Annotated in this window: 55 protein-coding genes (2 of these 55 cut by a window edge); 10 read left to right on the top strand and 45 right to left on the bottom strand. The window is 63.9% G+C overall.

Annotated elements, in window-relative coordinates; all coding sequences use genetic code 11:
* The 11 genes from WDS16_RS06115 to hrcA form a co-directional block, all read right to left on the bottom strand.
* Window positions 1-254, bottom strand: the 5' portion of a protein-coding gene (locus WDS16_RS06115; protein WP_338891277.1) for a hypothetical protein. Its footprint begins 142 nt before the window's first position; only the first 254 of its 396 coding nucleotides appear in the window; it begins with the start codon at window positions 252-254; its stop codon lies off the left edge, out of view.
* On the bottom strand, window positions 247-1,065 hold the full coding sequence (locus WDS16_RS06110; protein WP_338891275.1) for an isoprenyl transferase: 819 nt from the start codon (window positions 1,063-1,065) through the stop codon (window positions 247-249). The genes WDS16_RS06115 and WDS16_RS06110 overlap by 8 nt, the downstream gene beginning before the upstream one ends.
* Window positions 1,022-1,846 carry a DNA repair protein RecO gene (recO, locus tag WDS16_RS06105; protein WP_338891273.1) on the bottom strand — a complete coding sequence of 275 codons (825 nt, stop codon included), beginning with the start codon at window positions 1,844-1,846 and terminating at the stop codon, window positions 1,022-1,024. The genes WDS16_RS06110 and recO overlap by 44 nt, the downstream gene beginning before the upstream one ends.
* Window positions 1,847-1,913: 67 nt before the next feature.
* Window positions 1,914-2,828, bottom strand: coding sequence for a GTPase Era (era, locus tag WDS16_RS06100; RefSeq protein ID WP_068378772.1), 915 nt, complete (start codon window positions 2,826-2,828; stop codon window positions 1,914-1,916).
* Between the two features lie 63 nt (window positions 2,829-2,891).
* Entirely contained in the window at window positions 2,892-4,220 is a 1,329-nt protein-coding gene (locus tag WDS16_RS06095) for a hemolysin family protein (protein WP_338891270.1), read from the bottom strand.
* Window positions 4,217-4,759: an rRNA maturation RNase YbeY gene (gene ybeY, locus WDS16_RS06090; protein WP_338891269.1), complete on the bottom strand. Its 543-nt coding sequence runs from the start codon at window positions 4,757-4,759 to the stop codon at window positions 4,217-4,219. Before ybeY ends, WDS16_RS06095 begins: the two co-directional genes overlap by 4 nt.
* A gap of 54 nt (window positions 4,760-4,813) precedes the next feature.
* A complete protein-coding gene (locus tag WDS16_RS06085) occupies window positions 4,814-5,815 on the bottom strand; it encodes a PhoH family protein (protein WP_338893265.1) in 1,002 nt (333 codons plus the stop codon).
* A 151-nt stretch (window positions 5,816-5,966) separates the two neighbouring features.
* Window positions 5,967-6,713 (bottom strand): alpha/beta hydrolase family protein, encoded by a 747-nt coding sequence (locus WDS16_RS06080; RefSeq protein ID WP_338891268.1) that lies wholly within the window; start codon window positions 6,711-6,713, stop codon window positions 5,967-5,969.
* Window positions 6,710-7,486: a 16S rRNA (uracil(1498)-N(3))-methyltransferase gene (locus tag WDS16_RS06075; protein ID WP_338891266.1), complete on the bottom strand. Its 777-nt coding sequence runs from the start codon at window positions 7,484-7,486 to the stop codon at window positions 6,710-6,712. Before WDS16_RS06075 ends, WDS16_RS06080 begins: the two co-directional genes overlap by 4 nt.
* Window positions 7,487-7,488: 2 nt before the next feature.
* Window positions 7,489-8,643, bottom strand: a complete 1,155-nt coding sequence (gene dnaJ, locus WDS16_RS06070) for a molecular chaperone DnaJ (RefSeq protein ID WP_338893264.1) — start codon at window positions 8,641-8,643, stop codon at window positions 7,489-7,491.
* An 82-nt stretch (window positions 8,644-8,725) separates the two neighbouring features.
* Window positions 8,726-9,769: a heat-inducible transcriptional repressor HrcA gene (gene hrcA / locus WDS16_RS06065; RefSeq protein WP_338891264.1), complete on the bottom strand. Its 1,044-nt coding sequence runs from the start codon at window positions 9,767-9,769 to the stop codon at window positions 8,726-8,728.
* Window positions 9,770-9,895: 126 nt separating this feature from the next.
* Between hrcA and WDS16_RS06060 the strand changes: the two genes are divergently transcribed.
* The gene (locus tag WDS16_RS06060) at window positions 9,896-10,201 is read left to right on the top strand and encodes a type II toxin-antitoxin system VapB family antitoxin (protein WP_068378754.1); all 306 of its coding nucleotides are present in this window, start codon (window positions 9,896-9,898) and stop codon (window positions 10,199-10,201) included.
* Between the two features lie 19 nt (window positions 10,202-10,220).
* Here the strand turns inward: WDS16_RS06060 and hemW are convergent, their stop codons facing one another.
* Window positions 10,221-11,429: a radical SAM family heme chaperone HemW gene (gene hemW, locus WDS16_RS06055; protein WP_338891261.1), complete on the bottom strand. Its 1,209-nt coding sequence runs from the start codon at window positions 11,427-11,429 to the stop codon at window positions 10,221-10,223.
* Window positions 11,430-11,815: 386 nt separating this feature from the next.
* Here hemW and WDS16_RS06050 point away from each other — a divergent pair, with 386 nt between their 5' ends.
* The 5 genes from WDS16_RS06050 to WDS16_RS06030 are packed head-to-tail and all read left to right on the top strand — an operon-like array spanning window position 11,816 to window position 17,340.
* A complete protein-coding gene (locus WDS16_RS06050; RefSeq protein WP_338891259.1) occupies window positions 11,816-13,549 on the top strand; it encodes a nitrite/sulfite reductase in 1,734 nt (577 codons plus the stop codon).
* Window positions 13,546-14,271, top strand: coding sequence for a phosphoadenylyl-sulfate reductase (locus tag WDS16_RS06045; protein ID WP_422395760.1), 726 nt, complete (start codon window positions 13,546-13,548; stop codon window positions 14,269-14,271). Before WDS16_RS06050 ends, WDS16_RS06045 begins: the two co-directional genes overlap by 4 nt.
* Window positions 14,268-15,227: a sulfate adenylyltransferase subunit CysD gene (cysD, locus tag WDS16_RS06040; protein WP_338891257.1), complete on the top strand. Its 960-nt coding sequence runs from the start codon at window positions 14,268-14,270 to the stop codon at window positions 15,225-15,227. The genes WDS16_RS06045 and cysD overlap by 4 nt, the downstream gene beginning before the upstream one ends.
* Window positions 15,227-16,558, top strand: coding sequence for a sulfate adenylyltransferase subunit 1 (locus WDS16_RS06035; protein ID WP_338891256.1), 1,332 nt, complete (start codon window positions 15,227-15,229; stop codon window positions 16,556-16,558). Before cysD ends, WDS16_RS06035 begins: the two co-directional genes overlap by 1 nt.
* Window positions 16,555-17,340: a sirohydrochlorin chelatase gene (locus WDS16_RS06030; RefSeq protein WP_338891255.1), complete on the top strand. Its 786-nt coding sequence runs from the start codon at window positions 16,555-16,557 to the stop codon at window positions 17,338-17,340. Before WDS16_RS06035 ends, WDS16_RS06030 begins: the two co-directional genes overlap by 4 nt.
* Before the next feature lies 1 nt (window position 17,341).
* On the opposite strand, the gene WDS16_RS06025 is transcribed toward WDS16_RS06030, so the two are convergent.
* The 9 genes from WDS16_RS06025 to WDS16_RS05985 all read right to left on the bottom strand — a co-directional run bounded on the left by WDS16_RS06025 (window position 17,342) and on the right by WDS16_RS05985 (window position 25,473).
* Window positions 17,342-18,433 carry an ABC transporter ATP-binding protein gene (locus WDS16_RS06025; RefSeq protein WP_338891254.1) on the bottom strand — a complete coding sequence of 364 codons (1,092 nt, stop codon included), beginning with the start codon at window positions 18,431-18,433 and terminating at the stop codon, window positions 17,342-17,344.
* Window positions 18,430-19,977, bottom strand: a complete 1,548-nt coding sequence (locus tag WDS16_RS06020) for an iron ABC transporter permease (protein ID WP_338891253.1) — start codon at window positions 19,975-19,977, stop codon at window positions 18,430-18,432. The genes WDS16_RS06025 and WDS16_RS06020 overlap by 4 nt, the downstream gene beginning before the upstream one ends.
* A gap of 1 nt (window position 19,978) precedes the next feature.
* Window positions 19,979-21,019 carry an iron ABC transporter substrate-binding protein gene (locus WDS16_RS06015; RefSeq protein WP_338891251.1) on the bottom strand — a complete coding sequence of 347 codons (1,041 nt, stop codon included), beginning with the start codon at window positions 21,017-21,019 and terminating at the stop codon, window positions 19,979-19,981.
* Between the two features lie 65 nt (window positions 21,020-21,084).
* Complete coding sequence (locus WDS16_RS06010; protein WP_338891250.1) at window positions 21,085-22,152, bottom strand: sulfate ABC transporter ATP-binding protein; 1,068 nt, start codon at window positions 22,150-22,152, stop codon at window positions 21,085-21,087.
* Window positions 22,152-22,952 (bottom strand): sulfate ABC transporter permease subunit CysW, encoded by an 801-nt coding sequence (gene cysW / locus WDS16_RS06005; RefSeq protein WP_338891248.1) that lies wholly within the window; start codon window positions 22,950-22,952, stop codon window positions 22,152-22,154. The genes WDS16_RS06010 and cysW overlap by 1 nt, the downstream gene beginning before the upstream one ends.
* A complete protein-coding gene (gene cysT, locus WDS16_RS06000; protein ID WP_338891246.1) occupies window positions 22,949-23,794 on the bottom strand; it encodes a sulfate ABC transporter permease subunit CysT in 846 nt (281 codons plus the stop codon). Before cysT ends, cysW begins: the two co-directional genes overlap by 4 nt.
* Window positions 23,795-23,799: 5 nt before the next feature.
* Window positions 23,800-24,822 (bottom strand): sulfate ABC transporter substrate-binding protein, encoded by a 1,023-nt coding sequence (locus tag WDS16_RS05995; RefSeq protein ID WP_338891244.1) that lies wholly within the window; start codon window positions 24,820-24,822, stop codon window positions 23,800-23,802.
* A 186-nt stretch (window positions 24,823-25,008) separates the two neighbouring features.
* Window positions 25,009-25,107, bottom strand: coding sequence for an Ms4533A family Cys-rich leader peptide (locus WDS16_RS05990; protein WP_338891242.1), 99 nt, complete (start codon window positions 25,105-25,107; stop codon window positions 25,009-25,011).
* Window positions 25,108-25,242: 135 nt separating this feature from the next.
* Complete coding sequence (locus WDS16_RS05985) at window positions 25,243-25,473, bottom strand: hypothetical protein (protein WP_338891240.1); 231 nt, start codon at window positions 25,471-25,473, stop codon at window positions 25,243-25,245.
* Between the two features lie 249 nt (window positions 25,474-25,722).
* On the opposite strand from WDS16_RS05985, the gene WDS16_RS05980 reads away from it, so the two are divergent.
* The gene (locus tag WDS16_RS05980) at window positions 25,723-27,630 is read left to right on the top strand and encodes a glycoside hydrolase family 15 protein (RefSeq protein WP_338893262.1); all 1,908 of its coding nucleotides are present in this window, start codon (window positions 25,723-25,725) and stop codon (window positions 27,628-27,630) included.
* Window positions 27,631-27,634: 4 nt separating this feature from the next.
* Here WDS16_RS05980 and WDS16_RS05975 read toward each other — a convergent pair whose 3' ends face one another.
* Together WDS16_RS05975 and lepA are read right to left on the bottom strand one after the other, a co-directional pair.
* On the bottom strand, window positions 27,635-28,648 hold the full coding sequence (locus WDS16_RS05975) for a nitronate monooxygenase (RefSeq protein WP_338891238.1): 1,014 nt from the start codon (window positions 28,646-28,648) through the stop codon (window positions 27,635-27,637).
* 18 nt (window positions 28,649-28,666) lie between these two features.
* On the bottom strand, window positions 28,667-30,550 hold the full coding sequence (gene lepA / locus WDS16_RS05970; RefSeq protein ID WP_082898042.1) for a translation elongation factor 4: 1,884 nt from the start codon (window positions 30,548-30,550) through the stop codon (window positions 28,667-28,669).
* A 56-nt stretch (window positions 30,551-30,606) separates the two neighbouring features.
* Between lepA and WDS16_RS05965 the strand changes: the two genes are divergently transcribed.
* Complete coding sequence (locus WDS16_RS05965; protein ID WP_338891235.1) at window positions 30,607-31,170, top strand: type II toxin-antitoxin system PemK/MazF family toxin; 564 nt, start codon at window positions 30,607-30,609, stop codon at window positions 31,168-31,170.
* 57 nt (window positions 31,171-31,227) lie between these two features.
* Here the strand turns inward: WDS16_RS05965 and WDS16_RS05960 are convergent, their stop codons facing one another.
* Genes WDS16_RS05960 through WDS16_RS05950 form a run of 3 tightly spaced genes read right to left on the bottom strand, consistent with a single transcriptional unit; the run spans window position 31,228 to window position 34,580 of the window.
* A complete protein-coding gene (locus tag WDS16_RS05960) occupies window positions 31,228-32,058 on the bottom strand; it encodes a transglutaminase family protein (protein WP_338893261.1) in 831 nt (276 codons plus the stop codon).
* An 8-nt stretch (window positions 32,059-32,066) separates the two neighbouring features.
* A complete protein-coding gene (locus tag WDS16_RS05955; RefSeq protein ID WP_338891234.1) occupies window positions 32,067-33,041 on the bottom strand; it encodes an alpha-E domain-containing protein in 975 nt (324 codons plus the stop codon).
* The gene (locus WDS16_RS05950) at window positions 33,042-34,580 is read right to left on the bottom strand and encodes a circularly permuted type 2 ATP-grasp protein (protein ID WP_338893260.1); all 1,539 of its coding nucleotides are present in this window, start codon (window positions 34,578-34,580) and stop codon (window positions 33,042-33,044) included.
* Between the two features lie 401 nt (window positions 34,581-34,981).
* On the opposite strand from WDS16_RS05950, the gene rpsT reads away from it, so the two are divergent.
* On the top strand, window positions 34,982-35,242 hold the full coding sequence (gene rpsT / locus WDS16_RS05945) for a 30S ribosomal protein S20 (protein ID WP_068378685.1): 261 nt from the start codon (window positions 34,982-34,984) through the stop codon (window positions 35,240-35,242).
* Window positions 35,243-35,345: 103 nt separating this feature from the next.
* Here the strand turns inward: rpsT and holA are convergent, their stop codons facing one another.
* The 11 genes from holA to WDS16_RS05890 form a co-directional block, all read right to left on the bottom strand.
* Entirely contained in the window at window positions 35,346-36,320 is a 975-nt protein-coding gene (holA, locus tag WDS16_RS05940; protein WP_338891231.1) for a DNA polymerase III subunit delta, read from the bottom strand.
* A gap of 61 nt (window positions 36,321-36,381) precedes the next feature.
* Window positions 36,382-37,914, bottom strand: a complete 1,533-nt coding sequence (locus tag WDS16_RS05935; protein WP_338891229.1) for a ComEC/Rec2 family competence protein — start codon at window positions 37,912-37,914, stop codon at window positions 36,382-36,384.
* Window positions 37,911-38,759 carry a ComEA family DNA-binding protein gene (locus tag WDS16_RS05930; RefSeq protein ID WP_338891227.1) on the bottom strand — a complete coding sequence of 283 codons (849 nt, stop codon included), beginning with the start codon at window positions 38,757-38,759 and terminating at the stop codon, window positions 37,911-37,913. The genes WDS16_RS05935 and WDS16_RS05930 overlap by 4 nt, the downstream gene beginning before the upstream one ends.
* A 111-nt stretch (window positions 38,760-38,870) precedes the next feature.
* Window positions 38,871-39,704, bottom strand: a complete 834-nt coding sequence (locus WDS16_RS05925; protein WP_338891225.1) for a DegV family protein — start codon at window positions 39,702-39,704, stop codon at window positions 38,871-38,873.
* Complete coding sequence (gene octT / locus WDS16_RS05920; protein WP_338891223.1) at window positions 39,701-40,468, bottom strand: diglucosylglycerate octanoyltransferase; 768 nt, start codon at window positions 40,466-40,468, stop codon at window positions 39,701-39,703. The genes WDS16_RS05925 and octT overlap by 4 nt, the downstream gene beginning before the upstream one ends.
* Window positions 40,458-41,129, bottom strand: coding sequence for a histidine phosphatase family protein (locus WDS16_RS05915; RefSeq protein ID WP_422395815.1), 672 nt, complete (start codon window positions 41,127-41,129; stop codon window positions 40,458-40,460). The genes octT and WDS16_RS05915 overlap by 11 nt, the downstream gene beginning before the upstream one ends.
* Window positions 41,117-41,527 carry a ribosome silencing factor gene (rsfS, locus tag WDS16_RS05910; RefSeq protein WP_338891219.1) on the bottom strand — a complete coding sequence of 137 codons (411 nt, stop codon included), beginning with the start codon at window positions 41,525-41,527 and terminating at the stop codon, window positions 41,117-41,119. Before rsfS ends, WDS16_RS05915 begins: the two co-directional genes overlap by 13 nt.
* A gap of 4 nt (window positions 41,528-41,531) precedes the next feature.
* Entirely contained in the window at window positions 41,532-42,275 is a 744-nt protein-coding gene (gene nadD, locus WDS16_RS05905; RefSeq protein WP_338891217.1) for a nicotinate-nucleotide adenylyltransferase, read from the bottom strand.
* Between the two features lie 37 nt (window positions 42,276-42,312).
* On the bottom strand, window positions 42,313-43,728 hold the full coding sequence (locus tag WDS16_RS05900; protein ID WP_338891215.1) for a vWA domain-containing protein: 1,416 nt from the start codon (window positions 43,726-43,728) through the stop codon (window positions 42,313-42,315).
* A 1-nt stretch (window position 43,729) separates the two neighbouring features.
* Window positions 43,730-44,617 carry an AAA family ATPase gene (locus tag WDS16_RS05895; RefSeq protein WP_068378665.1) on the bottom strand — a complete coding sequence of 296 codons (888 nt, stop codon included), beginning with the start codon at window positions 44,615-44,617 and terminating at the stop codon, window positions 43,730-43,732.
* Window positions 44,618-44,654: 37 nt separating this feature from the next.
* Complete coding sequence (locus WDS16_RS05890; protein ID WP_338891212.1) at window positions 44,655-45,938, bottom strand: glutamate-5-semialdehyde dehydrogenase; 1,284 nt, start codon at window positions 45,936-45,938, stop codon at window positions 44,655-44,657.
* Between the two features lie 124 nt (window positions 45,939-46,062).
* On the opposite strand from WDS16_RS05890, the gene WDS16_RS05885 reads away from it, so the two are divergent.
* Complete coding sequence (locus tag WDS16_RS05885) at window positions 46,063-47,166, top strand: NADH:flavin oxidoreductase/NADH oxidase (RefSeq protein ID WP_338893259.1); 1,104 nt, start codon at window positions 46,063-46,065, stop codon at window positions 47,164-47,166.
* 10 nt (window positions 47,167-47,176) lie between these two features.
* Here WDS16_RS05885 and WDS16_RS05880 read toward each other — a convergent pair whose 3' ends face one another.
* From WDS16_RS05880 to WDS16_RS05845, 8 genes are all read right to left on the bottom strand, one after another.
* Window positions 47,177-48,142, bottom strand: a complete 966-nt coding sequence (locus WDS16_RS05880) for a D-2-hydroxyacid dehydrogenase (protein ID WP_338891210.1) — start codon at window positions 48,140-48,142, stop codon at window positions 47,177-47,179.
* The gene (locus WDS16_RS05875) at window positions 48,142-49,590 is read right to left on the bottom strand and encodes an MFS transporter (protein WP_338891209.1); all 1,449 of its coding nucleotides are present in this window, start codon (window positions 49,588-49,590) and stop codon (window positions 48,142-48,144) included. The genes WDS16_RS05880 and WDS16_RS05875 overlap by 1 nt, the downstream gene beginning before the upstream one ends.
* 60 nt (window positions 49,591-49,650) lie before the next feature.
* Window positions 49,651-50,892, bottom strand: coding sequence for a M20 family metallopeptidase (locus tag WDS16_RS05870; RefSeq protein WP_338891208.1), 1,242 nt, complete (start codon window positions 50,890-50,892; stop codon window positions 49,651-49,653).
* Window positions 50,889-52,118, bottom strand: coding sequence for a PLP-dependent aminotransferase family protein (locus WDS16_RS05865; protein WP_338891206.1), 1,230 nt, complete (start codon window positions 52,116-52,118; stop codon window positions 50,889-50,891). The genes WDS16_RS05870 and WDS16_RS05865 overlap by 4 nt, the downstream gene beginning before the upstream one ends.
* A gap of 3 nt (window positions 52,119-52,121) precedes the next feature.
* On the bottom strand, window positions 52,122-53,300 hold the full coding sequence (locus WDS16_RS05860) for a Xaa-Pro peptidase family protein (protein WP_338893258.1): 1,179 nt from the start codon (window positions 53,298-53,300) through the stop codon (window positions 52,122-52,124).
* Window positions 53,301-53,545: 245 nt separating this feature from the next.
* Window positions 53,546-54,259: a GntR family transcriptional regulator gene (locus WDS16_RS05855; protein ID WP_338891205.1), complete on the bottom strand. Its 714-nt coding sequence runs from the start codon at window positions 54,257-54,259 to the stop codon at window positions 53,546-53,548.
* A gap of 23 nt (window positions 54,260-54,282) precedes the next feature.
* Complete coding sequence (locus WDS16_RS05850) at window positions 54,283-55,761, bottom strand: NAD-dependent succinate-semialdehyde dehydrogenase (RefSeq protein WP_338891203.1); 1,479 nt, start codon at window positions 55,759-55,761, stop codon at window positions 54,283-54,285.
* Window positions 55,758-57,671, bottom strand: the 3' portion of a protein-coding gene (locus WDS16_RS05845; protein ID WP_338891202.1) for an FAD-binding and (Fe-S)-binding domain-containing protein. The gene runs 1,050 nt beyond the window's last position; 1,914 of the gene's 2,964 nt are visible here — the last part of the coding sequence; its start codon lies off the right edge, out of view — the gene reads right to left on this strand; the stop codon is at window positions 55,758-55,760. Before WDS16_RS05845 ends, WDS16_RS05850 begins: the two co-directional genes overlap by 4 nt.

The following is a 57,671-nucleotide window of genomic DNA, read 5'->3' as shown; positions in this document are numbered from 1 at the left end:
GAGATCGATCCGAACTGCGAGTCCGCGTTCCGATCGGCAACCTTCTTGTGCAATGCAGCTTTGAGCGGCCGATCCCACGCTAGAACTGCCGTCAAAGACAGCACTTCCAGTCCCGGCGAGAGAGCTACCGAACGCAGCGAACACAGCGCCCCGGCATAGTCGAACCCGAGCGAACCCTCCTCACCGACCACCACGGTGGCGAACTGTGCGAGCGCCAATTCTGCACGGGACTGCAACGTCAACTGCTCACTCATATTTGACTCCACCGAATCTGCGATCTCTGGAGGCGAATTCGACGCATGCTTCCCACAGATCCCGGCGGTCGAAGTCCGGAAAAAGCTTCTTCTGAAATACGAACTCCGCGTAGGCAGATTGCCACAGTAGAAAATTCGACGTCCGCTGCTCCCCCGACGGACGTAGGAAAAGATCGACGTCCGGCATATCGGGTTCGTCGAGGTACTTGGCGACGGTCGCTTCGGTGATCTTCTCCGGATCGAGCTTGCCTGCAGCAACCAGTCGAGCGATTTCCTTTGTTGCGTCCGCGATTTCGGCTCGTCCACCGTAGTTGACGCACATCGTCAGGGTCATGACGGTGTTCTTCTTCGTCAACTCCTCGGCGACTTCGAGTTCCTTGATCACGCTGCGCCACAGGCGGGGTCGGCGGCCGGCCCATCGCACCCGGACACCCATCTCGTTCATCTCGTCCCGGCGGCGCCTGATGACGTCGCGATTGAATCCCATCAGGAACTTGACCTCGTCGGGACTGCGCTTCCAGTTCTCGGTGGAGAACGCGTAGGCCGACAGCCACTTCACCCCGATGTCGATGCAGCCGCACACCGTGTCCATGAGTACTGCTTCACCGCGCTCGTGACCCGCCGTTCTGGGCATCCCTCGGTCCTGCGCCCACCGACCGTTGCCATCCATGACCAAGGCCACGTGGCGTGGAATCAACTCCGGTTGGAGAATCGGTGGTCGTGCGCCGGACGGATGTGGATCCGGTGGACGTACCGCCGACACCTCGTCAGGCTGAGTACGCGGTTCGCGTCGCAGAATCACGGTCTTCATCCTGCCCGACGGCAGAAACCGGGGCCGAACCAGGCTCGGGCTGATGCGGCGCCGTCCGCTCGATGAGCGGCAACGTACGCAACTGTCGTTCGAGATGCCACTGCAGATGGGCAGCCACCAGTCCGCTGGCCTGACTGCGCACGGCGGTGGATGTGGTCTGTGTGTAGTCCCATTCGCCACGTTCGAGAGCGACCATCAGATCGAGTACGCCGGTCATCGGCGTCGCCGATCCCGGTGGTCTGCAGTGCACGCAGACCGATCCGCCCGCAGCGACGTGGAATGCGCGATGCGGTCCGGGCGCTGCACACCGAGCGCACTCCGTCAACGACGGCGCCCACCCGGAGAACCCCATCGCGCGGAGCAGGAAAGCGTCGAGAATCAGTTCCGGAGGGCGTGCACGGTCACCGAGAGCACGCAACGCCCCGACGGTCAGCTGATGCAGCCGTTTGGCGGGCGCATGTTCTTCTCCTGCCAACCGTTCCGCAGTTTCGAGAATCGCGCATCCGGTGGTGTAGCAGCCGTAGTCGGTGACGATGTCACCACCGAATGCATTGACGGTATGGACCTGCGTGACGATGTCGAGGTTGCGTCCGGGATGGAGAAGAACGTCGACGTGGGCAAAGGGCTCGAGCCTGGCGCCGAACTTGGATTTGGTGCGGCGCACCCCTTTGGCGACGGCTCTGACGATGCCGTTGTCTCGGGTCAGGAGCGTGACAATACGGTCGGCTTCACCCAGCTTGTGCTGGCGCAGCACGACTGCGTTGTCCCGGTATAGCCTCACGCGTTCCAGTCTCCCACGTCATGGCTCCTGCAGACCTGCGCCACTCGCACCCGACGGCCACCGAACGTCAGAACCCCAGCTTGCCCATCTGCTTGGGGTCCGTCTGCCAGTCCTTGGCGATCTTGACGTGCAGATCCAAGTAGATGCGCGTGCCCAGCAGCTTCTCGATCTGCAATCGCGATGCGGTGCCTACCTCCTTGAGCCTCGATCCACCCTTGCCGATGATGATGGCCTTCTGGCTGGAACGTTCGACGTAGAGGATTGCGTGTACGTCGAGCATGTTGTCGTGGCCCTCGCGCGGGGTGACTTCCTCGATCACCACGGCCAGCGAGTGCGGAAGCTCGTCGCGAACGCCTTCGAGCGCGGCCTCGCGGATCAGTTCGGCCATCAGGATCTCTTCGGGCTCGTCGGTGAGCTCGCCGTCGGGGTAGAACGCCGGCCCCGGCGGAAGTTCCGACGCGAGCAACTCGACGAGCTTCTCCACCTGCTCCCCCGACGCCGCAGACACGGGGATGACATGACTGTTCTCGCCCAGGAGCTTCGACAGCGACATGAGCTGCTGCACGACGCGTTCCTTCTTGACCTTGTCGATCTTGGTGATGATGCCGATCAACGTGGTCTTGGGTGCGATGTGACGCACCTGCTCGAGAATCCAGCGGTCGCCCGGCCCGATCTTCTCGTCCGCCGGAATGCAGAGGCCGATGATGTCGACTTCGGAATACGTGTCTTGCACCAGGTCGTTGAGGCGCTGCCCCAGCAGCGTTCGCGGACGGTGCAATCCGGGGGTGTCGACGAGAATGAGCTGCGCGTTCTCGCGGTGGACGATGCCGCGAATCGTGTGACGCGTCGTTTGAGGGCGAGACGAGGTGATGGCGATCTTGGAGCCGACGAGTGCATTGGTGAGTGTCGACTTTCCGGTGTTCGGCCGTCCGACGAAGCAGACGAATCCGGATCGAAAAGTGTTCTCGCTCGAATCAGTCATCGAGCACCTCCCAGCTCTCCCTGCCGCGGCGGGCTTGGGATGGTCGTCGTGGTATCGCCTGCACTATCGCGCATCGACGTCCTGTGTCTGTGTGTCCTGCTCGTCGTCGTCGGCATCTTCCGGAGTGGGCACTCGTTCCACCAATACCGTCGTGACACGCACGCGGCCCTTCTGATCCGACCCACCTTCACCGACGAGTATCAATCCGTGCGACTCGACGCGTGATCCGGGCAGCGGTACGCGACCCAGTTCGTAGCCGAGCAGCCCGCCGACCGTGTCGACGTCCTCGGATTCGATGTCGATACCGAACAACTCGCCGACATCCTCCAACGGAACACGGGACGTCACACGGTACCGTCCGTCGCCGAGGTCCTCGATAGGTGCTACCTCGTCCGAGTCGTACTCGTCGGCGATTTCTCCCACGATCTCTTCGAGGACGTCTTCGATGGTCACCAACCCTGCCGTGCCACCGTATTCGTCGACGAGAATCGCCATGTGATTTCGGTCCAGCTGCATCTCGGACAGCAGAGAGTCGAGAGCCTTCGAGTCCGGTACGAACACCGCTGGACGCATCACCTGATCGACACGGACACCTCGACCGCCGTCGGTGGAGTAATACGTCTGCTGGACAAGGTCTTTCAGATAGACGACACCGACGATGTCGTCCACGTTCTCCCCGATCACCGGGATACGCGAGTGCCCACTTCGGACCGCGAGTGAGGTGGCTTGACCGGCAGACTTGTCGGATTCGATCCACACCATCTCGGGTCTGGGAACCATCACCTCACGCGCCGAGGTGTCACCGAGTTCGAAGACGGATTGGATCATTCGACGCTCGTCGTCGGCGACAACCCCGCGTTCACGGGCCATGTCCACCAGTTCACGGAGCTCGATCTCGGAGGCGAACGGGCCGTTGCGGAAACCGCGCCCCGGGGTGATCGCGTTGCCGATCAGAATGAGCAATCGGCTGACCGGTCCGAGAATCCAGCCGAGCGCGCGCAGCGCGAACGCTGTGGACAGCGCGATGGAATAGGCGTGCTGTCTGCCGAGCGTTCTCGGACCGACGCCCACCGCGATGTAGCTGACCAGCACCATCACGATCGCGGTGACCGCGAGCGCAAGATTGTCCGACAGCAGATCCATCATGCCGCCGGCAAGCAGAACCGTCGCCGCGATCTCGCACAGAATTCGGAGCAACACCGTCAGATTCACGTATCGGGGTCGATCCGCGACGACGTTCAGCAGTCCGACGGCACCTGGTCGTTCGTCCTTGACCATGTCCTCGATGCGCGCACGCGAAACCGTGTTGAGTGCCGAATCGATGGCCGCGAACAGACCGGCAAGGGGCACCAGGACCACGGCAGAGACGACGAGTGCGGGCGCACTGCTCACAGGTTGTCGTCCCGCGCGAATCCGGTCTTGCCGAGCAACCTGTTGTCACGCGCGGCCTGCAGTTCGGCTTCCTCGGCGCGACGCAGATCCTCGTACCATTCCTCGAGGATGCGGTTCTGCAGACCGAACATCTCCTTCTCCTCGTCCGGCTCCGCATGGTCGTAGCCGAGGAGATGGAGCACGCCATGAACCGTCAGCAGCGCCAGCTCGTGCTCGAGCGGATGACCTGCCGCAGCTGCCTGATCTGCCGCGAACGACGGGCACAGCACGATGTCGCCGAGCATCGACGGGCCGGGCTCCGGGGCGTCGGGACGACCACCCGGCTCGAGCTCGTCCATCGGAAACGACATGACGTCCGTCGGCCCTGGCAGGTCCATCCAGCGCATGTGCAGATCGGCCATGGTGGCCGAGTCGACGAGCACCATCGACAGTTCGGCAGCAGGATGGACATCCATGCTCGCGATCGCGAATCGGGCCACGCTCACGAGTTCCGACTCGGAGACATTCATCCCCGATTCGTTGGACACCTCGATACTCATCTACCGCTCATTCTCTCTTTCGCACACAACTTCGCTTCGGTGAACACGGTGAGTCTATCGGCGAGCAGACCGAGGCCCACCCGAGCGTCGCGCAGCACGGTTTACGATCGGCGAGTCTCCCCCACGCGTCGACTCGAACCGCTCGTAGGCGTCGACGATCTCCGAGACCAACTGGTGCCTGACCACGTCGCTGCTGGTCAAGTGTGCGAAATGAATATCGTCGACGTCGGTCAGAATTTCGGTCGCGGCGCGCAGTCCTGAACGCGCACCTCCGGGAAGGTCGACCTGAGTGACATCGCCGGTCACGACGATCTTGGCGCCGAAACCGAGCCGGGTCAGAAACATCTTCATCTGCTCGGCGGTCGTGTTCTGCGCTTCGTCGAGAATGATGAATGCATCGTTGAGGGTGCGACCACGCATGTAGGCCAGGGGCGCGACCTCGATGACTCCCGCCTGCATGAGCTTGGGGATCGACTCGACGTCCATCATGTCGTGCAGTGCGTCGTGCAGCGGTCGAAGGTACGGATCGATCTTCTCGTGCAAGGTCCCCGGAAGGAATCCGAGGCGCTCCCCGGCTTCGACGGCCGGTCTGGTCAAGATGATGCGGCTGACCTGCTTGGCCTGCAAAGCCTGCACTGCCTTCGCCATCGCAAGGTAGGTCTTGCCGGTACCGGCGGGGCCGATTCCGAACACGATAGTGTTGGCGTCGATGGCATCGACGTAGCGCTTCTGGTTGAGAGTCTTCGGCCGAATAGTCTTACCGCGACGCGACAGAATGTCCAGGCTCAGCACATCTGCGGGCGATTCGGAGACACCCTCGGTCAGCATCGCGACGGTCCGCCGAACGGCATCGGGGGACAACGGCTGCGCACGCTTCACGACAGCGGCCAGCTCGGAAATCACGCGCTCCGCCAAGGCGACATCGGCGACCTTGCCGGACAGAGTCACTGCGTTTCCCCGAACGTGGATGTCCGCGCTCAACATCTGCTCCAGAGTCCGCAGGTTCTCGTCCGACGCTCCGAGCAGCGGCAGAACCGCTTCGGGGGCCAATTCCATGCTCGACCGAACCTGACGTTCGGCAGGAAAATCGCTGTGTTCAGTCACGTGGTGGCCAATGCCTACTTTCGGGTATCGCTGATATCGGTGCGGATCTGATACGGACGTACTGACACCGAGTTTAACGCTCTGCGCGATCAGCGCATTCCAATTAGTCCAGCACCGCGGCGAGCGTCTGCTTCCAGCACTCGCTCCCCGGCTGCAGGAACGCAAAGTGGTCCTCGCCGTCCACGACCGACAGTCGAGCGTCGTCACCGGCGTCGACTGCCTCCCCGACATACCGCTCGCTGTGCGATACCGCGACCTGCGCATCGGCCGCACCGTGAATGCAATGCACCGGAATGCCTGTCGGCAGCCGATGCAGCGGCGACGCGGAGCGATAGAGTTCCGGCGCTTCGTCGTAGCTCACGCCCAGGAGTGCCGTCACTGCCGGATTCACCGATCGGTTCGACGGCCCGACGGTCAGATCGAGAACTCCCGCCTGGGACACCACCCTCGACGGCCTTATTTCGGGGTTTTCCCGTCCTGCCAGCCAAACCGCGAGTTGACCGCCTGCCGAATGTCCGACGATCCGGACGTCGCCGCGATCGAGACGGAGCGGCGAATTCTCTTGCACGACACCATCGATGGCGTCCACAGCGTCGGACACGTCGCTGCTGACCTGCGGCCAGGTTCCGCCGGCACCGACTCGCCGGTATTCGATGTTCCATGCGGCGAACCCGGCCCGGGCGAACTCGATCGCGTACTGAGTTCCGAGGTTGAGCGCGTATCGACCACTCCAGAATCCACCGTGGATGACAACGACGACGGGAACAGGCTCCGACGCAGCAGTTTCCGGTAGATACAGATGCCCGAACTGCTCGGAGTGCTCGCCGTAGGCAATTCGGATTCGGTTCACTCGGACGATCCGAAATCGAGCGGTGCCTGCGCCCAGCGGTCCGTGATCGCACCGATCGCTCCGAGCGCGACAGCTGCTGCCGTCGATGTGCGTAACACGGTGGGACCCAACATCACTGCCGTCGCGCCGGCATCGGTCAGCCTGGCGATTTCTTTGTCATCGATCCCACCTTCGGGCCCGACGACGAGCAACGCCTCCGACACATCGCGGAACGGCAGCGAGGAGAACTCAGCCGTGGCGGCTTCGTGCAGCACTGCGACGAGGCCACCCCGATCGACGACCGACCGGACGAGCTCGACTACCCCTGCGGTGTCGTGCAGGTCGAGCACGTCCGGCACGAAGGGGCGTCGAGACTGCTTCGACGCCGCCGCCGCGACGGCTCGCCACCGGGTCACACCCTTGACGGCTTTCGCGCCCTCCCACCGGGCTACACACCGCGCGGACTGCCACGGAACGATCGAGTCGATGCCGGCTTCGGTGGCAAGTTCGACCGACAGTTCCGAGCGTTCCGCCTTGGGCAGCGCCTGGATCAGCCCGATGGTCGGGGTAGGGCGGGCAGCTTCGGATCGAGACGTCACCGCCATTTCCAGACGATCACGCTCGACCGCTGTCACGACCGTATCCGCAAGTCCACCTGCGCCGTCCGACAACAGAATGCGCTCACCGACGCGTATCCGGCGCACTGTGGCAGCGTGATGGCCCTCCTTGCCGTCGAGTACGGCTGTGCCGCCGACGCCGGGCAACGGGGTCAGATAGAAGACGGTTGCCGCCATCGTCAGCGACCGCTGAACGCTTCCCGCAGCCTGGAGAACAACCCGCCGCTGTGCTGCGACCCGGTCGTCACCACTTCGGCCGCGTCACGATCGCGGAGCCGTTTGAGATCTTCCAGAAGCTGACTCTGCTTGCTGTCGAGCCGTGCCGGGACGACGACCTCGAGATGCGCGTGCAGATCGCCGCGGACTCCGGAACGCAACTTCGGCATTCCGTGTCCTCGCAGCACTGCGACCGCCCCTGGCTGAGTTCCCTGGTCGATTGTGATGTCCGTGGGACCGTCGATAATGGCGTCCACCGACACCGATGTTCCCAGTGCCGCGTCGACCATCGGTACGCGGATGGTGCAATGCAGGTCGTCGCCGTCACGGACGAAGACCTCGTGCTGCTGCTCGACGATTTCGACGTACAGGTCTCCTGCAGGTCCGCCGCCGGGGCCGACCTCGCCCTGCGATGCAAGCCGGATACGCATCCCGTTGCTCACACCCACCGGAACCTTGACCGAGATGTCACGACGCGATCGCACACGCCCGTCGCCCGCGCACTTACGGCACGGGTCGGGGATGGTTTCACCGGCACCGCGGCACGTCGGGCAGGGACGAGACGTCATGACCTGGCCGAGGAACGAACGTTGCACGGACTGGACCTCACCGGCGCCACCGCAGGTCTCGCAGCGAACGGGCTTCGAGTCACCGTTGGTGCCCGAACCCGTACACAGATCGCACAGGATTGCAGTGTCGACGGTGATGTGCTTGGTGACGCCCGATGCGCACTCGTCGAGTGTCAGTTTCGTGCGGAGCAACGAGTCTGCTCCAGGCTGGACGCGACCACGTGGACCGCGCCCTCCGCCACCGCCACTGCCGCCGAAGAAGGCCTCGAACACGTCACCGAGACCGCCACCGAAGCCGGCGCCGCCGAACCCTCCGCCACCGCCCCCACCTTGCTGCAGTGGGTCTCCGCCGAGGTCGACGATGCGACGCTTCTCCGGATCGGACAGCACCTCGTACGCGGTCGAGATTTCCTTGAACCGAGCCTGAGCGGCCTCGTCCGGGTTCACGTCGGGGTGAAGTTCGCGAGCCAGCTTCCGGTAGGCGCGCTTGATCTCCTGGTCGGTGGCCTTCTGACCGACTCCGAGCGTTCCGTAATAGTCCCGTGCCACGTAAGTCTCTTTCGTCATGTATTTCTCTTGGATCAGTTACTCGCCGCCCGCACACCCGTTGTGCGTGGCAGCGTGGAAGTTCTCAGCGTTCGGCGAGGACCTCGCCGATGTATCTCGCAACGGCCGCGACCGATGCAATTGTTCCTGGATAGTCCATACGAGTGGGTCCCAGCACACCCATTCCTCCCAGCACCATGCCAGCCGAACCGTAGCCGGTGGAGATTACCGAGGTACCGCGCATCTCCTCGACCTGGGTTTCTTCGCCGATCCGCACCGTGACAGTGCGCGTGTCCTGCGTCACAGCAAGTAGTTTCAGCACCACGACCTGCTCTTCCAGAGCTTCGAGGACTGCGCGTAGGGAGCCAGGGAAACCTGCATCGCCAGCGAAGTCGGCCGCGTTGCGGGTGAGATTCGCCGTCCCCCCGAGAACCAATCTCTCTTCGGGATGTTCGACGAGTGATTCGATCAACACGGAGGCCGACCTGATCATCGCGTCACGCAGGGGGCCCGGTGCGTTCTCGGCCAGTTCCGCGACAGCAGCCGATGCCGCCGCCAAGCGTTTTCCTTCCAACGCGCCGCCGAGTAGGCGGCGCAGCTGTGCGAGCTCGTCATCGTCGATGACATCGCCGAGCTCGACGATTCTTTGGTCGACTCTCCCCGAATCGGTGATGAGAACCATCAACAACTTTGCCGGGGTAAGCGCAACGATCTCCAGGTGACGGACCGAAGACACCGACAAAGTCGGATATTGGACGACGGCAACCTGACGGGTCAACTGTGCCAGCAGACGCACCCCGCGCCGGAGCACATCATCGAGGTCGACCCCGTTCTCGAGGAATTCGAGGATCGCCCGACGCTCCGCAGGTGACAACGGCTTCACGTCGGCGATCCGGTCGACGAACTGCCGGTAGCCCTTGTCGGTCGGAACACGTCCTGAACTGGTGTGTGGCTGGGCGATGTATCCCTCGGCTTCGAGGACTGCCATGTCGTTGCGCACGGTAGCGCTGGAGACGCCGAGATTGTGCCGCTCGACCAGGGCGCGTGAGCCGACTGGTTCCTGAGTGGAGACGTAGTCGGCGACGATGGCGCGCAGTACTTCGAATCGTCTGTCGTCGGTGCTCGACACTTTCCACCCCTCCGATCAGGTCTTGTCGCGTAGCTCGTCGCTCGAGTCTAGTAGCCGCAGACACCTCGGCGCTCCAAGGCCTTACTGTGGTGCGGTGGCTTACTCGACTTCGACGACGTTCATCGCATGATCTTCAAAGGTGTGCGCGACGGCAAGCCGTACCCTGAGCACGGGCTTTCCTTACGCGACTGGTCCAAGATCCCGCCTCGCCAACTGCGACTGGACGAGATCGTGACGACGACGAAAGTCCTCGAACTCGACCGACTGCTGTCCGAGGATTCGACGTTCTACGGCGATCTGTTCCCGCATGCGGTGCACTACCGCGGCGTGGTGTATCTCGAGGACGGACTGCACCGAGCCGTCCGGGCGGCGCTCCGAAATCGGACCGTGTTACATGCCCGGGTGTTCGACTACGACCTACTCGGGGCCTGAGCACTTCCGAGCGCGGGCCTCACGCGGCAATGGTGCGCACCACGGCGTCGGCGAGCAGCCGTCCACGGTCGGTGAGTACGTAACTTGCACCCTCGACGACCATCAGACCGTCTGCGACGACCTTGTCGGCAGCCACGCGCTCCGCGTCCGCGAGGGCATCGGCGGGCAACCCGGTCCGAAGCCGGATCTTGAGCATGAGTTCTTCGAGGTGGCGATCCTCCGCAGTGAGTAGCTCGCTCCCCGCGACGGGGAAGGCACCGGACGCCAGTTGTTCCGAGTAGCGAGCTGGGTGTTTGACGTTCCAGAAGCGGGTGCCACCGATGTGGCTGTGGGCGCCGGGACCAGCGCCCCACCAGTCGCCGCCGTCCCAGTATCCGACGTTGTGCTTGCACTCGGCGTCAGCGCCGGTGGCCCAGTTGGACACCTCGTACCAGTGCAGACCGGCGCTCGACAGCGCCGAATCGATGCGCTCGTATCGGCTGGCGAGCACATCGTCGTCGGGCATGGGAAGTTCTCCCCGACGCACCTTGCGCGCCATGGCAGTCCCGTCCTCGACGATGAGTGCATACGCGGACACGTGATCGACGCCTGCGTCGAGCACGGCCGTCAGCGAGGAGTCCAGGTCGATGTCGCGCTCGCCGGGTGTGCCGTAGATGAGGTCGAGGTTGACGTGCTCGAATCCGGCACGCCGCGCTTCCTTCGCTGCTTCGACCGCGCGTCCGGGAGTGTGCGTGCGATCGAGAACAGCCAGCACATGTGGCGCCGCCGACTGCATCCCGAGGGACACCCTGGTGAAACCCCCTGCACGAAGTCGATCGAAGAACTCGGGCGACGTCGACTCCGGGTTCGATTCGGTGGTGACCTCGCCCCCACTGGTCAGACCGAAACTCCCCCGTACCGCGGCCAGGACTTCCGACAGGCCGTCGCCGCCCAGCAACGACGGTGTCCCGCCCCCGACGAACACGGTGTCGGCTGTCGGGACCATCCCGACTCGTTCGGTCATAAGCGACGCGGCCGCGTCGAGCTCGCGGCGAAGCCCTTCCAACCACGATGCGGGCGAGGCGGAGGTTCCCAGCTCACCGGCGGTGTAGGTGTTGAAATCGCAGTATCCGCACCGAGTCGCACAGAACGGAACGTGGACATAGACGCCGAACGGCCGCCGACCCACACCGTCGAATGCCTCGTCGGGCAATTCGAGCGCGACAGTGGGTGCAGCGAGAAGATTCACCGTCCCAGTCTCCCAGAAGCGCCGACACCCCCGTTCCATGCGCACGCCGAAAGAACTTTCACCGGCACTGCCAGCCTATTTACCGCGAATTCGGGGTAAATAGGCCGCCCGTGGACGGACCAGGGGCGATGTCGTGGCACAATGGGCCCCGTGACTGACTTCGGGATACGGCTGGTGGCGCGACGCCATGTCGATCTCAAGCGTGTCTGCAGTTCGTCGTGTCGATGCTGGACGAGCGTGTAGCCGAGCTCTGCGCCGGCCCGCTCCACCCCGATTTCTCTTGCAGCACCACGTCAGAACCACTCGGTCCGTCCGGAAGATGCGTGAACGGACAGTCGCACGACTGTCGCGAGCCGTCCGGAGAGCACAGATCCAGGAGCACATCGATGTCGTCGACCACCGACGCTGCCACGCCCGAGGCGTCATCCACGCCTGCACGCGTAGCCCCACGGGAGCGCACTCCGCGCCCCACCAAGCGGCGCGCCGAGGGACAGTGGGCTCTCGGATACCGCGAACCGCTCAATCCGAACGAACAGTCCAAGAAGGACGACAACCCGCTCAACGTTCGTGCCCGCATCGAGAACATCTACTCGAAGCAGGGGTTCGACAGCATCGACAAGAGCGACCTACGCGGCCGGTTCCGGTGGTGGGGGCTCTACACCCAGCGTGAGCAAGGATACGACGGCACCTTCACCCACGACGACAACATCGACATGCTCGAGGCCAAGTACTTCATGATGCGCATCCGGTGCGATGCGGGTGCACTCAACCTCGAGCAGGTCCGAACGTTGGCCGGTATCTCCCAGGAGTTCGCCCGGGACACAGCGGACCTGTCGGACCGAGAGAACGTTCAGTACCACTGGATCGAGGTCGAGAACGTACCGGAGATCTGGCGTCGCATCGAGGCCGTCGGACTGAAGACGACCGAAGCGTGCGGGGACTGCCCGCGCGTCGTGCTCGGCTCTCCCCTCGCCGGTGAAGCCGTCGACGAAGTGCTCGACCCGACTTCGGCCATCGACGAGATCGTCGAGCGCTACATCGGCAAACCCGAGTACTCCAACCTCCCCCGCAAGTTCAAGACCGCGATCTCCGGCCTGCAGGACGTAGTGCACGAGGTCAACGACTGCGCCTTCATCGGTGTCGACCACCCGGAGCACGGCCCCGGACTCGATCTGTGGGTCGGCGGCGGGCTCTCGACCAACCCGATGCTCGCTCAGCGTGTCGGTGTCTGGGTGCCCCTCGAGGACGTGCCGGACGTCTGGGAAGGCGTCGTCTCGATCTTCCGCGATTACGGCTACCGCCGGCTTCGCACCAAGGCCCGCCTGAAGTTCCTGATCAAGGACTGGGGCATCGAGAAGTTCCGGCAGGTACTCGAGGACGAATACCTGCACCGCAAACTGATCGACGGACCTGCCCCGGAGAAGCCGACACGTCCGCGCGACCACGTCGGAATCCAGAAGCTCAAGAACGGCCTCAACGCCGTCGGAGTCGCCCCGATCGCCGGTCGCATCTCCGGCACCATCATGGCCAAGATCGCCGACGCGGCCGAGAAGGCCGGCTCGGATCGAATCCGTTTCACGCCGTACCAGAAGCTCATCGTGCTCGACGTTCCCGACGCCAAGCTCGAAGAGCTCATCGAAGATCTCGACGCTCTCGGACTACCTGCTCGCCCCTCGCATTGGCGCAAGAACCTGATGGCGTGCAGCGGAATCGAGTTCTGCAAGTTGTCGTTCGCCGAAACCCGCAAGCGCTCACAGGTTCTCGTACCCGATCTGGAGGAGCGCCTGGCCGACATCAACACCCAGCTCGACGTTCCGGTCACCATCAACATCAACGGTTGCCCCAACTCGTGCGCGCGCTCGCAGATCGCCGACATCGGCTTCAAGGGCCAGCTCGTCGACGACGGCGACGGGAATCAAGTGGAGGGTTTCCAGGTTCACCTGGGAGGCAGCCTCGGCCTGGACAGTGCATTCGGCCGAAAGCTGCGCCAGCACAAGGTGAACAGCACCGAGTTGGGTGACTACATCGAACGAGTGGTGCGGAATTTCGTCAAGAACAAAAGCGAGGACGAGCGGTTCGCGCAGTGGGCCGTACGAGCAGACGAGGCGGATTTGCGATGAGCACACCGATATCTTCGACACGAATGGACCTGTCGGTCGACGAACTGAAGGCGATCGCCGAGCGCGGCGCCCGTGAACTCGACGGTGCCGATGCAGCAGCGTTGATGGAGTGGACCGAGCGCGAGTTCGGCAAGAACTACATCGTCGCATCCAACATGCAGGACGGGGTCCTGGTTCACCTTGCAACGCAGGTGCATCCGGGAGTCGACGTTCTGTTTCTCGACACCGGATACCACTTCGCCGAGACCATCGGCACACGTGACGCGGTCGAGGCCGTATACGGCGTCAACGTCATCAATGCCCGTGCCGAGGCGAGCGTCGCGCAGCAGGATTCCATCGAGGGCAAGGACCTGTTCGCGCGTGAACCCAATCGCTGCTGCGCCATGCGTAAGGTCGCGCCGCTGAAGAAGGAACTGGCCAACTACAGCGCATGGGTCACCGGCATCCGACGCGTCGAAGCCCCCACTCGTGCGAACGCGCCACTCATCTCCTTCGACGACGCGTTCGGGCTCGTGAAGATCAATCCGATCGCAGCATGGTCGGACGACGACATGCAGCGGTACATCGACGAGCACTCCATCCTCGTCAATCCGCTCGTCGACGAGGGATATCCATCGATCGGGTGCGCACCGTGCACCGTCAAACCCGCCCCCGGCGCCGACCCGCGTAGCGGTCGGTGGGCCGGCAAGGCCAAGACCGAATGTGGGTTGCACGCGTCATGACATCGAATTCGACAACACTGAGCACGACTGCCGAACTCGCGCAGCGCCCGCTGCTCGACAGCGAACGCTTCGACACGCTCGACGCACTCGAGTCGGAGGCCATTCACATATTCCGTGAGGTCGCGGGCGAGTTCGAGCGACCGGTCATCTTGTTCTCCGGCGGCAAGGACTCCACCGTTCTGCTGCATCTGGCGATCAAGGCGTTCTGGCCGGCTCCGCTGCCCTTCACCCTCCTGCACGTCGATACTGGACACAATCTGCAGGAAGTGCTGGACTTCCGCGACTACGTCGTCGCGAAGTACAACCTGCGTCTGCACGTCGCGAAGGTCGAGGACTACCTCGCGGACGGACGCCTGACCGAACGCCCCGACGGCATCCGCAACCCGCTTCAGACCGTGCCACTGCTCGACTCCATCGCCGAGAACCGCTTCGACGCGGTCTTCGGCGGTGCGCGCCGCGACGAGGAACGCGCACGGGCCAAGGAGCGAATCTTTTCACTGCGCAACGCCTTCGGTCAGTGGGACCCCAAGAAGCAACGCCCAGAGCTGTGGAACCTGTACAACGGCAAGCATTCGCCGGGTGAGCAGGTTCGGGTGTTTCCACTCAGCAACTTCACCGAGCTCGACATCTGGCGCTACATCGCTCGGGAGAACGTCGAACTGGCAAGCATCTACTACGCCCACCAGCGTCCCGTCTACCAGCGCGACGGCATGTGGATGACACCCGGCGTATGGGGCGGACCGTCCGAAGCCGAAGAGCTGCAGACACTCTCGGTGCGGTACCGCACGGTCGGCGACGGCTCCACCACCGGAGCCGTCCTGTCCGACGCAGCCGACAACGAGGCCATCCTCGCTGAGGTCGCCGCATCCCGCCTCACCGAACGTGGAGCCACACGCGGCGACGACCGCGTCTCCGAGGCTGCCATGGAAGACCGCAAGCGCGAAGGATACTTCTGATGAGCAACGCCACGGCCGGTAAATCTAGTTATTCCGTAGGCACCCAGCTGCTGCGCCTGGCTACCGCCGGCAGCGTCGACGACGGCAAGTCCACCCTCGTCGGCCGCCTGCTGTACGACACGAAATCCGTACTCGCCGACCAGATCGATGCCGTCACCCGTGCATCGGTCGACCGTGGCCTAAGCACCCCCGACCTGTCGTTGCTGGTCGACGGACTGAGGGCCGAACGCGAGCAGGGCATCACCATCGACGTGGCATACCGATACTTCGCCACACCCGCGCGCTCGTTCGTCCTGGCCGACACTCCCGGGCATGTGCAGTACACCCGCAACACTGTCTCCGGCGCCTCGACGGCTCAGCTCGTGATCCTCCTGGTCGACGCCCGCAAGGGTGTCATCACGCAGACACGGAGGCACGCTGCGGTTCTCGCGCTGCTCGGTGTGCCCAAACTGGTGCTGGCGGTCAACAAGATCGACCTCGTCGAGGACCCGGCTCAGGTGTTCGCCGACATTTCCGCCGAATTCAACTCGCTCACCTCATCCCTCGGCTGGGCCACCGAAGACGTCATCGAAATCCCGGTGTCGGCGCTACACGGTGACAACGTCGCCGTTCGCTCGACGAACACGCCGTACTACGACGGACCGACTCTGATCGAGCACCTCGAGTCGGTTCCTGTGGACGCCGAACCGCATCGTGTCGGACTTCGATTCCCTGTCCAGTACGTGATCCGGCCCCGCACTGCAGAATTCCCCGACTACCGCGGATATGCGGGACAGGTCGCCGCCGGGACCGTGTCCCCCGGCGACGAGGTTCTCGTGCTGCCGTCGGGGACGCGGACGACCGTCGAGCGCATCGACACCGCGGACGGGGAACTGGCTACTGCCAACGCCGGCCGAAGCGTCACCCTGATCCTCGCCGACGACGTCGACGTCTCCCGCGGCGACACCATCGTCTCGCCACAGGATGCGCCGGAACCCATCGGCGAATTCGACGCGACGGTGTGCTGGCTCGCCGAGAAGCCGCTGCGGCCGGGCGCCCGTCTGCTGCTCAAGCACGGCACGAGGACAACTCAGGCCATCGTAGGCTCGCTCGTGGAAAAGTTCGACGAGCAGAATCTGACCGCGGAGCCGTCCCCGGAGTCGTTGGAGCTCAACGACATCGGCCGTATCTCCGTTCGCGTCGCCGAGCCGATCGTCGCCGACGATTACGCCGTCAATCGCCACACCGGCAGCTTCCTGCTGATCGATACGGCAGGCGGAAATACGCTCGCCGCAGGACTCGTCGGTGATGCCCTGTCGGCGGTGGAGCTCGGAACACCGCAATCTGCATGAATGCAACGTCCGTCCGAGCCGGCACACTGATCGCCGTCGCACACGGTAGCCGCGACCCTCGGTCGAAGCTCACCGTGGACGCGATCGTAGAGCGAATTCGATTGCGGCGCCCGGACCTGGACGTGCGGGTTGCTTTTCTCGATCTCACGGCTCCGAGCGTCGAATCCGTTCTCGACGACGTTGCTGCCGAGGGGATCCGGTACGCAACCGTGGTTCCACTACTGCTGGGCAGCGCGTTTCATGCTCGTGTGGATCTACCTGGGTTGCTCGATGCTGCGCGCGTCAGGCATCCTCGGTTGGTTCTCCGGCAAGCCGAGGTACTCGGCGACGATCGTCGCATGGTGGGTGCGTTGCGCGCCAGAATTTTCGACGCAGGGGTCGACGCAACCGATTCCAGCGTGGGTGTCGCGGTTGCCGCGGTCGGCTCCTCACACGGGCCGGCCAACCAGCGCTCGCGTGCGCTCGCTCAGCGCGTGCTGCATGGCACATCGTGGCGTGCGGCCGTCACTTGCTTTGCGACAGACCAGGACCCACGGCCGGATCGGGCACTTGCCTGCCTCGAAGAAGCCGGTGCACGCACCATCGTGATCGCACCGTGGTTCCTTGCCCCAGGTCTGCTGACCGATCGTGTGTTCGCCGAGTTCGGCACCCTCTGTCGCGACGCTATCGCGGCAGACGTGCTCCGCGATCACCCGTTCGTCGTGGACGTCGTCTCGAGCCGATACGACGCCGCAAACGACCTCACTGCGCTGGGACGGGACACGTCCGAGCGATCGGCGTGATTCAAGCGGTCACAGACTTGCTGCGATCACTGGTCTCGACTCCGACCGCGTCGAAGAATGCAACCGGTCCGGATACCTGTACCCGCACCCTCTCCCCTGGTCCGCACAGATCGGTACCACGCACCCACGCAGTCGACCTCGCGCCCGACGTGAGGTGTTCGAGCGTCTGCAGTGAGTGAGGTCCTGCGAAAACTGTCTCGACGATCACGAAATCGCCATCCGAATCGGCAGTCGGCGTGAGCTGCTCGGGCCGGACGAGCACGCGGCCGTGGCCGGATGCAACGCCTGTCACCGGGATGGTCCCGAAGATCGTCTCGGCAGCCATTCCGACCCCCATCCCCTCCACCATCATTGCTTCGCCGACGAATGCACCGACAGCCTCCGAGCTCGGGCGATGGTAAAGCTCGTGCGGCGTTCCCGTCTGAGCCGTGGATCCGTCGAGCAGAACCGTGACGCGGTCGGCCGTGGTCATCGCCTCGGTGCGGTCGTGGGTCACCAGAATCGACGGAGTTCCGCTGCTGTGCAACAACTCTCGCACTTCACGCCGAAGGCCCGAACGTAGACCGGTGTCCAGCGACGCGAACGGTTCGTCCATCAGCACAACGGATGGGTTCGGAGCGAGCGCCCGCGCGAGTGCCACACGCTGTTGCTGCCCTCCGGACAGCTCGCGAGGATCGACGTCGATCGCGTCGGGCAATCCGACGAGTTCGAGCATGGCTTCCACGCGGGAGCGGCGACGGACACGGTCACCCCGACGCTTGTGCGGCAATGGATTCACCAAGCCGAACCCGACGTTCTCGCCCACGCTCAGATGCGGGAACAGTCCGCCTTCCTGTGGCATCAATCCGATCCGCCGGTGTTCGGGCGGGACGTGCGTCGACGGTGGTGCCGCCAGCACGGTTCCGGCCAGCGTGATGGAGCCGCGATCGATGCGATGCAGACCGGCCAACGAACGGAGCAACGTTGTCTTACCGCACCCCGATGGACCCAGGACAGCGAGCATTTCCCCCGCCTCGAGGTCGAGATCGAGATCGAACAGTACTTCGCGCCTGCCGTAGGACGCGCCGAGTCCGCGTACCGAAAGCTCGCTCACAGGTTCTCCTTTCGGATCGATCGTTCGCCTCGACGACGGATCGCCCGATCGAGAACGAACGTCGGGACTGCCGAGACGATGATCAGGGCGAATGCATAGGGAGCCGCTTCGCCGTACTTGAATACCTGCGTCGTCGACCACAGTTCGGTCGCCAGGGTGTCGACCCCGCGAGGACGAAGAAGCAACGTGGCGGGCAGTTCCTTGGCGACGGTCAGGAATACCAGAGCCCCGCCCGCCGCAATTCCGGGGACTGCGATGGGCAACGTCACGCGGATGTCCGTTCGAGTGCGCGTGTTTCCCAGCGTGCGCGAAACATCCTCGAGCACAACGGGTGAGGCGTGGATCGCCGCTCTGGTCGACCCGACCGCCAACGGAAGGAACAGAACCACATAGGCCAGGACGAGCAGAGTTGCAGTTTGATAGATCGATGGGAGAAGCCGTATTCCGATGAACACGACCGCAAGTCCGACGGTGATTCCGGGCAGACCGTGCGCAATATAGGTCGACAGTTCCGCGGCCCGTGCCACCGGCGATGTCGACCGAGCGGCGTACAACGCGACGGGGAGCGCAAGGATAACCACGGCAAGTGCAGCGAGCGCCGAGTACCGCAGCGTCGCGAGGGTCGTGTCGATGACGTCGACCCAGTCGATGGTGAATCTGAAGGACCGAACCAGCCACCGTACGAGACCCAGGATCGGCACCGCCACCGCCGTCGCCAGCAGTGCAGAGACCATCAGCAGGGCCGGGAGTGTCCAGCGTCGTAGCTCGACGGGCTCCGCTGGGCGAGGTGAGCCGGACCCGATACGCGCAGTCGCGCCTCGACGAGTGCGCCGCTCGGCCAGAGTCAGAACGAGCGCCATCAGTACGAGTACGAGACCGAGGATCGATGCGGCAGTCCTGTCCAGACCGCCCCGGTAGGCACTGTAGATCCCCAGCGTGAACGCGTCGTACCGCATCAGCGCGACCGCACCGAAATCACTGATGGTGTACAGCGAAGCGAGTAACACGCCTGCGGCCGCCGACGGGGTTACATGACGTAGTTCCACGGTCAAGGCAGTGCGCAGTGCGCCTCGCCCCAGTGTTCGGGACACTTCCGCGCGCCCCGGGTCTGCCGCAGCAAACGCGGCGGCGACGGGCAACATCACGAGCGGAAAGCACGACATGGACAGCACGAGTGCCGCCCCGAAGAAACCAGCGAGCGAGGGGAATTCCGCAATCCAGACGTATCCCGAGACGTAGGAAGGGATCGCCAACGGCGCGCAGAGCGCGACGGCGAAAAACCGGCGACCCGGGAGGTCCGTCCGTGTCACCACCCACGCCGCGAGTACTCCCAGGATCAGGCATGCGATCGCGACGGCCGAGGTGAGTGCAGCCGTTCTCAACGCGAGATCGAGAGTTCGCCGACGAAACAGCAGCGTCGACGCTTTGCCCACTCCCCCCTCGAATGATCGAAGTGCAAGATAGACGAGCGGGGTCAATGCACCGAGAGCAACGATCGATGCGGCCGCCGCGAGAATCGGGCGGCCGCGGTGGAGATGCGTCAAACTAGATCATTCCGACCTCGGTGAGCAACGCCTGAGTCTGCTCGAGCGATGCCAGCTGGCCCAGATCGATGTCCGATGCGCCCAGATCGGCGAGCGGAGGAAGGTCATAACTCGATGTGACTCCGTCGATCACGGGATACTCGGCGGTTTCGTCGGCGAAGTAGGCCTGCGATTCCGCGGACAGGAGTTCGCGCACGAAATCCTGCGCCGCTTCCTGATTGGTCGACGTCGCGAGAACACCTGCGCCTGCCACGTTCACCAGAGCGCCAGGGTCACCCGGAGCAAAGTAGTGCAGTTCGATCGGTGCTGCGTCGCCGTTCTCCGCTTTGAACGGGTACCAGTAGTAGTGGTTGGTCAGCCCGGTGGCCACCTGTCCGTCGTTCACTGCGGTCATCAGCGGACCGTTGCCCTCGAAGGCAACCGGTTCGTTTGCGAGGAATCCGTCCAACCACTGGCGGGCTCCGTCTTCCCCACGCTGGACGCGCAGTGCGGTGACGAATGCTTGGAACGATGCGTTGGTCGGTGCATAGCCGATCTGTCCGCGCCAGCGCGGATCCAACAAGCCGTCGATGCCGGTCGGCAGATCGGACGCGGTGACGATGTCGGAGTTGTACGCCAAGACCCTTGCCCGTGCCGATGTCGCGACCCAGGTGCCGTCGGCGCCTCGATACTGCTCGGGAACGAGTTCGAGGATGTCCTGCGGCAACGGTGCCAATGCTCCCGCCTCGTCCAACGCTCCAAGTGCGCCGGCATCCTGGCCGTAGAAGACGTCGGCGGGCGACGCGTCGCCCTCTTCGAGAATCTTCGCGGCTTGCGCGTTGGTGTTTCCGGAGTAGTCGACCTCGATGTTTCCGCCGATACGGGAGATCAGTGGATCGACGAGGTCCTCGTCGCGCCCCGAGTAGACGACGACCGACTCGGCGGTCGCCTCGCTGGACTGCGCACCCGAGTCCGACTCCTCGGGAGACGAACTACACGCCACCAATCCGACGGCAACAGTGGCACTGATGGACAGCAGCGCCAAGCGATGAACGCGACCCATGATTCTCCCTGCAATCTCACGGCAAAAACGACATAACGGAAGAAACATACACCGTTAGGCCAGGCTCAGCTAGCCTGCCCAGCTGCCATCGTCTGGGCGCCCGGAAGGTCGCCGCTCGCGGCGACCTTCGGGATTCGGGTGGCCCTCACATAGACCGACTCCCCTGTTTCCAGCTGCAGCGCCTCGCTGTCACCCCGGGTGATCTGGGCCGTGAATGCCTCACCCGTAGCCAGGTTCTTCAACTCGACCTTGACCTCGAACCCGAGGTGCACGACGCGCTCGACGACCGCGCGTGTGACCCCGGCCGATTCGGCAGTACCGGTCGCCTGCGCGAGCGCCATGCTCGGATCCCGACCGACGCGAATGTCATGCGGGCGTACAAGGAGTCCGTTCAGCTTCGAGACCTGTCCGAGAAACGACATCACGAAATCGGTCTCCGGCCTGTCGTACAGATCCTCCGGCGTGCCGACCTGCTCGATCTTGCCCTTGTTCAACACCGCGATGCGGTCCGCGACGTCGAGGGCCTCCTCCTGATCGTGCGTGACGAGAACCGTTGTCACATGGACTTCGTCGTGCAGCCGACGCAGCCACGTCCGAAGGTCCTCACGGACCTTCGCGTCGAGCGCGCCGAACGGCTCGTCGAGAAGCAACACCTGCGGGTCGACAGCCAGAGCGCGCGCGAGTGCCATCCGCTGGCGCTGGCCGCCGGACAGCTGAGCCGGGAACCTGTTCTGGAACCCTGCCAGGCCGACGATCTCGAGCAGTTCGTCGACCTTGCGCTTGATCTCGGGTTTCGGACGCTTCCTGATCTTCAACCCGAACGCCACGTTGTCGCGCACGCTGAGGTGCTTGAACGCGGCGTAGTGCTGGAACACGAACCCGATCTCACGACGCTGGGGGCTGATCCAGGTGACGTCCTGTCCACCCAGAATCACCTGGCCGGAGTCGAGCTGCTCCAGACCTGCGATCGATCGCAGCAGCGTCGACTTTCCCGAGCCGCTCGGACCGAGCAGCGCCGTCAGCGAACCCTTGGGAATGTCGATGCTGACGTCGTCGAGTGCGGCGAAGTCGCCGTAGTTCTTCTTGCCGCCGACGACGGAGATCTCGATCTCGTCGGCCTTCGATGCAGTCATTACTTCGTCCTCTTCTCGTCGAGGGTAGTCATCAGAAGCAGCACGATGACGGCGATGAACATGAGCAGAGTCGACGCCGCATATGCACCCTGCGGGTTGAAGTCTTCGTACCGCGAGTTGACCAGGAGTGTAAGGGTCTGCGAGATACCGGGCAGGTTGGTCGACACCATGATCACGGCACCGAATTCACCGAGCGAACGAGCCACGGTCAACACGATTCCGTAGGTCAAACCCCACCGGATCGCCGGAAGAGTGATGCGCCAGAACGTTTGTAGCGACGACGCACCCAGTGTCGATGCCGCCTCTTCCTGCTCCTCCCCGATCTCGTACAGGACCGGCTCGACCTCGCGCACCACGAACGGAAGGGTCACGAAGATCGTCGCGATGACCATGCCAGGAAGCGCAAAGATGATCTTGAATCCGAGGCTCTCGATTCCACCGAACCACCCGTTCGCGCCCCACAGCAGGATCAGTGCCACGCCAGTGACGATGGGCGACACCGCGAACGGAAGATCGACGATGGACTCGAGTATTCCCTTGCCTCGAAAGCGCCCGCGCACAAGGGCCAATGCCGTGATGACTCCGAACACGACGTTGATCGGCACCACGATCGCCACGATGAGCAACGACAGCTGCAGCGCAGATTGGGCTGCAGGCGTCGTGATGAGACCCCAGAACTCGACGAACCCGTTCTCGAAGGTTCGGTACAGAATCGCGCCGAGGGGAAAGAGAACGAGGGCCGCCAGATACAGGAGGGCAATCGTGCGGAGCGAGAGCTTGATCGGTAGGGCGATCTTCATCGGTTCTGTTCCTCTCGTCGAGCGAGGCGGTTTCCGACGATGCGGAGTACGAACAGCACTACGAACGCGAGCGCGAGAAGAACCACCGAGATGGCTGCCGCGTCGACCGGTCGGTCGTACTCGATCAGTTCGCGGATGTACTGCGATGCGATCTGTGTTTCTCCAGGGATGTTGCCGCCGATCAGCACGACGGATCCGAACTCACCGATCGCACGAGCGAAGGCGAGTCCGGTCCCGCTGAGTACCGAGGGCAACAGGACCGGTAGCACGATCGTGCGGAAGATCGTCCAGTTGTTCGCACCGAGTGACGCAGCTGCCTCCTCGACCTCCCGATCCAGTTCGATCAGCACCGGCTGCACGGCCCGCACGACGAACGGGAGTGTGACGAACAGCAGTGCCACGACCACAGCGGGCTTGGTGGCGTTGAACACCAGACCGATCGGGCTCGCTGGGCCGTAGAGCGAGAGCAGCACGAGGCTGGCGACGATGGTGGGGAGCGCGAACGGAAGGTCGATCAGAGCGTTGACGAATTTCTTACCGGGAAACTCGTCGCGCACCAAGACCCAGGCGATCAAAGTACCGAACACGAGGTTGACGACGGCCGCCGCCGCGGAGACCTCGAGCGTGACCTTGAACGTCGCGATCGCACGGGTCGTGGTGATGGCATCCCAGAACCCGGCCAGGCCATCGTCGAACGATTTGACGGTCAGGGCAGCAAGCGGCAGCAGAACGATGATGCTCAACCACAGGACTGCGACACCGAGACCCAGCGGTCCGACCGAGCCCGGGCCTCTGAACTTGCGGCCCTTCCGCGGTGCGGGATCTCCACTTCTCGTCGACATCGCTGTTACTCGGTGCTCTCTTTGTAGATCGCCGTGATGGCACCGTTGTCGCCGAACAGTTCCGTGTCCACCGACTCCCAGCCACCGAGATCATCGATCGTGCGGAGCGCTTCTGGGGTGAAGAACTTGTCGGAGAACTCGGCCGCGATCTCCGGGTTCACCGGACGGAAGCCTGCTTCGGCCCAGATCCGCTGCCCTTCGTCGGTGTAGATGAAGTCGTTGAGCGCGTTGGCCTTCTCCAGCTGCGAACTCGTGTTGACGACGGCGACGGGGTTGTCGATTCGGAACGTGTCGGCGACGTCGATGTGCTCGACCTTCTCTCCCCGCTCCTCGATCAGGAGTGCCTCGTTCTCGTAGCTGAGGAGCACGTCACCCTGACCCTGCAGGAACGCTTCCGTTGCGGCGCGGCCGGACTCGGGCTGGACTGGGAAGTGCCCGGACACGAGCTGCTGAACGTAGTCCAGCCCTGCCTGCTTGTCCTGGCCGCCGTTGCTCTTCGCTGCGTACGGCGCGAGGAGATTCCACTTCGCCGATCCCGAGCTGAGTGGGCTCGGGCTGATGACCTGGACATCCGGCTTCAGTAGATCGTCCCAGGTCTGAATGTTCTTCGGGTTACCTTCGCGCACAACGAGCGTGACGACCGACCCGAAAGGCACTCCGCCGTATGCATTTTCGTTCCACGACTCGTCGACGATGCCGGCCTTGACCAGACGCGTCACGTCGGGCTCGACCGAGAAGTTGACGATATCGGCCGGGGCGCCGTCGGCGACCTTGCGCGACTGGTTTCCCGAGGCGGCGTAGTCGGCGTTGATGGCCGTATCCTTGCCGCCTTCAGTGCCGGCGAACGCGGGTCCGATCAGGTCCCAGCCGTTCTTCGGCACGGCGTACCCAACCAAGGTGAGTGGGGTCCCGTTGCTCGATCCGCCGTCGCCTCCGACGACGTCGCTCGATCCACCCCCGCAGGCAGCCAACACGAGCGTCCCTACGGCCGCGAATGTGGTGAGCAGGGATCGAGAGTTGTGCCTCATCGAGAAAAGCCTTTCATCGAATGATCGTCGCGGGGACGGTGCGGATCGAACCGCACTACGAACACGTAAGAGGAGGGGTACCACGGCATGGAGCGGCCCGAATCGAGGGGGCGCGACCGGAAACACAGGAACTCGACGCAGCTCACACGAGTGCGGGCGCGAGAAACTGCCGAATCGAACCGGCGCTCAGGATGTGGGTCGACAGTCGATGTCGGCGACTGCAAGCATGCCGACTGCGATCAACGCCAACTCATGGCGGACCCGGTACACGGCAGCGGCAGACACGGACAGAAATCTAGCAGAGGAACCCGGCGGACTCTAATTGTCCGCGGCGACCCTGAAATCACCTGGTGAGAAACCATGCGAGCGCGACGAGCACGAGCAATGCAATCAGGGCGAGAGTGACCCTCGATTTCGGCATCAGTGACCTTCCGTTATCGGCGAGTCGGGTGCCGCGGGCACCGCGTCCATCTCGGACGCCCTGTCGCGGCCGAGCAGATGAAGAATCGTCGCGAGTACACCGTCGACGATGCGCGCCAACCCGAATGCGGCGGGTACGACCACAAGTAGAACCACGATCGACTGCGGCACGAACGGCAGCCCGGTGATCCAGAGTTCGATCCCGTCCCACCAGCTGGCTATCGCGTGCACGGACTCCACCTTAGAGGGGGCATGCACGCGCACTTCACTCCCGGCCTTTCCACTGCGCCACGCCGAGAACTGCCAGCGGTGGACGACAGGGACCGCGAAGTCGATGATTGGCGTATGACGGCATTCGAAGAGCAGTCGACGGTAGTTCCTGTGCGTGACGATTCGATACCACGGCCAGGGGCGCTAGGAGGGGCGGAACCGGCCGGGCAGGGAGCTCTGGAAAGCACCGAAGCGCCCGTGTCCTCCCTGATGTCCTATCGCAGCTCGTTCCCGCCCATCGACGACTACGCCTTTCTGTCCGACTGCGAGACGACCTGCCTCATCGCCCGCAACGGGTCCGTCGAGTGGATGTGTGTTCCACGGCCGGACTCGCCGAGCGTCTTCGGCGCAGTCCTCGATCGAAGCGCCGGCCACTTTCGCGTCGGACCGTACGGGCAATCCGTTCCCGCTGCCCGCCGATACCTGCCGGGCGGGCTGATCATCGAGACGACGTGGCAGACCGAGACCGGATGGCTCATCATCCGAGACGCCCTGGTGATGGGACCGTGGCACAACACCGATCAACGGTCCCGCACCCACAAGCGGGCCCCGTCGGATTGGGACGCCGAGCACATACTGCTCAGGACGATCAAGTGCGTCAACGGCACCGTCGAGCTCGAGATGAGTTGCGAGCCGGCCTTCGACTATCACCGGGCTCCCGCTCGATGGGAGTACACCGGCAAGGTCTACGAGGAGGCTACGGCCACCTGCGAGGCCAGTTCCGTCGGCGACCAACCGACTCTGAAGCTGACCAGCAATCTTCGACTCGGCATCGAGGGACGCGAGGCACGAGCGCGCACGCGGATGACGGAGGGAGACAACGTCTTCATTGCGTTGTCGTGGTCGGATCTGCCGGCACCGCAAACATTCGAGGAGGCCGCCGAGAAGATGTGGCGTACCTCCGAGTGTTGGCGACAGTGGATCACGATCGGACGCTTCCCCGATCACCCGTGGCGTGGCTACCTGCAGCGCAGTGCGCTGGCGCTGAAGGGCCTGACCTACGCACCGACCGGTGCGCTGCTGGCGGCGTCGACGACGTCTCTTCCGGAAACTCCCGGTGGAGAACGCAACTGGGACTATCGCTACGCGTGGGTCCGCGATTCGACCTTCGCACTGTGGGGCCTGTACACGCTGGGTCTCGATCGAGAGGCCAACGACTTCTTCTCGTTCATGTCGGATGTGTCGATGACCGAGGACGGGCGCGCCAATCCGCTGCAGGTGATGTACGGAATCGGCGGCGAGAAGACACTGGAGGAAAGCGAACTGCCGCACCTGTCCGGCTACGACGGCGCCAAGCCCGTACGCATCGGAAACGGCGCGTACAACCAGGAGCAGCACGATATCTGGGGCACCATGCTCGACTCCGTCTACCTACACGTCAAGTCGCGCGAGCATGTCCCCGAGTCGCTGTGGCCACTGCTCAAGAGGCAGGTCGAGGAAGCGATCGCCAATTGGCGCAAACCCGACCGCGGCATCTGGGAAGTACGCGGCGAACCGCAGCACTTCACCTCCTCCAAGGTCATGTGTTGGGTCGCACTCGATCGCGGAGCGAAGCTCGCGGCAATCCACGGCGAGACGGATTACGCAAATCAATGGAACGAGATCGCCGACGAGATCAAGGAGGACATTCTCGAGCACGGCGTCGACGAACGCGGCGTCCTGACGCAGCGGTACGGCCACGAATCACTCGATGCCTCACTGCTACTCGTGCCACTGCTTCGATTCCTGCCTGCTGACGATCCTCGGGTCCGAGCCACGGTGCTGGCGATCGCCGACGAATTGACCGTCGACGGACTTGTCCTGCGCTACAAGGTCGACACCACCGACGACGGCCTCGAAGGCGAGGAAGGAACGTTCACGATCTGTTCCTTCTGGCTCGTGTCGGCGCTCGTCGAGATCGACGAACTCCCCCGTGCCAAGCATCTGTGCGAACGCCTGCTCGGCTACGCCAGCCCACTCAAGCTCTATGCGGAAGAGATCGACGCTCGGACTGGTCGGCACCTCGGGAACTTTCCCCAGGCGTTCACCCATCTGGCTCTGATCAACGCTGTCGTGCACGTGATCCGCGCCGAAGAATCTCAGGCGGCTGGACACTTCCAGCCCGCGCACACCAACTGAGCAGTCAGCGGCGGCGTTCGAGCTGATCGGCCCACTCGGCCATCAGCTCGGACACCGTCGCCTCGCGGGCGCGCAGGTGCCCGGTTCCTGCCCACATGGACAGCGCCGCCGGATCGCCTGCTTTGCCTGCCTCGGCCCGCATCGGCGCGGTCAAATAGTGCACGTCCGGATACGCGAGCGGCGCATCCTCGGAGTTGTCGCGCATGAACTCGTTGACGATCCCTCTTGCCGGACGGCCCGAAAAAGCACGTGTGACAGCGGTTTCCGACGTCGACGTCAGTTGTTCGCGGTGAACCTGCCGGGTTCCGGCTTCCGTGGTGTTCAGAAATGCAGTTCCGAGTTGGGCTGCGTGCGCTGCCCCCGATTCCAGCAGCGGCGCAACGTCGGTGCCGTCCATCAGTCCGCCGGCGGCGATTCTCGGCAGCTCCGACACTGCACGAACATCCGCCAGCACATCGGCAAGGGGCGCATCGGGGGCCGAGCCGTCGAAACTCCCCCGGTGGCCACCGGCTTCCGGCCCTTGCACGACGAGAGCGTCGACGCCGTTGGCATCGGCTTCGATTGCCTCTGCGGCCGAGGTGACGGTGCACCACACTTCGGTGCCGACCTCGTGGAGTGCGGCTACTTCAGCTGCACTGAACGTTCCGAACGTGCTGCTCACGAGCGGCACCGGGTTGTCGACGAGCCAGCGGAACTTCTCCGGATAGAAATCGTCGCGGCGTGGCAGAACCCCGGGTTCGACGTGGTACTTGTCGAGCCACGGCGAGATGCGTCGGACATAGGCTTCGACGTCCGCGCCCGTCGGATCGTCGGGCAGGAAGAGGTTGACGCCGAAGAGAACCTCGCGCATCGCCTGCACCTGAGCGGCGAATCTGTCGATATCGAGGAGCGCACCGGCAAGCATGCCCAGCCCTCCGGACCGTGAGACCGCGATCGCCATCTCCGGCGTCGACGGTCCCCCTGCCATCGGTGCGCTGATGATCGGCACCGACAGTGCTCCTAGGATTCGCGACGTCATGTTCCTCCCCTATGAGTGCTACTTCTTCGGTTTGTCCGTCGACGACTCGGATGACAACGCGGCGACGAACGCCTCCTGCGGCACCTCGACGCGGCCGATGGTCTTCATCCGCTTCTTGCCTTCCTTCTGCTTCTCGAGCAGCTTGCGCTTGCGGCTGATGTCGCCGCCGTAGCACTTCGCCAAGACGTCCTTGCGGATTGCCCTGATGTTCTCGCGCGCGATGATGCGTGATCCGATGGCGGCCTGGATCGGCACCTCGAACTGCTGGCGAGGGATCAGTTCCTTGAGCTTGGTCGTCATCTTGTTGCCGTAGGCAGCAGCAGCGTCCTTGTGCACGATCGCCGAGAACGCGTCCACCGCCTCACCCTGGAGCAAGATGTCGACCTTGACCAGCGCTGCGCTCTGCTCGCCGATCTCCTCGTAGTCGAGGCTCGCATACCCACGTGTGCGCGACTTCAGGATGTCGAAGAAGTCGAAGATGATCTCCGCCATCGGGATGGTGTAGCGCAGCTCGACACGCGTCTCGGACAGGTAGTCCATTCCACCGAGCTCGCCGCGCCTGCCCTGGCACAGCTCCATGATCGAGCCGATGAACTCACTCGGCGAAATGATCGTGCACTTCACCATCGGCTCGTACACGTCACGCACCTTGCCCTCGGGCCAGTACGACGGATTGGTGACGATGTGCTCGGCCTTGTCTTCCATCTCGACGCGGTAGACGACGTTCGGCGAGGTGGAGATGAGATCGAGGTTGAACTCGCGCTCGAGCCGCTCGCGAGTGATCTCCATGTGCAGCAATCCGAGGAAGCCGCAACGGAATCCGAAACCGAGAGCCACCGAGGTTTCCGGCTCGTACGTGAGCGCTGCGTCGTTGAGTTGGAGCTTCTCGAGCGCGTCGCGCAGATCGGGGTAGTCGGAACCATCGAGCGGGTACAGCCCGGAATAGACCATCGGACGAGGTTCGCGGTACCCGGTGAGCGGCTCGGTCGCACCCTTGCGGAAGGTGGTGACGGTGTCGCCGACCTTCGACTGGCGCACATCCTTGACACCGGTGATGAGGTACCCCACCTCACCGACGCCGAGGCCCTTGGTCGGCTTCGGATCGGGCGAGACGATACCGACTTCGAGCAACTCGTGCGTCGAGCCGGTCGACATCATGGTGACCTTCTCGCGCGGGTTGAGGGCGCCGTCGACAACTCGGACGTAGGTGACGACACCGCGGTAGGTGTCGTAGACGGAGTCGAAGATCATCGCGCGGGCCGGGCCGTCGGGATTACCGACGGGCGCAGGAACGAGCTTGACGACCTCGTTGAGGAGCTCCTCGACACCGACACCGGTCTTGCCGGAGACACGCAGCACGTCGTCGGCCTCGCAACCGATGATGTGGGCGATCTCGGCGGCATACCGATCGGGGTCGGCGGCAGGCAGATCGATCTTGTTCAGGACCGGGATGATCGTCAGCTCTTTGTCGAGTGCGAGGTAGAGGTTCGCCAAGGTCTGCGCCTCGATCCCCTGCGCAGCGTCGACGAGCAGGACCGCACCCTCACACGCCTCGAGTGCACGCGAAACCTCGTAGGTGAAGTCGACGTGGCCGGGGGTGTCGATGAGATGCAGGACGAATTCCTCGCCGTCGACCACCCAGGGCAGACGGACGTTCTGCGCCTTGATGGTGATGCCGCGTTCGCGTTCGATGTCCATACGGTCGAGGTACTGAGCCCGCATCGACCGATCGTCGACGACGCCCGTGAGCTGCAACATCCGATCTGCCAGCGTCGACTTGCCGTGGTCGATGTGGGCGATGATGCAGAAGTTCCTGATCCGGGAGGGATCGGTGAACGTCGTGTCGGCGAAGCTGGGCACTCGTATCCTTTGCTGGCGTTTGCAGGAGATATCCGGACCCATCGTCCCACGTCCGGCGGTCGACGAGTTCCGCGGGCTGCTGACTAAACTCGACTCCCATGGCTGGCAACTGGAGCAAATTCACGAAGGAACTCGGCAACATCGCACTCCGCGAGGGCCCGAGGCTGTTTCGGCAGTTGCAGAGTTCGGGTGCTCTGCAAAAAGGTAAGGACGCGATCACCGGCAAGTCGAGCAGCGGGCCGACCGTCGAGCCAGGCCGTCCGGTCGCGTCGCACACCGTGCCGACCGCGCAGCGGGCTCGGGCAGTCGAGTACTCCCCTGATCTGGACGGCAAGGCCGATCCCGGCGAGATCGTGTGGACGTGGGTGGCGTACGAGGAGGACGCCAGCCAGGGCAAGGACCGGCCTGTCCTGGTTGTGGGCCGCGACGGGAAGACGCTGCTGGGACTGATGTTGTCGAGCCAGGACAAGCGCGACGGCGACCCCGACTGGGTGTCGATCGGGTCCGGATCCTGGGACGCCGAGGGTAGACCCAGCTGGATCAGACTCGACCGTGTTCTCGACGTCCCCGAAACCGGAATTCGTCGCGAGGGTGCAATTCTCGCGAAGACGAAGTTCGACGCCGTCGCGTCGAGGCTTCGCTCCGACTACAGCTGGTCCTAGGAGTCCAGCCGGTCGTACCGCCCGAACACCCCGCGGTAGGGCTGCCCGAGCAGGACGTTACGCCAGACGTGTGATCTCGACCACAACATCGAGAGCTGTCGATCCGCCGCCCGAGAAGATGCCCTTCAGCGGCGGCACATCGGCGTAGTCACGCCCGAGTCCGACCGACACGTGCTGCTCGTTGACGGCGATCGCGTTGGTCGGGTCGTAACCCCACCACGCGCCCGTCCATGCCTCGATCCACGCGTGGCTCTGTCCCTCGACGGACGTACCGATGACCGCCTGCTTCTTGGGGTGCAGGTATCCGGACACATACCGACTGGGAATGCCGATGCTGCGCAGCAGTAGCAGCGTCAGGTGCGCGTAGTCCTGGCAGACGCCCTTCTTCTCCGACCATGCCTCGACCGCAGATGTGTGCACACCCGTCGTGCCGGGGACGTAGGACATCTCCTGATTCACCCAATTGGAGATCTCCACTACCGATTCCTGGGGCGGAAGCCCCTTGGACAGCTTCTTGGCTATCGCCGAGAGTTGCCGGTTCTTGGGTACGTACTCGGTGTTGTCGAGAACCTCGTTGAAGCGGTCGATGACGGGTTCGCTCGCCAGCTCCTCCCACGACGCCTTCTCCTCCGGCGGCGAGAACGGATCGGTCTCGACGACCGATGACCCGGTGACCTCGAGTTCGGTATGAGGAGCGTGCAGATCGAATGCCGTCACCGCCGTTCCCCAGTAGTCGGTGTAGCGATAGCTTCTGGTGACTGGATTGGTCTCGACACGATTGAGAATCACGTTCTGCCGGTTGTCACTTCGCGGAGTCAGTCGCGCCTCGTTGTACGACGACGTCACCGGCGCGTCGTACTGATAGCCCGTGGTGTGGACAACGCGCATACGCCAGCTCACAATTCACCTTCCAGTTGATCTTCGTACGCGCCGGAACCGGCGTCGGTCCATGCAACCCAGGGTGCTGCGTGGAAGTACTGCTTCGAAATTGCTTCGCCGAGATCTCGACATGTCTCCTGCAATGCGAGCAGTCTCTCCTGCAGATCGTCCAACAACGCACCGGGACGCAGGAATTCGAGCTCGCTGCGTGCGCGGCCCAGCAGACGTTGTGCTTCTGCACGTGCACCGACACGGCTGTTCGGCTGGTGATCGAGTTGGTCCAGTGACCGCTCGGCCTCACTCAATGCATAGAACACCGACCGAGGGAACAACCTGTCCAACAACATGAATTCGAGTACTCGTTGCGCATCGAGGGCGCCGCGGTACGTGCGTAGGTAGGTGTCGTGCGCGCCTGCAGAACGGAGCACCGTGACCCATGCTGGTGACGACGGACGGTCCCCGGCACGCGAAAGCAACAGCCGGACGGTCATGTCGATTCGCTCGACGGACCGACCCAGAATGAGGAATCGGTAGCCGTCGTCGTGACTCAGGGTCGAATCTGCGAGACCGGCGAACATCGCTGCCCGTTCCTCGATGTAGCTGAAGAACTCGTGCGGCCCGGTTCGTTTGGACGCACGGATGCGGTCGGTCAGGCCGTTGTAGGTGGTGTTGAGGCACTCCCACATCTCACTCGACGTGACTTCCCGTGCACCGCGGGCGTTCTCGCGGGCACTGGAGAGAGAGTCGACGATCGACCCGCTTCCGTCACGACTGAACGCGACCAACTCGGTCAACGACCACACGTCGAGGGACACGTCCGGCTCGTGCTTGAACCCGAGGACTCGAAGCAGAACCCGCGAGATGTGGTCGGGGTCGACGGTGGCATCCTCGAGAAGTTGATGAACGGTGACGTCGAGGATCCGAGCCGTGTCGTCGGCACGTTCGACGTATCGCCCGATCCAATAGAGCGACTCTGCGTTCCGCGCGAGCATCTAGTGTCCACCGCCATTCACTTGCTGTTGCTGTTGCTGCTGCTGTTGTTGCTGTTGCTGATCCATCGTCAGTTCCGGTCCCTGTTCTGTCATCGGGGACTCGGGTGGCTCACTGACGATCTCCTCGCCCGCGAGTTCCTGCTCTTCCTGAGATGTACGGGTGGCGAGCACCCAGGTGTCCTTGCTGCCACCGCCCTGACTCGAATTGACCACGAGCGAACCCTCGGGAAGCGCCACACGCGTCAAACCACCGGGCAGCACCCACACGTCGTCGCCGTCGTTGACCGCGAACGGGCGCAGGTCCACGTGTCGCGGAACCAGTCGGCCGCCGATCTTGGTCGGCACTGTCGAGAGCTGCACGACGGGCTGGGCGATCCATCCCCGCGGATCCGCTCTGATCTTCTTGCTGATGGTCGCCAATTCCTTCGGGGACGCGTCCGGCCCGAAGACGATGCCGTAACCACCGGAACCTTCGACGGGTTTGATCACCAGTTCGTCGACGCGGTCGAGCACCTCCTCGCACTCGTCGTCGAGCCAGCACCGGAACGTGTCGACGTTGGCCAGCAGCGGCTTCTCGCCCATGTAGTAGTCGATGATCGTCGGCACGTAGGTGTAGACCAGCTTGTCGTCGCCGACGCCGTTTCCGACGGCACTGGAAATCACCACGTTGCCGGCACGCGCTGCATTGACGAGCCCCGCCACGCCGAGCACCGAGTCCGGACGGAATTGCATCGGGTCCAGGTAGTCGTCGTCGATGCGCCGGTAGATGACGTCGACCTGACGCTCGCCCTCGGTAGTACGCATGTAGACGATGTTGTCGCGACAGAACAAGTCTCGACCTTCGACGAGTTCGACGCCCATGAGTCGTGCCAGCAACGAGTGCTCGAAGTACGCCGAGTTGGCGACGCCCGGGGTGAGGACGACGACCGTCGGATCGGCCTCGTTCAGAGCTGCGGACGCGCGCAGTGCGCGGAGCAGATGCGAGGCATAGTCGCCGACTGCGCGCACTCGGTGTGTGGCGAAGAGGTCAGGGAACACCCGCGCCATCGTCCGACGGTTCTCCATGACGTACGACACACCGGACGGCGACCGGAGGTTGTCCTCGAGCACTCGGAAGGTGCCCTGCGCATCTCGGACGAGGTCGATACCGGCAACGTGAATTCGGACTCCGTTGGGCGGGACGATGCCGATGGCTGCGCGGTGAAAGTGCTCACACGAGGTGACCAATCGCTTCGGCACGACGCCGTCACGCAGGATCTCCTGGTCTCCATAGATGTCGGCGAGAAACATCTCGAGCGCCTTGACACGCTGCTTGATTCCGCGCTCGAGACGAGACCATTCGCCGGCCGCGATGACACGGGGTACCTGGTCGAGCGGAAACGGCCGCTCCTGTCCCGACAAAGAGAACGTGATGCCCTGATCGATGAACGCGCGTCCGAGCGCGTCCGAGCGTGCGTCGAGGTCGGCCGAGCTGGACGGCTCGAGCGCCGAATGGATCCCCTTGTACGGAGTGCGAGTCTTGCCGTCCGCGTCGAACATCTCGTCGAAGGCAAGGCCGTACTTTCCGACGTCGGAATAGCCGCCGAATACACCGTCGACTACCGGTTTCTCGCGAGCCGCCGATTTCGATTTACTGACTTTGACCTTCTCTTGGGCAGTGGCTGCAGATCGCGGGCTCATCTGCGTCATGTTGCTACAGAGACAGGAGATAAGCGCGTCGGACGCGTTAATTTCTGGAAAAGGACAACAGATTGCCCCGGTGGCCCCGCGAGAGTCGGGCCGGGCATACTTAGGTCAAGCGCGCGCGGAATTGGGTTCTGCCGCCGGTGCTGGTATTCTCGATCTTCGGCGCTGGGCTGTATAGCTCGGCAGCAGACTTCGGGCATTCCAGCATGGATCGCCCTGACCGGAATACCGACGAAGACAGAAGGATTTTACGCGTGGCCAACATCAAGTCCCAGAAGAAGCGGATTCTCACCAACGAGCGCAACCGTCTGCGCAACCAGTCGGTGAAGTCGTCACTGCGGACGATCATTCGCTCCTTCCGCGCCGCTGAGTCCGCAGGCGACAAGGAGAAGGCTTCCGCCATCCTCGTCACCGCAGGTCGCCAGCTGGACAAGGCAGCCAGCAAGGGTGTCATCCACAAGAACCAGGCAGCCAACAAGAAGTCGGCACTGTCGTTGGCAGTCAACAAGCTCTGATCTTCACGTAGTACGCAGAACCCGCTCGGGATAGCCGAGCGGGTTTTTTGCGTTCCTCAGCGCACTTGAACGGATCAGCGCACTTGCCTGGCTGTTCGGAGAGCTACCGGTTGCTCAGCGCGGCAACGACAGACACCGCGTTCTCGACCGCGTAGTCCGCATCGGCAGCCTGCCCCTTCACGTCCGCATTGAGCTGCGAGACGATCTGCAGGGCCTCCCCGATGGTCTGGCCGTTCCATCCGCGCGCCTGTGCTTGCGCCTTCTTGATCTTCCACGGCGGCATCCCGAGTTCACCCGCCATTCGGAACGGGTCACCGCGGCCTGCGGAGCCGACGAGTGCAATGGTGCGCACGGCGTCAGCCAGCGCGTCCGCCAGAAGTACATGCGGGACGCCTCGGTGCATCGCCCAACGCAACGCTTCCAACGCTCCCGGCACATCCCCCGCCACAGCCTTCTCGGCGACGTCGAACCCGGATACCTCCGCTTTGCCCGAGTAGTAGCGTCGAACCGCGTCGACGTCGACCTTGCCTGCCGTATCCGCCACCAACTGCGAACAAGCGGCGGCCAACTCGCGAAGTTCGGAACCCACGGCCTCCACGACCGCCTCCACGACGTCTCCACTGACCCGCACCTCGGCCGCACTGAATTCACGTTTGACGAAATCTGCCCGCTCGGATGCCTTGGTCAACTTGGCGCATTCGTGCGTGACAGCGCCTGCCTTCTGCAGAGCACCGACCATCGCCTTCGCTCGCCCACCGCCGGAGTGCATGATGACCAGCACCGCGCCCTCGGGCGGATCCGAGGCTGCGTCGACGACCAGCGCCACCGCATCCTTGCCTGCTTCCGCGGCCGCTTCGAGAACGACCACACGGTCCTCCGCGAACAGGGACGGGCTCAGGAGCTCCAAAAGCTCCGGCGCACTGGCATCGCCGGCACGAAGCTTGGTGACCGGTAGATCGTCACCCTCCGGGGCAGCTGCTCGAACGCGCGCGACGATGGACGCCACGGCACGATCCATCAGCAGTTCTTCGTCGCCGAGGACGAGGTGCAGAGACTCCACCGGATTGTTCGCAGTCACGGTGACGATCGTGCCATGCCGGTCCGACGGGTTCGAACACGCCACTTCGCGTCACAGGATCTTACGACGCCACCCACATCACCAGTACTGCTACGACCGCGCCACCCATTACCCACCGACAGACGCGGAACCGCAACAACACCAGCATCGCCGCTGTGGCGACCGCGACAGTCAGGGCGCCCGCCACTCCACTCGGCATCTCGACACCCGCGCCCGGCAGTGACGCCGACCACCGCGCCACCGCGACAAGCCACCAGAGCGGCGCCGACGCCAATTCGAGCACGAGAGAAGCAAGCCAGCCTGCCCACGGTGCGAACACTGCTGCAACGACTCCGACAACGGTGATCGGCGCAACCGTCGGGGCCACCGCAATGTTGGCGAGAATTCCCACCACGGAGAAGGTTCCCGTCATGCCCGCCACGATCGGGGCGGTCACCGCGTGCGCTGCAGCGGCGACGGCAACCACTTCGGCCGGCGCGCGGCCCCAGCCATGCGCACGCAACCAGTCGACCCATACCGGCGCCACGACGACAAGCCCCGCGGTAGCGGCCACCGACAATGCGAAGCCGACGTCCACGGACAGCTCGGGCCACCATGCGAGGAGGCCGAGTATTGCGGTGCAGAGCGCAGGGACTGCCTGACGTCGTCGACCCGTGACGAGCGCGAGCAGTCCGATACCGCCCATCACCGCCGCACGCAACACGCTCGGGGACGGCCTGGCAACGACGACGAACGCAAGGAGCACCACCGCACACAGCACTACCGTCGTGCGTGGTCCGATCGCAATGGCACGGGTCAGCAACAGTGCTGCACCGAGGACGATCGCGAAATTCGCCCCGGAAACCGCGGTCAGGTGGGTCAATCCAGCTGCACGGAAGTCGGCCTCGAGGTCTTCCGGCAGTGCCGAGACGTCACCGACCACAAGCCCCGGGAGCACCCCTGCCTGATCGTCCGGCAGCGCATCCGACGCCGCTGCCGCAAGCGACGTTCGCACTGCTGCCGCCGCTGCCGCCACCGGCCCCGGCGCGTCGACCCGCAGCGGAGGTCCGTCGACCCGTACGACAGCGAGCGTGAGGTCCTGTCGGTGCGGCGGCGACAGTCGACCTCTCAGGGCAACGGACTGCCCGGGTACGAGGTGCCCCCACTCGCTGGACGGAGCCAACACCGACACTCGTCCACCGAGCTCGATCGGTACCCCAGCGATGTCCATCTGAACCAGCTCGGCCCGGATGGCCACCGTCGGAGGCCCGGGCGAGCGAACGCGGTGTGGATCCTCGCGCACTACGATTGCTGCGCTCACCCACGCCCGTTCGTCGGCTGCCTCGACGACGGGGCTCGTGTCGAATTCCCACGCGTGCAGTGCGGCCGCACCCGAGTAGCATCCGCCGATCACTGCCATCGTGATAAGTCCGACGCCACTGCGCCCCAGGTGCACTCGCACATAGAGTACAGCGACGCACAGACATACCCACGCCACGGCGAGTGTGATTGCTACGACGGATCCGCCCAGAATCCCGCACACCGTCGCACCCCATCCAGCAACCGCGCACGGGACCAACCGCACGTCGTACGGGCGGATCAGCGGTTCGTTCACACCGTGACCTGGTCCTTGAGTTTTTCGAAGCGTACCGGGCCGATACCGTCCACCTCCGCCAACTGCCCGACGTCCTTGAACGCGCCGTTCGCCTCCCGCCAGGCAATGATGCTCGCTGCCGTCACCGGTCCGACGCCGTCCAACGCGTCGAGCTCGGCCACGGTCGCGGTGTTGAGATTCACTGTGCCCGCTGCACTGTCGGTCTCTGCACTGCCAGATGCGCCGGTTGCCGAGGTAGGAGCACTTCCTGGTGCGGAATCTTGCACCGTCCCGCTGATGATCGACCTCCCCTCCGGCGGTGGCGAGCCGACTACGATCTGGTCACCATCGGCAAGCTTGGCCGCAAGGTTGAGAGCCACGACATCCGCGCCGTCGAGTGGTCCGCCTGCGGCTTCGAGGGCATCGGCGACGCGTGAGCCGGCCGGAAGGTTCACCAGACCCGAGGATTCAACAAGACCCACCACACTGACCACGATTCTCGACGGTGGAGCTGTGGTCTCAGAGGGTACGACCTCTGTCTCCGAAATGGGTTGCACGATCGGCAGAGTCGGTACCGGAGCGACGACCGGCGCATCGCGCAGCACTGCGTACCCCGCCACAATCAGCACGGCCACGCCGACGCCACACAGCGCAAGCATCCCGGTTCTACCAGGGTCGAGGCGGGCGCCGCGCCATCGCTCCGGGAGGTGGGCCGAGAGCGCCGATACACGCTGATCGTCCTGCCTGAGCCAGTCCGGCGTTGCGTCCGCGTCCACCCCGTGCGGACCGCGTTCGAGAACCCGCGGAGAACTGGGCCCGTGCGGCGTCGAGTTCCGCGAGATCGGCTGCGTTCGAGGACTTGCCATACCCGCGACGGTATCGACGGCCCTAGTCTCCGATGCGAGAAAACCGCAGCTGGAATATTGCTCTGTGGATAACCGCTCAGGCTGTGGACAACCCCGATCGACCGTGCCGAGTCAGCGCTCAGGACAGACGACGACTCCCACTGCGCCCGGGCCGACATGGGCTCCGAGAACGGCCCCGAAAGGAACCACGGACAGATCGCTGACCTCGGGAATTCTGCGTGCCAACAGTGCAGCGACAGCGTCGGCACGCTCGGGGCACTGCATATGGTGCACGGTGAGCGCAACCCTGTCTTTGTCGGCGACCCGGTGGGCGGCGTCGACGAGTTTGCCGAGCGCCTTCGTCGACGTTCGAGCCTTCTCTCCCAGCACGAGCTTGCCTTCGCTCAGATGCAACACCGGCTTCATGGCCAGCGCCGTACCGACCAGCGCGGCCGCCGCTCCGATGCGACCACCCCGACGTAAGTGATCGAGCCGGTCCACCACGATGAAGCTACGACTCCGCTGGGCCGCTGCCACGGCATCGCCGTAGACGGAGTCGATGCTGTCGCCGCGGGCGGCCGCTCGGGCAGCGGCAAGCACCGCATAGCCGAGGCCCATCCCGGCCGACGCGGAATCGATCACGCGGACTCGCTCGCCCAGCACTGTTGCCGCCTGCCGAGCCGCCTCCCAGGTGCTGGAGAGTCCACGCGAAATATGAACGGCCACAACGCCTGCGCCATCACTTCGTTCCAGAGCATCACGATAGAGACCGGTCAACTCCGCTGGCGATGCGCCCGCAGTCGTGACAGGACCATGCGCTGCAAAGTCCTCCGGTATCGGATCGAGACCCTCGCGCAGGTCGATGCCGTCGACGAACACATGCAAGGGCGCCACGGTGATCCCTGCCCCGTGGGCGAGCTCGGGACCCAGGCAGGCCGATGAATCGGTGATGACCGCTACCGTCACCCGCGCTGTTCCTTATCGCCTACAACCGATCTCAGTTCGGCAAGCATCGCATCGGCGACGGCGACGTGCGCGTCCCAACCCCAGTGGATTCCGTCGGGGTTCGCATGGTCGGAGAAGATGTTCTCCCGCACCGCGGCCGCCAGATCGACCAGTGGCACACCGCTTTTCGCACCCCATTGCCGGAGAGCCTTCTCGGCGGCGGGTCGACCGGCATGAACTTTGCCGTACGCATCGCTGCGATGCACCGAGGGCAGCGTTCCGATGACCGGTAGTTCCGGCCGAACGTACGCCAGCGCGGCTCGCGCCTGCTCCAGGTAGTCGACGCTCAACTTCGGTGGTAGCGCCACCGGCCAGCCGAGGTGCGCCAGCCTCGGTTGCACCCATTGGTATCCGGCACGCACAAGTCGCCGAAAGGCCGGTGGGCGGACATAGCGAATCTGCTCCCGGAACGCCGTCGGTAGCGGCGACGGCAACGAATCCATCCCGCCGACACCGAAGATCACTGCGCCTGCCTTCGGAATCGCCGCCCACACGCGCGGATCCTGCGTCAACGCCCACCACGCGTCGCGGCTGGTCCACCCGATGCGCGCCACCAGCTCCACCGTCCACCCCAGCTCTGCCGCAACGAGATTGGGCCAGATACGCGGGTCATCGACCGGAAGACCGCCCTTCGGCCCGTAGTAGCTCAACGAGTCCGCCACAACCAGGAGCACCGGCGGCGCCTCGGCGGCGACGACGCGAACCTGGTAGTCGTCAGAGGACATCACTGGCCACTCTCGCGGACGCGTTCCACACATCGAGATGCCAGCCGATCGCGTCACCCTCGCCGTGACTGCTCAGCTGCACCCAGCTGGTGTTCGACAGTCCTCCGAGCACGGGCCACCGATCGACCGGCAGCTCGAGTAGCGCGGCACTCAATGCGGCAATCAGGCCTCCGTGGGCGACGAGGACGATCGGCGCACTCGCACCGTCCGCTCCCCACTTCGGCTCGGTGTCGAGTAGTTCGCGAACCACCGGCACACTGCGACGAGCTACGTCGATGCGATTCTCGCCGCCCGGAGGCGCGATGGTGGCGTCGGTGCGCCAGGCCGTCCGCGCGCCGGGCGAGAGGTCGTCGACATCGTGGTGCGTCAAGCCTTGCCAGTCGCCCAAATGAGTTTCACGAAGCCGTGGATCGACGTCGACGGACACACCGCACGCGTCACCCAACGCGGTGGCGGTGTCGAGAGCGCGTCTCAGATCCGAGGAAACGATGCGCACCGGCGATCGAGGCGCGAGCAGCGCAGCTGCGGACTTGGCTTGTGTTCGGCCCAGTTCGGTCAGGTCGGTATCGAGGTGACCCTGCATGCGTTCGGTCGCGTTGTACTCGGTCTGGCCGTGCCGGAGCAGAATCAACTGCCGCTTGACCGGTGTCACTGCTCCGATTCCACCGAATCGCCCGATGTCTCTGCAGCGGGCCGCTCACCGAGCCCGGGAACCTCGATGCTCGGGCAGTCCTTCCACAGGCGCTCGAGCGCGTAGAAGTTGCGCTCGTCGTTGTGCTGGACGTGGACGACGACGTCGACGTAGTCGAGAAGCGCCCACCGACCTTCGCGAGTCCCTTCCTTGCGAATCGGCTTGAAGCCCTCCTCGCGCAGCTTGTCCTCGATGTTCTCGACGATCGCGTTGACCTGACGTTCGTTGGGTGCCGACGCGATGACGAAGCAGTCGGTGATGACCAGCTGCTCCGAGACGTCGAGGACCACGACGTCGGTCGCCAGCTTGTCATCGGCTGCGAGCGCCGCGATGCGCGCGATCGAGGTGGCCTGTTCGGTTGCAGTCACTTAGCTAATCTCCCAATTGTGTTGAGCCTGATTGTGTCGAGCCTGGTTGTATCTGGTCTGCCGGATTCGTCTTCTGTGGCGCCGGCTCCGACATCGTGACGGAGCCGTCGAGGCGCTGTTCGCCCCTGGGTCGGTAGAGATTTCTCTTGGAGATGTACTGGACCACGCCGTCCGGGACGAGGTACCACACGGGACGGTTTTCGCTCGCCCGCAGCCTGCATTCGGTCGAGGAGATCGCGAGCGCGGGGATCTCGATCAGTGTCAGCGCGTCCTGTGGTAGATCCTGGAGATGATCGGCGAGATGCTCGACTCCCAGTTCGAAGCCCGGCCGCGACACCCCGACGAATTTCGCGAGTTCGAACAGCTCCTCCCAGTTCTGCCAGGTCAGGATACTCTCGAGCGCGTCCGCGCCGGTGATGAAGTACAGCTCGGCGGCCGGATGCTGTTCGCGGAGGTCACGCAGGGTGTCCACCGTGTACGTCAGCTTCTTACGGTCGACGTCGACGCGACTGACCGAGAATCGAGGGTTGGACGCAGTGGCGATAACCGTCATGAGGTAGCGGTCCTCGGCCGGGCTGACGACCTTGCCTTCCTTCTGCCAGGGCGTTCCGGTCGGGACGAAGATGACCTCGTCGAGCCCGAAGCTGTTGGCGACCTCGCTGGCGGCGACGAGGTGGCCGTGATGGATCGGATCGAAGGTTCCGCCCATCACTCCCAGCTTGCGGACCGCCACAGGTTGTTGTTGCACGATTGTAGAGCTTACTTCGCGGGACCAGGAGTACAGATCACACCGGCAGTAGCCGCGAGACGATGTCGCCCAACTGGCCGGCGGAACGGCACTCGTACATGCTGATGACCTCGCTGTAGACGGTGGTGGCGGAGTCCCCCGAACCCCACTGACCCTTCGGTTCCGGGTTGAGCCAGTACGCGTGCTTTGCCACCGAAACCGTGCGCGCCAGCGCGGCCGCCTTCGGGTCCCGGTAGTTGGTGCGGGCGTCGCCGAGTACCAGTACCGAGGTCCGTGCCGTCACCGCCTGGGAGTACCTGTCGTCGAAGGTCTCGAACGCATGCCCGTAGTCGGAGTGCCCGTCGTAGGTGATCAGCTCCGATTCTCGGATGATCCGCGACATCGCCGCGCCGAGATCGGATCCCGAATCGAAGAATCGCGTCACCTCGTCGGTGGAGTCGATGAACGCGAAGATGCGAACGCGCGAGAACTGCTCGCGCAACGCATGGACCAGGAGCAGCGTGAAATGGCTGAACCCTGCCACCGACCCCGATACGTCGCACAACACCACGAGCTCCGGGCGGGCTTTCCTCGGTTTGCGCTGCACCAGGTCGATGGGGACGCCGCCCGTGGACATGGACTTCCGCAGAGTGCGTCGAAGATCGATCGAGCCCGACCTGCTTCGTTTACGCCTGGCGGCAAGCCTGCTCGCGAGTTTCCGCGCCAGCGGCGTCACACTGCGCCGCAGCGCCACCATCTCGGTGTCCGATGCTCGCAGGAAATCGACGTCCTCGGCGAGCTTCGGAACGCCGTAGCTCGCGACGCGTTCACGGCCGAGCTGCTCTGCGGCGCGGCGGCGCGTCTCCTTCTCCACCATCTTGCGGAGATCGGCGATCCGCTGCGCGGCGGTACGTTTGGCCACCTCGTCTTCGTAGGCGCCCGACGCCCGTTCCGAACCGTCTTCCGCGTTCCCCAGTAGTCCTTGCAGGATCTTGCTCAGCAACGTATCCGGGGCGACGTCGCGCAACGCCTGATAGGCCGAGAACGACGGCCCGTTCGTCGACTTGTATTGGCCGAGCTCCTCGACCATCTGCGCGGCCAGCATCTCGGTCAGCTCGAGTGCATCGGGACTGCCGTCGACGAGAAGATCGGTGATCAGCTCACGCAGTGCAGTGAAGTCGATCGTGCCGTCGGGCATCCTCGGCAGCGCGGTGTCTATCTGTCCGGACTCCCGCTGTCCGGTTGCAGCCGGAAACCACAGATCGAACAGCGCATCGAACGTGTCGCGGTGGGCCGGTCTGCGCAGGAGCGAGCACGCCAGCCCCTCTCGGAGGGCCTCGCGATCGAGGAGGTCCAGCACGGCAAGGACACGCCCTGCGTCGACTGTTTCCGACGGACCGACGGCAATGCCGCGCCCTCGAAGCGCGTCGACGAAGTCGACGAGATGGCCGGACAATCCGTACGGGGACAGCATCTCAGTTCAGCCGGAGCTCGGCTGCGGCCTTGTCCTGGTCGGACTGATGCTTGAGCACCACTCCCAGCGTGGCACGGACTGCGTCGTCATCCAGGGTGTCCATCCCGAGCGCGAGCAGTGTCCGGCCCCAGTCGATGGTTTCTGCGACCGATGGCACCTTCTTGAGCTGCATCGCGCGCATGACGCGAACGGTGCGAACCAGCTGCTCCGCAATAGCCTCCGGCAGCTCCGGTACCCGGCTGGCCAGGATTCTGCGCTCGAGTTCGGCATCCGGAAAGTCGAGGTGCAGGAACAGGCAGCGGCGCTTGAGTGCTTCGGACAGTTCGCGAGTGGCGTTCGAGGTCAGAACCGTGAACGGCTTGCGGGTCGCGGTGATCGTGCCGAGCTCGGGAATGGTGACGGCGAAATCGCTCAGCACCTCGAGCAGTAAACCTTCGATCTCGACGTCTGCCTTGTCGGTCTCGTCGATGAGCAACACCGTGGGATCCTCGCGGCGGATCGCCTGCAGCAATGGCCTCGCGAGCAAGAATTCTTCAGAGAACACGTCGAGCTTGGTGGAGTCCCAGTCCTGGTGTCCCGCCGAACTCGATTGGATCCGCAGGATCTGCTTGGCGTGGTTCCACTCGTAGAGGGCGCGGGCCTCGTCGACGCCCTCGTAGCACTGCAGCCGGATCAGTTCCGCGCCCGCAGTCTGGGCGACTGCTCTGGCCAGTTCGGTCTTTCCGACGCCGGCCGGACCCTCGATGAGCAGTGGCTTGCCGAGCCGATCGGCAAGAAACACCGACGTCGCCGTGGCCTTGTTCGCGAGGTAACCGGTCTCGGCAAGTCGGGACACGACGTCATCGACGCTGCCGAACAGCGGCGGTGTCGTCGGCAATGCTCGGTCCACGTGTGTCTCCTGCTTTCAGTTTTCGTTCTTCGATCTCTCACACCGCGCGTGTGTGGCCCTCGCCCCAGACAGTCCACTTCGTCGAGGTCAGTTCAGGTAGGCCCATGGGCCCGCGGGCGTGCAGTTTCTGCGTGGAGATGCCGATTTCGGCGCCGAAACCGAACTGCTCTCCATCGGTGAATGCCGTCGAGGCGTTGACCATGACGGCCGCGGCATCGACGCGAGTGGTGAACTCGCGTGCGGCACGTAGATCCGCAGTCACGATCGCCTCGGTGTGCCCGGTGCCGTAGGCGTCGATGTGCGCGATTGCCGCATCGATCCCGTCGACGACTTTCAAAGCGACGTCGAGTGACAGGTACTCCTCCGCCCAATCCTTGTCGGTGGCCGGCACCAGTCCCGGTAGGTCTCCGTGGACTACGACGCTGTGCGTCTGGAACGCCTGCAACAGCTGTGGCACAACTGTCTCGGCTACAGCGGCATCGACGAGGATCGTTTCGGCGGCGTTGCAGACACTGACCCGACGAGTCTTGGAGTTGAGAATGATCTTCTCGGCCATCTCGAGGTCGGCTGCGGAGTGGACGTAGATGTGGCAATTCCCGACGCCGGTCTCGATCGTCGGGACGGTGGCATCACGAACGACCGCGGCGATGAGTCCGGCACCGCCCCGCGGGATCACGACGTCGACGAGGCCACGCGCCTGGATCAGATGTGTGACGGAGGACCGATCTGCGCTGTCGAGCAACTGGACTGCATCGAGCGGCAGACCGCTGGCCACGAGAGACTGCTGGATCGCGTCGACGAGAGCGGCATTGGAGAGCGCAGCTGACTTCGACCCGCGAAGCAACGCAGCATTGCCGGACTTGAACGCGAGCCCGAATGCGTCGACCGTCACGTTCGGGCGTGCTTCGTAGACCATCCCGACCACTCCGAGCGGGACACGAAGCTGACGGATCTCCAGACCGTTGGGCAGCGTCGACCCGCGAACAACCTCTCCGATCGGATCCGGCAATCCCGCGACCTGCCGGAGGCCCGCGGCGATGCCGTCGATCCTCGCAGCGGTCAAGCGCAACCTGTCGAGCAACCCCTCGTCCGTTCCAGCCGCGCGTGCCGCCTCGACGTCGGCTTCGTTGGCGGCGAGCACCTGGGGGCCGGCAGTGAGAACGGCATCCGCGGCAGCCTGCAAGGCAGCGTTCTTCTCCGCCGCGGTCAACAGCGCAAGTGCACGCGAGGCAACTCTGCCGCGCCTGGCAGCAGCGTGGACCTTCTCGCGCTGGTCCACCTGCTGGGCGGTCGAATCAGCGGTCACGGGTACAGCAGTCATGCAACACACACTAACCGGCGGCGCATCTCGACCTCCGTCGGGAATGACGTCCCGGCTCGAGTGGTTGTCGACAGCGAACACTCCTGGATTCGACACCCTTACTTCCGACGACGGAGGAGATCTCTTGGCCGCCCTGTTCGAACCTCTCACTCTGCGCAGCATCACGTTTCCGAACAGAGTGTGGATGTCGCCGATGTGCCAGTACTCCGCGGACACCGAGGGTGAGAGCGTGGGCGCCCCGAACGATTGGCATCGAACACATCTCGTGAGCCGTGCGATCGGCGGCGCCGGGCTCATTCTCACCGAGGCCGCCGCCGTGAATCCTGCAGGGCGGATCAGCCCAGCAGACCTCGGAATATGGAACGACACTCAGGAAAAGGCGTTCGCCGACATCGTCGCGCGTATCGAGGCATACGGATCTGTGCCGGGCATTCAGCTCGCGCATGCCGGACGTAAGGCGTCGACCTTGGCCCCGTGGGTCGGCCGAAAGTCGATTCCGGCCACCGACCCGCACGGCTGGGAAACCGTCGGCCCCTCTGCCATCGCATTCGGCGACTACTCGACGCCACGGGAAGCGACCAGAGACGACATCGAGCAGGTCGTGCGCGACTTCGTCGCTGCCGCGGAGCGCTCGTTGCGTGCCGGTTTCAAAGTCGTCGAGATCCACGCAGCACATGGCTACCTCGTTCACCAGTTCCTCTCCCCCGCAAGCAATCGACGCACCGACGAATACGGCGGGGATTTCACGGGTCGGACTCGACTGCTCCTCGAGATCGTCGACGGTGTTCGAGGAGTCTGGCCGGCCGAACTTCCACTGCTCGTCCGTGTGTCGGCGACGGATTGGCTGGACGAGGACATCGAGGGTCCGGGCGCACCGAGCTGGACCGCCGACCAGACGATCGCGCTGGCTCAGCTTCTCACCGATCACGGCGTCGATCTGATCGACGTGTCCACCGGTGGAAATGTGCAGGCGAAGATCCCAGTCGGACCGGGATACCAGGTTCCGTTCGCCCAGCGGATACAGAACGAAACGACGATTCCTGCTGCCGCGGTCGGGATGATCACCGAGCCCAAGCAGGCCGAGGAGATCGTCTCGTCGGGCGCAGCGGTGGCCGTGCTGCTCGCCCGTGAACTTCTCCGCGACCCGTACTGGCCGCGACGTGCAGCACGTGAACTCGGAGCAGAGATCACCCCGGCCGTTGCTCCCCAGTACGAGCGAGCTTTCTGAGCGAGCAGAGTCAGGTCGAAACGAAACCGAGTTTCTTGTCCACGACGTTGTGCAGGTCCTCGGAGGCCGCGTAGCGGCGGAAGTTGGCGACGAACAGCTCTGCGAGGCGGTCGCGCCAACCCGCCGCGTCGCCGCTCATGTGCGGGGTCAGGACAAGGTTGGGAGCAGTCCAGAGCGGATTGTCCGAGGGAAGCGGTTCCTCCTCGAAGACGTCGAGCGCGGCCCCACCGACGTGACCCGACCGTAGGCCGCCGAGAAGCGCTCCGGTCTCCAGCAACTCGCCCCTGCCCACGTTGATCACGCGTACTCCGGGCTTGGCTGCGGCGATGACCGACGTGTCGACGATCCCACGCGTCTGATCGGTCAACGGTGCAACGAGTATCAGATAGTCGATGTCGGCGACGACCTGTTCGAGATCCGAACTGGAGTACACGACGCCGAAATCTGCGTCTCCGGTGCGCCCGGTCCGACCGACGCCTGCAACCGACATGCCGACGGCAGACAACAGCCGCGCGATCTCACGCCCGATTGCACCGGTTCCCACGATCATCGACTTCGCGGTGTCGAGGCGTTCGGTCTCACGATGCTTCCACGTTCGCTGCCGCTGAAGCTCCGCCGATGTGGCGGTGTCCTTCGCGAACGCGAGTATCTGTGCAAGAACGAACTCGGCGATCGGTCGGTCGAAGATTCCGCGTGAATTGGTCACCACCACATCGGAATCGACGAGGTCGTCGAACATGAGCGAATCCACACCTGCGGCAGCGATATGGATCCATTTCAGCGAATCACAGCGGTCCCACACCTGCTTCACGGCGGGCGAGAAGAAGTCCCACAGCAGCAGTACGTCGGCTCCCGGAACCGCTTCCCCGAGGGTGTCCGCTGTGGCGTATCGAACTTCTGCCACAGCGGACACCGAATCCATTCCCGCGGGAAGGTTGTCGGCATGCAGGACGACAACAACCAGCCTGTCTCCCACTACTTCTTGTACCCCACGAGTTCCACTCCGGATGCGGCGACTTCGTCGTCGTTGGCACCCGGGCACTGGTTCCCGCGCAGCGATCGGCCTGCGGTCTCCGGCATCAGCAGGATGGGGACGAACGCGATGGCCGCGGCGAGCATCATGTACCAGCCCGGGATGAGGTTGGAACCGGTCCTGTCGATGAGGAACGTCAGAATCAGCGGTGCTGTGCCACCGAAGAGCGATGTGGACACGTTGTAACCGATGGCGAATGCGCCGTAGCGAACCTGCGTCGGGAAGAGCGCCGGCAGAGTCGACGATACGCACGAGCACATGATCACAAGCAGTACACCGAGGCCGAGCAGTCCGATCGTTTGGCCCACGAGCCCGGTATTGATGATCAGCAGGAACAGCGGCACGCTGAACACGAAGTACCCGACGCACGCCGCAAGGAGCAGCGGCTTTCGACCGATTCGGTCCGACAGCGCGCCGATCGGGTTGATGATCGCCATCATGATCAACATGATGACCACGAGAGTGAAGTTGGATTGAGTAGTGCTGTGTCCCAACGTGTCACTGAGATAGGACGGCAAGAACGTCAACACGGTGTAGTACGCGATGTTCAACAGCAGCACGAATCCCATCAGGATGAGGATCCGCTGCCAGTAGGTCATCGTCGCCTTGAGCGACGCGATGGCGCCACCCTCCGCACCCTCGGACACCGTCTCACCGTCGGCCTTCGCCTCGGCGAACACCGGCGAATCTTCGAGTCGAGTTCGCAACCACAGCGCGACTATGCCGAGGGGAAGCGTCAGCAGGAAGGGAATTCGCCATCCCCACGCCTCCATCGTGTCGTCGCCGAGTCCGAGGTTGAGCAGTGTGCACAGGGTTGCGCCTGCGACCGTGCCTGCAAGTGTGCCGAATTCGAGGAACGAACCGAAGAACCCGCGGCGCTTGTCCGGTGCATATTCCGCCATGAACACTGCTGCGCCACCGTATTCGCCACCGGTGGAGAATCCCTGCACCAGGCGACAGACGAGAAGCAGTATCGGCGCCAAGATTCCAATGGTGTCGAACGTCGGCAGAATGCCGATCGTTGCCGTCGCGATGGACATCATGGTGACGGTGAGGACGAGGACCTTCTGGCGACCGATGCGGTCACCGAGCGGCCCGAGCACGATGCCGCCGATCGGTCTGATGATGAACGACGCCGCGAGCACTACGAATGTCGACAGCAGACTCGCTCCCCCGTCCTCGGACGGGAAGAAGTTCGCCGCGATGTACACCGCCAGGTAGCCGTACACGGCGTAGTCGAACCATTCGACCGCATTACCCAGGGCCGAACCCCCGATCGCACGGTGCAGGACCTTGGCTTCTTCTGCGTTCAACTCTTGGGTGTTCGGCGGATAACCGCTGGTCGATCCGTCTGAACCTGTACTACTGAACCCACTGGATGATTCTGACACGGTCCAATACCTCTCGCTGTGAAACTGACATGGAGCGTCGGTTTGGTTCTTCGCAGCGCTTCACGTTACGGAAGCGGCAATGCTGCTGGGCCCACTACCCCGGCTTTCCGACATAACTGCTGGTGACGCAACGATTCTCGATGCAAGCAACGCGTACGCGCGTGCGCTGTCGCACAATTGCTGCACCGACACGGATTCGTCGGGTTGATGAGCCTGCGTCTCTATCTCTCCGGGGCCGAGCACGACAGTGGGTATACCCAAGTCACGCACGACGAAACCACCGTCACAGGACGCGGTCCATACATCGGTCCCGCGACAACCGGCGGCATCGGTCACCGAGGTCACCGCGGCGACGACGGTCCCGGAATTCTCACTGGTCAGAAAGCCAGGCATCTCCATCGAAACGTCCACGGCCACTTCGATGCCGTCACCGACGATGCCCGCATTCTCGATATCGCACTGAAGCCGCGACGCAACGACACGAGCGTCTTCACCCGGCAGGAGGCGCCTGTCGACGGTGATCACACATCGATCCGGCACCATGGACGTCCCCGTACCACCGTCGATGGTGCCGACGTTCCATGTCGCGGGCCCGAGTGCCGGGTGCGCATGCGCTTTCAAGTCCTCACCCATCGAGTCGATCAGCACGACGATTCGTGCGGCCGCCGATACTGCATTGCGCCCGTTGCTGGGTCGACCGGCATGCGCGGAGTGGCCCGAGACAGTGATCGCGAGATTCGCTGCTCCCCTGCATCCGGTGATGGTCACCAGATCGGTCGGCTCGGCGACGATACAGTGCGTGTAATTCCTGGTGTGCTGGCCGGACACGAATGCTCGAATTCCGAGTCCGGTGTCCTCCTCGTCGACGAGGCATGCCAGTGACACCGGCGAACGCGACAGTGTTCCTGATCTTTTCAATGCAGCCATCGCAACGACGACAGCAGCGAGGCCGCCCTTCATGTCACACGCGCCCCGCCCGTACAGGCGCCCCTCGCGCACAACGGCGGCGAACGGATCGGTGCTCCAACCACCCCCTGCGGGAACCACGTCGGAGTGCCCGAGGAAGAGCACGCCAGCTTCTGCTGATCCCCCCACCGACACAACGACATTCGGACGGCCAGGCGCGACCTCGTCGATCTCGATGTCGAAGCCGAGCTGCCTGCATCGATCGACGAGAACCGTGGCAACCGATTCCTCGGTGTCGCCTGGATTCTCACCGCCCGCGTCGATGAGTGCCGATGCCAGAGCGACGATGCCGTCGGAGTCGATCGCGTCGAGCAATCGTCGTTCGGCCTCGATCATCGAGTCGGATCGCTCGACAACATGGACCTCGCGCGATCCACTGCCACTGCAAGTCTCCTGACGCCCTCGTCGATCCGCTCGGGTGTCGAGGATGCAAAGCACAGCCGCAACGAATCGTGGAACTTCCCACCGACGGACAGAGCGGGCCCGGGAATATACGCAACGCCTTCGGCCAGAGCGGTTTCGAACAGATCCTGCGTCGATACCGAGGATGCGTCACCGCGCAGTGTCGCCCACAGGAAGAAGCCACCCTCCGGGTCGGTCGTCTCGATGCGGTCGCCGAAGTACTTCTCCAGACTGCGCTGCATCGCAATCTTGCGTGGCCGATAGACCGCGGCGAGCGACTGAAGGTGGGTGTCGAGGTGACCCCGACGAATGAACTCGGCGATCATGCGCTGGCTCGGCAGGTTGGTGCACGTGTCCATCGCCTGCTTGGCGTTGATCACTAGCTGTCGCGCCTCGGGAGCAGCGTCGACCCAGCCGACGCGTAGGCCAGGAGCGATCATCTTCGAAAACGTGCGGACGGAGAACACGAGCGGATCGTTCGGGCTCAGCGCATTGAAGCTCGGAATGTGCTCACCCTCGAACCGCAGCAGCCCGTACGGGTCGTCGTCGAGGATCACCGACCCCCATCTGTGCGCGAGTTCGAGAAGCAGCGAGCGCCTGGCCTGGGACATCGTCGTACCGGAAGGATTCTGGAAATTGGGAATGACGTAGATCATCTTCGGCAGGCGACCTGCCCGCTCGACCAGTTCCGGCAACGCCTCCACGATAAGGCCGTCGGAGTCCATCGGCGCTTCGAGGACGTCGCCGCCGTAACTGAGCACGGTGGCGGTTCCGTTGGTGTAGGTGGGGCTTTCGACGATGACGAGATCACCAGGATCGACGAACAACTTGCAGGCCAGATCGAGACCCTGCATGCCGCCCGAGGTGATGACGAGTCGGTCCTCCGAGGTGGGCTCGCCGACCGAGTCGAGGTAGCCGAGCAAGGCGTCGAGCAGGCCGGGGTCACCCTCGGTGGCGGCATAGTCCATCGCATCTGCGGTCATGACCTTCGATGCGATCTCGGAAAATGCTGCCGCAGGAACGGTTTCCGCCGCGGGCGAGCCCATGGCGAACCGGACGATGTCGTGCTTCTGAGCTGCAAGGAGCGAGGTCGACGAGTCGATCACGGACCCCACCAGCTTGTCGGTGCGCAGAGCCCACGGAATGGTGGTGGCGATCATGTCTCACTCCTTCGTCAGTAGTTGGCGCGGGTACTCGGTGAATGTCTCCACCCCGCTGTCGGTCACGCGCACGGCCTCGGACACCTCGTATCCGTAGTCGTCCATCCACATTCCGCCGATGATGTGGAAAGTCATGTTCTCGGCCAGCACGGTGTCGTCGTCCGTCCTGATGCTGACCGTGCGCTCTCCCCAGTCCGGAGCGTAAGCGATACCGATGGAATAGCCTATGCGAGAAGGCTTGTGCAGTCCGTGCCGCGCGAGGCTGACGTTCCACACCTGCGCGAGCTCGGTCGTGGTGACTCCGGGCCCGACGATACCGAGTACTTCGTTCAGCGCGTCGCCGGTCGACTGCGCGAGATAGTCGAGGCGCTTGCTCGGCTTTCCCAACACCACCGTCCGCGCCATCGGTACGTGGTATCTCCGGTATACGCCGGCCAGCTCGACGACTGTGGTCTCACCTGCGATGAAGACTTGATCGGACCAAGTGAGGTGAGGAGTGTCGGCACCGGCACCGGTGGGGAGCATCGGGACGATGGCGGGGTGGTCACCGCCGAAGTCGGCGGTTCCCTTGACCTGAGCGTTCAGGATTGCCGCCGCGGCATCACACTGACGGCCGCCCACCACGATCGAGTCGTACGCTGCGGTCATCGCAGATTCGCACACTCGGGCTGCCCCGCGCATCAAGTCGATCTCCGCGGGTGACTTGACCACGCGCACCCAGTTGATCAACTCGTAGGAGTCGGTGAAGTTGTATTCGGGCAGAGATTTGACGAGCGCTTCGAACGCCTTGGGACTGAAGTAGTACGAGTCCATCTCGAGCCCGACCTGACCGTGCGAGAAGTTGTTCACCACACCGAGTTCGCGGAGCCGCGCCGCGACCCATACGAATGGATGAGTGTCCTTGCGCTGCACGAAAGTTTCCGGGTATCCGAATGTCTGCTCCTGGGGCAACCACGATGTCCGAAAGGCCCCGTTGGCGTCCATCTCCCTGGCAAAGAAGTACAACTCCCCACTCAGCGGGACGTAGAGCATCTGCGGGGTGTAGAACGACAGCGCGTTGTAGCCCAGCAGGTAGTACAGGTTCGAGGGGTCGGTGACGATCAGAGCAGTCAGGTTCTGCGCCGCCATGCGGGCCCTCACCGCGGCGAGACGGGTGGAGTACTCCTCGTCTGTGAACGTGATGGGTGTGCTGTTCGGCAGATCTGCGTACTCGGCAAGACCTGGTGCGTGATCCCTGCCGACCGCGCTGGTGAGTTCGGCGGCGTAGCTCTCGTTCTCGTTCACTGGTACCCCCTCTCGAAGCGTCGCGGGAGGCGTTCAGCAGCCCGTGAGCATTTTGCAGATTGTTGACAATCAGGCTAATTGCAGGTGGAGGGTCCTGCAATAGATGGCGTGTTACTTCTTCGTTGCGGGTTCTTCGGCGTTAGCTAGGCGCGGACAGGGGCGTCGGCACCCTCCTCTGCTTGATCGTGCATCGCCTGCGTCAGATCGTGGATCGCAGTGTCCATATGCTCGTGCAGACCTGTCTCCAGCGCCGCCCAATCGTCCCCGAGAAGCAAGTCGACCAGCAATTGATGCTCCTCCACGAGCGCCTCCGGCCGGTAGTACGCGGTCTCGAGGTTGGCCATGCAGATACGGGCTTCGGCAGCGAGCGTGGCGTACATCCTCGACATTCGACTGTTCGTCGTCGCTGCCACCAACGCGGTATGGAATGCAAGATCACGCTCGGCGAGTCCCAGCCAGTCCGCCTTGTCGATGAACGGCTGCATCTGATCGACGATGGCCGAGAGCTGCGCGGCAGTTGCTTTCAACACCGCGACCTCGCCCCGTACCAGCGTCCACGCAGCACCGACCTCGATGGCGGCCCGGGCGTCGTAGATCTCCGCCACGTCGTCGCTGCTGAGCTCGACGACGAAAACGCCGCGGTTTCGGTAGCTGACCAGCAACCCCTCCTGGTTGAGACGCTGCAATGCCTCGCGAACCGGACCGCGCGAAATCTCCAGTTCGGCAGCGACGTTCGCTTCGTTGATCTGCTCGCCTGGCGCGTACGAGCCGTCGATGATCCGATCGCGAATCTGATCCGCGATGACCATCGAAGTATTTCGAGCGTTGATCGGCGTCAATCTTCGGGAACCGGACATCTGTCTTCCTCCTGCTAGGGCTGCTAGGACCGGGGAACAGCAAAATACTTGTATTCGAGGAACTCGTCGATTCCGACCTTTCCGCCCTCACGACCGAGCCCGGACTGCTTGACCCCACCGAACGGGGCAGCGGGATTCGACACGAGACCGGTGTTCAAGCCGACCATCCCGACTTCCAAACGCTCCCCCATCCTGAGCGCTCGGTCGATGTCCTGGGTGAACACGTAGCCGACCAACCCCCACTCGGTATCGTTCGCGAGCGAGATGACCTCGTCCTCCGTGTCGTACGGCACCACGGCCGCCACCGGTCCGAAGATCTCCGTCGACATCAGTTCCGACGCCGAATCCACGGAGTCGAGCACGGTCGGCGGGTAGAAGTAACCGGGGCCGGAGTTCTCCGTGCCCCCCACCACTGCGCGGGCTCCCCTGTCGAGCGCATCGTCGACGAGACGCTGAACCTTGGCGCGTCCGTCCTGATCGATCAGCGGGCCTACCTCCACTCCGTCCGCGCTACCTGCACCGACCGTCAACGCGCCCATCTTCGCCGCGAGCTTGTCCGCGAATTCCGCTGCGAGCGGGCGGTGTACAAAGAATCTGTTCGCTGCCGTACACGCCTCGCCCATGTTGCGCATCTTTGCAACCATCGCCCCGTCGACGGCGCGATCGACGTCGGCACCCTCGGCAACGATGAACGGTGCATTGCCACCGAGCTCCATCGACGTACGCATGACGGTAGGCGCAGCCTGAGCCAGCAAGATCTTGCCGACCTCGGTCGAACCCGTGAAACTGATCTTGCGGGCAGTTCCGCTCGCCATCCACGAACCGACCACTCCAGCTGCGTCCGTGGTGGGAACCACGTTGACTACACCGTCGGGAACTCCGGCGTCGACGAGGATGTCGGCCAACGCGAGAGCCGTCAGCGGTGTCTGCTCCGCCGGCTTGAATACCACGGTGCATCCTGCCGCCAGCGCAGGCCCGATCTTGCGAGTTCCCATCGCGAGCGGAAAGTTCCACGGCGTCACCAGGATGCACGGTCCGACCGGCGCGCGGGTAACGATGATCCGATTCTTGCCGTCACCGGTCAGCGTGTGATCGCCGGAGATCCGCACTGCCTCCTCGGAGAACCACCGAAAGAACTCGGCGCCGTACGCCACTTCACCCCGCGCGTCCGCGAGCGGTTTGCCCATTTCGGCAGTGATGATCGCGGCGAGTTCCTCGGTGCGCTCGATGATCAACTCGAACGCGCGCCGGAGAATCACGCTGCGTTCGCGCGGCGCTGTGGCGGCCCACGACGCCTGTGCCTGCGTAGCGGCTGCCATCGCAGCTTCGGCGTCGACGACGCCGCCGTCGGCAACCGAGGTGATGACCTCCCCCGTCGCAGGATCGAGAACGTCGAACGTCTCGCCACTTCGGGCCTCACCCCAACTTCCTCCGATGAACAGGCCTGTGGGTGAGGCGAACTCGGTGCTGGTCGATCGGGTGCTGGTCGATGTCGTGGTCATGTGTCCCTCCGTGTGGTCGTTGGGGCCTGCGGCCCAGAACTCGATGGGGCCTGCGGCCCAGTGGCATGGTTAGGTGCACCAGGGGGCGCTTTTGCGTGCCACTGGGGATTCGGATCGAGCACATGCGCCAGATGCGTCGACGCCGCAGAGCTGTGATCGCCGGTCAATTCGCGCACCTGCATATGGCAGCTGAAACCGTCGGTGAGAATCGGACGGTCACCGGCTCGTCGAACAGCTGGTGCGAGTGCCTGTTCGGCGACCTTCATGCTGATCTCGAAGTGCTCGGGTTCGAATCCGAAGTTTCCCGCTACCCCGCAGCATCCAGTCGCCTCGTCCACCGCGGAAATTCCTGCCGCTGCAAGAGCTTTGCGCTGCGTCGCTTCGCCGAATACCGCGTACTCATGGCAATGCGTCTGCACTGTGACTTCAGCCGGGACCTTCGCGGATGGCGTCCATCCACCTGCAGCCTGGTCGATGACCGCCGCCGCAAAGCTCTGTATTCGTGCCGCAACCCGACGAGCCGCATCGGTGTTCACCAACTCGGGCAAATCCTTCTTCAACGCCGCGGCACAACTCGGCTCGGTGACGACGATCGGTCGGTCGGTACCGTCGTCGAGCATCTCTGCGGTGCGTGCCAATTGCTTCTTCGCCGTCGCCAGTTGGCCCGTGGAGATCCAGGTCAGACCACAGCACATGTCGCTGCGGCACTCCGCAGTACGCCCTCCGTCCGCCAATACCCGCACCGCGGCACCGATGACCTCGGGTCGGAAGCCTTTGGTGAACGAATCCACGAACAGCACGACGTCCCCGCCCAGCGTCGAACCGGCACTCTGCTGACGCAATTCCTTTCGCGAGGCGAAACGAGGAAGCGAACGCTCAGTGGTCAAGCCGCCCAACCTGGCCGCAAGCCTGCCGGTCCGCGGCGTGAGCGCCCTGTTCAACAGAGGCGCGATCCGCGACGTCAGCTTCAACCACCGGGGCAGCCAACCGAGCGAATAGTGCGCCATCGGGCGGATCCTGCCCGCATAGTGATGATCGAGGAACTCGGCCTTGTACGTGGCCATGTCGACTCCGACCGGGCAGTCGGACGAGCACGCTTTGCACGACAGACATAGGTCGAGCGAGGCTTTGACGTCCTCCGAGGCCCAACCGTCGGCGACGGTTGTAGAGGTTCGCACCATGTCCTGCAGAACCCGCGCTCGCCCTCGCGTCGAGTCCTTCTCGTCGCCGGTCGCCCGGTAACTCGGGCACATCACCCCACCGCTGCTGGATCGGCAGCGGCCGACACCGACGCACGCCTGGGTGGCATGCACGAAGGGATCGAGATCCGTAGTGGTCCCCACTTGGTGGAGCTCGAAGGTCGTCTTCCACTCTCGGCTTGGAACACCCTCCAGTGCCAGATCTTTCATCATGGGGGCCGGATCGGTGATGCTTCCCGGGTTGAGCAGTGCAGCGGGATCCCAGATCCGCTTGAACCGCGCAAACGCACTCAACATCGAGGGGGAATACATGATGGGCAGCAGCTCGGATCTGGCCCGACCATCACCGTGTTCGCCGGACAACGACCCACCGTGCCGGACGACGAGCTCGGCTGCGTCACGAAGAAACGCCTGCATGATCCCGCGTCCACGTTCGGTGCGCTGATCGAAGGTGATCCGCACATGCATACATCCGGCACCGAAGTGGCCGTACATCACGCCGGTCAGCGAGTGCGCTGCGAGAAGGTCGCGAAAGTCGGCCAGGTAGGCAGCCAGATTCTGCGGTGCGACGGCGGAATCCTCCCAACCGGGCCAGGATTCGCCACCTCCCACCAACCGCGTGGAGAGTCCGGCACCATCTTCACGCACACGCCACAGGGACTTGCGTTCGGCGGGATCGGCGACGACGCGACCGTCCTTCAGCCTTCCCGA

Origin of the sequence: Rhodococcus sovatensis, assembly GCF_037327425.1 — a bacterium.
Taxonomy (GTDB): Bacteria; Actinomycetota; Actinomycetes; order Mycobacteriales; family Mycobacteriaceae; genus Rhodococcoides; species Rhodococcoides sovatense.
Note: the sequence above shows the minus strand (reverse complement) of the source record. Positions and strands in the feature narration are given on the sequence as shown.

Excerpts from the sequence above, each read along its gene's own strand:
- WDS16_RS06110 (WP_338891275.1), bottom strand. The coding sequence starts at position 1,065 with ATGAAGACCGTGATTCTGCGACGCGAACCGCGTACTCAGCCTGACGAG.
- era (WP_068378772.1), bottom strand. The coding sequence starts at position 2,828 with ATGACTGATTCGAGCGAGAACACTTTTCGATCCGGATTCGTCTGCTTC.
- ybeY (WP_338891269.1), bottom strand. The coding sequence starts at position 4,759 with ATGAGTATCGAGGTGTCCAACGAATCGGGGATGAATGTCTCCGAGTCG.
- WDS16_RS06085 (WP_338893265.1), bottom strand. The coding sequence starts at position 5,815 with ATGGAATTGGCCCCCGAAGCGGTTCTGCCGCTGCTCGGAGCGTCGGAC.
- WDS16_RS06075 (WP_338891266.1), bottom strand. The coding sequence starts at position 7,486 with ATGGCGGCAACCGTCTTCTATCTGACCCCGTTGCCCGGCGTCGGCGGC.
- WDS16_RS06060 (WP_068378754.1), top strand. The coding sequence starts at position 9,896 with ATGATCTTCAAAGGTGTGCGCGACGGCAAGCCGTACCCTGAGCACGGG.
- WDS16_RS06050 (WP_338891259.1), top strand. The coding sequence starts at position 11,816 with ATGTCGTCGACCACCGACGCTGCCACGCCCGAGGCGTCATCCACGCCT.
- WDS16_RS06045 (WP_422395760.1), top strand. The coding sequence starts at position 13,546 with ATGAGCACACCGATATCTTCGACACGAATGGACCTGTCGGTCGACGAA.
- cysD (WP_338891257.1), top strand. The coding sequence starts at position 14,268 with ATGACATCGAATTCGACAACACTGAGCACGACTGCCGAACTCGCGCAG.
- WDS16_RS06035 (WP_338891256.1), top strand. The coding sequence starts at position 15,227 with ATGAGCAACGCCACGGCCGGTAAATCTAGTTATTCCGTAGGCACCCAG.
- WDS16_RS06030 (WP_338891255.1), top strand. The coding sequence starts at position 16,555 with ATGAATGCAACGTCCGTCCGAGCCGGCACACTGATCGCCGTCGCACAC.
- WDS16_RS06015 (WP_338891251.1), bottom strand. The coding sequence starts at position 21,019 with ATGGGTCGCGTTCATCGCTTGGCGCTGCTGTCCATCAGTGCCACTGTT.
- WDS16_RS06010 (WP_338891250.1), bottom strand. The coding sequence starts at position 22,152 with ATGACTGCATCGAAGGCCGACGAGATCGAGATCTCCGTCGTCGGCGGC.
- cysW (WP_338891248.1), bottom strand. The coding sequence starts at position 22,952 with ATGAAGATCGCCCTACCGATCAAGCTCTCGCTCCGCACGATTGCCCTC.
- cysT (WP_338891246.1), bottom strand. The coding sequence starts at position 23,794 with ATGTCGACGAGAAGTGGAGATCCCGCACCGCGGAAGGGCCGCAAGTTC.
- WDS16_RS05995 (WP_338891244.1), bottom strand. The coding sequence starts at position 24,822 with ATGAGGCACAACTCTCGATCCCTGCTCACCACATTCGCGGCCGTAGGG.
- WDS16_RS05980 (WP_338893262.1), top strand. The coding sequence starts at position 25,723 with ATGTCCTATCGCAGCTCGTTCCCGCCCATCGACGACTACGCCTTTCTG.
- WDS16_RS05975 (WP_338891238.1), bottom strand. The coding sequence starts at position 28,648 with ATGACGTCGCGAATCCTAGGAGCACTGTCGGTGCCGATCATCAGCGCA.
- lepA (WP_082898042.1), bottom strand. The coding sequence starts at position 30,550 with ATGGGTCCGGATATCTCCTGCAAACGCCAGCAAAGGATACGAGTGCCC.
- WDS16_RS05965 (WP_338891235.1), top strand. The coding sequence starts at position 30,607 with ATGGCTGGCAACTGGAGCAAATTCACGAAGGAACTCGGCAACATCGCA.
- WDS16_RS05960 (WP_338893261.1), bottom strand. The coding sequence starts at position 32,058 with ATGCGCGTTGTCCACACCACGGGCTATCAGTACGACGCGCCGGTGACG.
- WDS16_RS05955 (WP_338891234.1), bottom strand. The coding sequence starts at position 33,041 with ATGCTCGCGCGGAACGCAGAGTCGCTCTATTGGATCGGGCGATACGTC.
- WDS16_RS05950 (WP_338893260.1), bottom strand. The coding sequence starts at position 34,580 with ATGTTCGACGCGGACGGCAAGACTCGCACTCCGTACAAGGGGATCCAT.
- WDS16_RS05930 (WP_338891227.1), bottom strand. The coding sequence starts at position 38,759 with ATGGCAAGTCCTCGAACGCAGCCGATCTCGCGGAACTCGACGCCGCAC.
- octT (WP_338891223.1), bottom strand. The coding sequence starts at position 40,468 with ATGTCCTCTGACGACTACCAGGTTCGCGTCGTCGCCGCCGAGGCGCCG.
- WDS16_RS05900 (WP_338891215.1), bottom strand. The coding sequence starts at position 43,728 with ATGCTGTCCCCGTACGGATTGTCCGGCCATCTCGTCGACTTCGTCGAC.
- WDS16_RS05890 (WP_338891212.1), bottom strand. The coding sequence starts at position 45,938 with ATGACTGCTGTACCCGTGACCGCTGATTCGACCGCCCAGCAGGTGGAC.
- WDS16_RS05870 (WP_338891208.1), bottom strand. The coding sequence starts at position 50,892 with ATGATCGAGGCCGAACGACGATTGCTCGACGCGATCGACTCCGACGGC.
- WDS16_RS05865 (WP_338891206.1), bottom strand. The coding sequence starts at position 52,118 with ATGATCGCCACCACCATTCCGTGGGCTCTGCGCACCGACAAGCTGGTG.
- WDS16_RS05855 (WP_338891205.1), bottom strand. The coding sequence starts at position 54,259 with ATGTCCGGTTCCCGAAGATTGACGCCGATCAACGCTCGAAATACTTCG.
- WDS16_RS05850 (WP_338891203.1), bottom strand. The coding sequence starts at position 55,761 with ATGACCACGACATCGACCAGCACCCGATCGACCAGCACCGAGTTCGCC.